A 41,906-nucleotide genomic window follows, 5' to 3' on the forward strand; every position below is an offset into this window, starting at 1 on the left:
GCAGCCGGGTACGTCCACTCCGGCACCGTCCAAGGGCTCGCAGCCGGGTACGTCCACTCCGGCACCGTCCAAGGGCTCGCAGCCGGGTACGTCCACTCCGGCACCGTCCAAGGGCTCGCAGCCGGGTGCCTCCACTCCGGTTGTGACCGCCCCGCCGACGCGAGAGCCCACGCCGTCAGCTGCGCCCGTGGATAAGAAGCCCACGCGGGTAGAGCCGGCTGGCGACTACACCGATCAGGTGGTTGTCGCCGATGATCCCGCCTCCGATTACGAGCCGGCGTCGCCAGTGGTCGATCCGGCTCCGGGTGTTGAGGACACCGCAGGTGTGCAGGACGCCCCGTCCGTTGCTACCAGTGAGGCCCCGCGCGAGGTTGCGGAGCAGGCCCCGTCCGTTGCTGCCAGTGAGGCCCCGCGCGAGGTTGCGGAGCAGGCCCCGCCGCGTGCCGGTATCGCCGGAGGCACAGTCACTCTGACCGGGCCAGGATTTGCTGCTGAGGTCAATGGCACTTCCGAACCACTTGCGGGTAGCGCCGCGGTGCAGACCGCGGCCGGGGTGCAGTCGGTGGATTTCACAACCGAGAACGGTGGCGTCGAGATAAACGGCCCGCTTGGCGAGGTGACGGTTCCCGACGCTCAGGTCAAGCAGGTGCAGGCGCAAGCGGATATGGCGTTCAAGGCTCTACCGCAGCCGGTGCAGCAGCAAGCGAACGCCATTAACGCCCAGGTGCTCGACGCCGCTGCCGCGCAGCCGGCGGTGTCGCACTACGACATGGGCATCGTCAACGCCACCGTCGTGGTCGATCACTGGGACTAGGAAGGGAAACCGCCGTGGCGTCCGACTGGATCAAAGCTCTAGAAGAAAAGGAACGGGTAACTTCCGCTCCGCCCGTTACCGTGGTGCGCGAGGACGAGCCGGTGGTGGCTGCTGATGACGCCGAGGATGAGTCCACTGCCGAGGACGAGGAGGAGTCCTCCCGATCCGACAAGACAACGACACTCATCGTCGGCGGTGTGGTTGGCGCGGTCCTACTGATTGGAGTCGGGTCGGTATTCTCCATGCTCTCGGATAAGTCGGAGCAGAGCGAGCAGGACCAGGCCGAACCGGCCGTGTCCACGACCCAGCAGGCCGCAAGCAGCGAGACCCCGCAAAGACCGTCGGCTGCGGCGTCGCCGACGTCTCCGGTGGAGGTTGGCAACGCCTGCCCTGGCAAGAACGCGGAGATGGCCGGCGAGGAGTCGTCGGTGCGCGATGCGGTCGCGCAGTTCGAGAAGGCGTATTTCGAGCGCGACGCGCAGGCACTGGCGGCGTCGTTGGCGAAGAACAGCCCGCTACAGCAGCAGGACTGGAAAACGATTCTGCCCGAGGCCGCTCCCGAGGGCACTACCTGGTGTGTGGAGATGGCACCGGTCGCCGATGGAGCCAGCACAGTCGATGTCGATCTGACTATGGCACCTCCGGGTGAGGAATCGGCGCTTTACCGGCAAACGGTCAAGGGCGAAAAAGACAGCGACAAGTGGGTAATCACAAGCATGGAAGAGCGAGAAGGCTAGAGAGATGGCAACGAATCGACAGATTGGCCGCGCGGTAGCCGCAATGACCGCGATAGCGGCCTCCGGCTGCGCGTGGGCGGCTTTCGCTGGCCCTGCCCTGGCGCAGACCCCGGAAGACGGGGCTCAGGGCGACGACCACTGCGCGGCGCTGCACCTAGTGCTCGTCAACGGCACTTTCGACACGTCCGCGCAGCAAGACTCCCGAGTGGACCACGGCTTCGGTGCCCAGATTGCCGGCCCGGCAATGGAAGAGGCCAACGACGCCCCGGTTTCTGACCCGTCCGCTGGCATTAGCCTCGAGGACGCGCAGGGCCAGCTGGCAGGTGCAGGGACGACTAGCACCGCTCCGACCGCGGTGGGAGAGCCGACAGGCACCGAGGTTGTCGGCAACATCGACGATCTTCAAAGCCAGCTCTGGGGAGACTCCGGCAAGACCACGGCTGGGACACCGACGAGCAAGACAAACTCCGCCTGGGGCAGCACCACCTCGGCCGCCAGCGTCCCGAGTGGGACTGCTACCCAGACGCAGTCTTCGTCCCCCGAGTCTTCTGGGACACCGACGAGCAAGACAAACTCCGCCTGGGAAAAGCAGTCCGGACCGACCGAGGTGGATGGAAAGCACGGCATCAAGATCGCCCGCACATACATCACTTATGCCGCTGCAGCCGGTGGAGCGTTCATTCCGGGCCTGCCGACCTCGGAGTCCGTCAGCTACGACGATTCCATGCGGGAAGGGGCAATTAACACCGCTGCGGTGCTCAAAGAGATCGCGGACGAGTGCCCCAACACCAAGATTCTGCTGGCCGGCCACTCTCAAGGAGCACAGGTTGTTTCCCTGGTGGCCCGCGAGGTCGGCAACGGCGTGATTGATTTCGACCCGTCGCGCATCGCCGGCGTCGCCCTGTTTTCAGACCCGACCCGTGAGGCTGGAAGCCCCACGATGGTCAGTGGGGACAGTTCTCCGCAGCCGGTGCCGGGAACCTCTGGGCAAAACGTCGCCCAGCTAGGCTCGTTCAACTCCCGCGACGCCGCCGAACTCGACGGCGGCGGCATGGGGGTCGATACTTCCGGAGGCAAGGATTTCGGAGAACTCTCGGGCCGTACCGCGTCGTGGTGTGTTCCCGGTGACCTGGTGTGCGACCTGCCCATTTCGGGACCGCTGAACGAGCTGGTCATTAGCGTGGCAACGCAGCTGAACCTCTCCGATCCCGAGAAGTCTTTGCAGGCCGTCGCGGACACACTCAACCCAGCGGTGATTATGGGCGGCGTCGAGGACATCAAGGGCGACGAGTTTAGCTACGGAACAAACGGATTCTCCGCATCCGGCGAGCAGGCCCGCGAGGACACCAGCCTGATCGGGTCGATTGCCTCAACGGGGGTCAAGCAGGCGGTGCAGAACAACGCCGAAGGCGAAATCGTCAGCGACCTGGGCGAGTCCGTTATCCAGGGCGTCAACAAGATCGGCGGCATGGCGCTGGGCACCGGCATTGCCATCCTGAAGGAGGCCGTGACCCCGGCCAACCTCGCCCAGGTCGCAATGGCCGGTGTTGCCGGGCCGGAGGCGGCGCTGGGCGTGGCCGCGACGAAACTCACCGACGCCTCACTGAAGGTGCTCACCCCGGAGACGGCGGTGGGCATGGCGGACGAGGTGTTCAAGAACGTCGAGATTCTCGGAATCTCCGGCGAAGGACTGGCACAGGTCGCAGTCGAGGCTGCGGGCCACGGTGCTGCGCACAACTCCTACGGTACCCGTCCGGTGACTGAGGACGGGCGCACCCCGATTGAGGCCACTATCGACTGGGCCGTCGCTGCCAGCAGCGACATCACTGGTGACACCGTTCCCACTCGTGAGACGGCCCATCCGGAAGACACATCGAATATCAACCAGTCGTCCACGTTCAACACCGAGTTGTCCACGAAGGCCCTGTCTGAAGTCCAGGCATGGCGTGCACAAGGAGGTGCCTAGATGTCATCCAGCGCAGCGGCTCAGCTCCGGCGAGTCTCCTTACCAGAGAAGGCCGGCCTGAAGGTCGCAAACAGCCCGCTCGCGCCGAGCGGGGAGTGGTCCCCACTGGTGTGGCTCGTGGGAGCGCACGGCGGGGCAGGCACATCCACTCTCGCAAGGGTTCTCGGACCCTTCGGGGACGCTGGCCAGACATGGCCTGCGGAGGATGAGCACCGGTGGTGCGTCGTGGTGGCTCGATCCACCCGCTCGGGTGTGGAGGCCGCGCATGACGCTGTGCTCCAGGCCCAGGCGGGCAAGGTCGGACACTGCTGCGTCTGGGGAGTGATCCTCGTAGAGGACGCACCAGGTAAGACCCCAAAGAGTATTGAGCAGCGTATCTCCGTGCTCGAAAAAATCGTCCCCACAATCTGGCGCGTTCCCTACGTGGGGGAATGGCGCGAAAATCTGCTCGACAGACTCCCCGAATGGTCACCGCTCGATGAGCCGCAAGAACCGGAAAGCACCTCGCGTGTCCTGCGCAAGCGCACCAAAGTCAGCGCCCTGGAGCAGGTGCCCCAGCCGGTCAGGCGAATCGGCGAAGAACTGGTCGAGCGGGCCTATGAAGCCCATAAGCAAACATCTTCCAACTAAGAAAAGGAACCACTCATCATGACCATGATTGACCGTCTCAACAACGAACTCATCCTCGCAATGGTGCCGGGACAGAACCTGACCCCGCAGGCACCCGGTGACTTCGGCTCCAAGGTCGACCGCGCCCTCAACTTCGGCGTGTTCATCGGCCTGGTTGTTGCCGTCGCCGGCGTTATCGCCATCGGTGCGTCGATGGTGATCTCGCGACGTGAGGGCACCAGCGAAGAAGCCACCTCCAACGCCCTGCGCGTCGGCATCGGTTGTCTCATTATCGGCAGTGCCGGTGCCATCGTCGCAGCTCTGATCTAATGCGCGGCGCTTTCATGGCGCAAGGCGGCCCGCCCCAGTCTCCGCAGACCCCGCCAGACGTCGTGTGGATGGAGATTTGGGGCTGGCTGCAAAACACCTACTGGATTGTGCTGGCACTGTCTATCGCCGCCCTGATCACATTCGGAGCCATGCTCGCCCTCGACAAGGAGCGCGGCCGATCCGTTTCAGCTACGTCACCCGCAGTGCGCGGGGTGGAGATCGCACTAGGTGTCATCATCGCCAGCTCAGCAGTCCAAATCGCGGCCTGGTTCGTCTAACCAGCTGCACACCACCTTTTTGAAAGGCAAACAATGAAGAAGAAGCTCGGCGCACTTGCTCTCGCGGGCACTGTGGCGCTCGGCCTGAGCGCCTGCTCGTCGGACAAGGACGGGGAGGACACGCACGCGGAGAACGCGGTGGTCGATACGACTTCGGCACCTGCCGACGCGCGGTGGGAGTCGGTGGCGGGGATCGCCACGCCGGTGGATTCCAACGACGGGCCGGAAAACACCCGCGACTCTGTGCGCTCCGGTTACGCTCACACCCCCCAGGGGGCGGTGATGGCCGCGATTAACGGCCAGGTCGCCCTCGCCACCGCCGACGATACGAAATGGCCCGATGTCTCGCGCAGCATGATCGCCCCCGGCCAGGGCCGCGACCAGTGGGCGCAGGGCCGGGCTCTGATGAGCATTCAACCGGGCGCGAAGGTGGAAAACCCCGCGAAGTTCGAGGGGTTCCGGGTCTCTGACTACAACGACCAGGACGCACTGGTGCTTCTGGCGGCGGAGTACCCGGAGGTTGGCCTGACCGTCTATCCGGTGCAGCTGACGTGGCAGGACGATTGGAAGCTCGTTCTCCCCGCGCAGGACCAGGCTCCCGACCTCGAAAAGCTGGATTCGCTTGACGGTTTCACCGAATTTTCAGCCGGCAAGTAAGCCACTCGTCTCAGAAAGGGAAGATTATGCCGCAGGACAACAACAAGCGCTGGGGGCTTCTGGCCGCCACCGGAGCGATCGCTCTCACCCTGATTCTCGTCGTGGTGGGTCTGGTCGCCCGGCAAAAGGATTCTCCCGCCAATAACCCGTCTGCGGCCTCGCCCGCACCGGCCACGACCACTAGCGAGGCTCCCAAAGGCAAGGAGGGGGAGTGGCTCGACCCGACCGCTGACGTGTTTGGCCGCGCGATAAAGGTCCCGGCCAACGGTGCGGGCAATCCGCTCGGCAATGCGACGGGAGGGGATACGACCAACTGCGCGGTCACCGCGGGCAACGTGACCATTGAGTCCACCCACGGTGCACAGACGATGTGGACGGAAAAACAGGGCCCGAGCTCGGTAAACGCCGACGGTGTGCCCACTGGGTACGCACGCACCGCCGAGGGGGCCATGATTTCCGGGTTCAACACGGTGAGCCTGATTTACGCCGGTGGCCCCATTTCGGGTTCTGCCGCGCAGTACGGAGCGGCTGGCAGCGACGCCACTGGATTTGCGGAGCGCTTGAAGGCAAACCCTCCCAAGCAGGTGGATACCACGAAAGACCGCCCGGCACCTTCCGCATACAAGGTGACATCGTGCTCGGACACTCAGGTCGTAGGAGACATTGCACTTCCCACCCCGACCGACGCACAGGGCAACGCGGACAACCCGACGTGGCTGGTCATCCGGTTGTCGATGGTGTGGGAGAACGGTGGCTGGAAGTGGCAGTACGAAGGCGTGCCGCAGCCGATTGAGGACGAGATCACGAGTTTGAGCGGGTGGACTGAATGGCACTACTAAAGCGATTTTTGGCAGCGTCTCTGGTGGTTTTCGCGGTGGTGCTGGGCGCGCCTGCGGCCAGCGCCGAGGACGGCAACCGCTCCTTCGGAGAGCACGTCGAGTCGTGCACTACCGGGGCAATGAAGGACAGCGCTAACGCCGTCCTGGACGCGATGGGGGACAACAAGCCGTCGAATTTGAACGAGTGGCGCTTGAAAGTCGGGGAGCAGATCAGCAAGGCTGGCTGCACCACGGGTATGGCGGTTGCCCACCCCGTAGCCGCTGCGTCGGCTGCTGCGTCGAAGTTCTGGGGCGACCCGGTGGGCAAATTCACCCAGGCGCTTCTGGAGGGCAATAATGAGGCGCTCCAGTCCGTCATGACGCTCTGGATGGACTACCGCGTCGATAAGAACGTGGTTGATTCAAACGTGCAGGGCGTGAAGAACATCGTCCTTTCGCTCTCGGGTCTGGCGCTGATCGCCTCCCTTGTGGTGGGCGGTGGCCGGATCGCTGCCGGGAGAAGAAAAGGGCTTGTCGAAGGCGTCGAGGACTCAGGGGAGACAATTGCGCTCTATTTGCTGTTTTCCCTGCTTGTACCCGGTCTGATTGCTGGTGCAGTGGTAGCCTCCGACGAACTGTCGGACTGGATTATGAAGTCATTTGGCGCGACGAGTGCCGAGCAGGTTCTCGGGGACTCCGGACTGAATGATTCAATGGCCGGCCCAGTGTTCATGCTCGGTATCGCGGGCGTGGCGTTTGCCGGTTCCATCATGCAGATCGTCGCCCTGGCAGTGCGCACCCTGCTGTTGCCGATTGCGGCTGGGCTGACCCCGATGATGGCGGCAATGAGCTTTACCCAGACCGGCAAGAACGGTCTGCACCACCTGATCTCTCTCATGATTGCCTCGGTGATCTTCAAGCCGGTCTCGGCGCTTCTCTACTGTGTCGCGTTCTGGATGTCCGCACATGGGGGCGACGATCTGGTCACCACACTCATGATCGCGGTCATGCTCGGCGCAGCGGGCTTTACGGGGCCGGCGCTCGTCCGGGCGCTGGTGCCCGCTGTCGCCCAGGCCGGTGGAGGCGGTGCAGCCCCCGTTCTGGCGGGTGGTGCAGCTCTGGCTGGTGGAGTTTTGGGCAAGGTCGGCGGTGTGGCTGGCCAGGCAGGAAAGTCCGTTACCTCGGCAGGCCAGGCGCAGGCTGCTCCCGCAGCCGCAGCCGGTGTTGGAGCTGGTGTCGGTGCCGGTGGCGGCCTCGGAGGCGGTGGAGGTGCCGGTGGCGGCCTCGGAGGCGGTGGCGGCCTCGGAGGCGGTTCTCGCGGTGGCTCACCTACCGGGCCTAGCTCGGGTGGCGGTGGCAGTGGAGCGGTCGCGTCCGGTTCCACGGGTTCAGGCGCTGGTAGCACCGCAGGTGGGGCCGTTGGTGGTCGTGCAGGCCACTCGGGAGCTGGCGGCGGCGTCGCGTCTGGTGCGGCAAGCACCGGGCCGGGATCACAGTCCTCGGGTGCCTCCGGAGGTGGATCGCACTCCATCGGGGCAGGTGGAGGCGCACAACCGGCAGGAGCCGTTGCAGCTGGAGCCGGAGCCGGGAGTGCCGGTCCGGGAACCGGAGGTGGCGGTGCAAACCGTGGCCGTATGGGGGCAAGCACCCCGCGTCGGACGATGTCTCTCGCAACGGGCGGAGCCCTCCGCGCCGGAGGTGCCGTCGCCCGCACAGGAGCGGGTGCGGCGCGGACGGCGGGCACGGCAGCTAATCGGGTGCAGGCGATTTTGGATGAGTCAGTTGGAGCACAGGGCAATTACGGGATGAGGAGGTAGCCGGTATGAGCAGGGAAGAACAGGTAGAAACCCCGGTCTACGCTCTGGGCCAGCCGTCGAGGCGCACCGGCCTGGGTGGTCTGTCGATGAAGACCACGATTGTGCTGGGGATCGGCTTTCTGGGCTACCTGGTTTGCCAGATTGCCGGCTTCGCCAAATTCGGCCTGTTGGTCGTGGTGCCGGTGGCTCTAATCATTGCCGGAATTGTCTCCTTCAATGTCGGCGGGCGCTCGATGGCCCAGATGGCGGAAATGATGTTCCAGGACATGCGCCAGCGCACACGAGGGGAGCACATCTACTTCTCGGGCCCGTCCTCGCGTTTGCCGGGCGGCACTTATCGCCTCCCGGGTGTGTTCGCCCGCACCGAGCTGGTGGAGGGTGTTGATGCCGCAGGTAAGGAGTTCGCGGTGATTTTCGACCGCCCCCGCCGCGAGGCGACGGTGGTACTTCACGCGCAGCTCTCGGGTGAGACGGCGATTACCCAGGACGAGCGCAACGCGCAGACGAGTGAGTGGGGTCGTTGGCTGGCCGGTTTGAGCCTTTCCGGTGACGTGGAGCAGGCGGCAGTCGTGGTGACCACCCGCCCCGGCACGGGTGACCTCGTTGCCCAGGAGGTCGCGGCCACGGTGAAGCCGGAGGCTCCGTGGATTGCCCGCCAGGTTCAGGCGGAGGCGGCGGAACTTCTGAGCCAGGGGGTGCCGGAAGTGGACGCGCACATTTCGCTTACGTTCTCGGTGTCGGTCTCCGACGCGAAGGACACCAGCTTTGTGGAGTTGATCGGCACGCGCCTTCCGAGCCTGTACGGGCCGCTGACCTGGGCAGGTATTCAGGCCAGCCCGATGGACACCAACAGTGTGTGCGCGCGTGCCCACATGCTCTATAACCCCGCGTCCGAGGCGGATTTCGAGGAACTGTCCGTGCAGGGCATCGAGCATGGGCTGGGCTGGGAGGACATCGGACCGTCCTGGGCGCAGAAAGACCGTTCGGCCTACCACCATGACGGGGCCACGTCGGTGACGTGGGAAATGGCGCAAGCCCCCCGCTCGACGTTCGAGGACACCCTTTTGACCGGGCTTATCCAGCCGCATATTCGCATTGCACGCAAGCGCGTGGCACTTATCTACCGTCCTTACGAGGCCGGCTCCGGTGCAGGGCGCGTGGAGGCGGAGCACCGCGACGCGATGGTTGCCGCAAACAGCTCGAAGAAGATCCGCGCAGCGTCGGCGGACATGCGTCTGGAGCACACGGAGGCGGCGCGACGAGCACAGGCGCGAGGTGCCCAGCTGGGCCGGTACTCACTGTTTGTCACGGCGACGTGTGCCCCGGATGAGGACCTGGAGCGGATAAAGCACGACGTGGAGCAGCTTGGCGCGCAGGCCAACATCCGCTTGCGGGTCATGACCCGCCAGCAGGACGCCGCGTTCGCCACCTCGTGCGGGCTTGGGCAGACACCGTGGGCGAAGCCGTCCACCTCGGCACTGGCGGGAGCGTAGGAGACAGCCATGTTCGGAAAGAAGAAGAACCAGAAGAAGACGCTTCGCGGGCTCGAGGGCGTGACTCTCGATAGTTCGCGCGATTCCGCTGGTTTCCAGTTCGCGGCTCTGCTGCGTGAAAACCGGGCCACGGTCATGTTCGGCGTGGAGGGCGAGGTGACCACCGAGGAGATCGACGCGTGGGAGGTCACGGTCGCCCAGGACGAGACGGTAATCGCCACGGAGGTCACGGCGGGTACGTCCCTGACGCTCTCGGTGACGATCCAGCGCCAGGGCAAGGAAGAAAAGGCCGAGGCTGACGCGGTTTTGACCCATCTGGCCAAAGTGCTGCCCGACTTCTACGCCGTGGAGTGGAGTGAAGCGGTGGTTACCCCGCTGACGGACTCGGAAATCATCGGCGTGCTGGAGGCCCGCCTCGGCATGGAGCTGAGCGAGGATGTGGCACCTGCCGCACTCGGGGTGGACAGCATTGTCGAAACACTGCGCCACGTCGAACTCGGTCCGCAGGCCAGCGTCGCGTTTGAGGTGGGCGACGACGCGGAGATCGACCGCATGTTCCGGGGCATGGCACTGGGTGAGATGTGGGGTGTTGTGAGGTGGACACGCATTTTCCGCCCGGCAGACACGCTCGCGGACGAAGACGAGGTGGGCCGGCACAGCGGTTTGTTCGTCGTGTCGGTACCGGAAGAAAAATCGGAGGGCCTGGAGGCGGTCGTGGGCAAAATCATCGGCTCATTGACCCCCGTGCAGCGCCTGCGGGTGCGCAGAATGCTGGCCCGCCAACAGGGCGCGGTCGTGAGCAGCCTCGGTATCGGGGCGCTCGCCTGGGAACTAAACGCAGCAGTGTCTGCCTGAAATGGAGGAGGGAAAGAAGATGGATCACAGTGCAACAATGATCGACCTGCACCGCGAGGTTCTCGACGGTGAGCGCGAGGCACCTGCCTGGTACACCCCGCAGGGGTGGACCTATCGCCGCTGGCGCAAGGACAGCGCGAAGAAGGCGCGCTCGATGGAGGCGCAGCGCCGCAGGGCGGGCGGTGTTGTCCCCGTTCGCGGGGAGAAACCCTACGGATCCTCCAAGCCGCGCGGGTTCACCGGACGCTATTCCGGTTACGCTGCCGTGCAAAACGGACCGCAGGAGTGGCAGACCACAACGAACCTGGGCTGCGGGTTCAACCCCAACGTCGTGGGTGCGCCCGCCCCCATGATCGGTACGGCCCTGGGTCGCCACGTTATCACCAACGCCGAGGTCGGTTGTGATCCGATGTCGTGGTTCCGCGAGGGAATTATCGCCAACCCCTCCGCATTCGTTCTTTCCTTGCCGGGGCTGGGAAAGTCCACGCTCATCCGCAAAATGCTCATGGGTGGCGTGGCCACGGGCCAGGTGCCGATTATTGCCGGTGACATCAAGGGCGAGTACGTCGGCTTTGTGCAGCAGGTCGGCGGGCAGGTTATCACCATCGGCCACGGTGAAGGCCACCTGAATCCGCTCGACGTGGGCGCGCTGGGGCGCGTGATTCCCAAGCTGGAGGAGCACGGAGACCAGGAGCTAGTTGACCGCGCCAAGGAACAGGTGCATGGCCGGCAGGTCAGCATGGTAGCCACGCTTGTCGGTCTGAGCCGTGGGGAGAAAATCCGCGACTACGAGGCCATGATCGTTTCGGCGGCACTGCGCGAGATGTACGAGGACGCGGAGTTGGATTGGAACAACCCACCTATCCTGCGCGATTTGATCGAGCACCTGGAAAAGGGCTCGGAGCGTTTGTGGCAGCTCGCGCGTGCGCGTGAGCGCGAACAGTGGGACAGCCGCGTCGACGCGCTGATTCTGTCGCTGAACTCCCTTCTCGATGGTGCAACGGGCCGGATTTTCTCGGGCCAGACCACCACGCCTATCAACGTCGATTCGACGGCGGTGTGCATTGATGTCTCCGCGATTGACCGGGGTGATAGCGCGATGAAGGCCGCAGTGATGATGGCGAGCTGGTCTTCGGCCTTCGGCGCGATCGAGGCGTCGCACATGCTCTCAGACGCCGGCCTGGAACCGCAGCGCTACTTCACTGTGACCCTCGACGAGCTCTGGCAGGTGCTTGCCTCGGCTCCGGGCATGGTTTCGCAAATCGATGCCCTGACCAGGCTAAATAGGACTGACGCCACATCCTTATGTATGATAACGCACACATTAAAGGATCTGGAGGCACTCCCCACAGAGGAAGATCGAAAGACCGCAATGGGCTTTATCGAGCGCGCGGGAATGGTGATCTGTGGCGGTCTGCCGTCCTCCGAGTTGAGCATTTTGAGCGGGCAGCTCTGGTTCTCTCCCGCTGAAGCGCAAATGATTACCTCGTGGTCGAAAGGCGCACCGCCAAAGCGCTCGCGCACCCGTGGAGCCAAAGCGACGCCTCCAGGCCGTGGGCGGTTCATGATCAAGCCGTCGAAGGACGGCTCGCCGGGTGTGCCGGTGCAGACCGTGCTGATGCCTTCCGAGGTTGAGCTGCGCCTCCACGACACTAACGCCCGTTTCGAGGCGTTCTTCGAAGAAGGCACGGTGGCGTGATGGCGGAGTCCAAGGGCTTCATCAAGCCGCACGCCGCCTCAGTGCGCGAGGGGGCGGTCAAGGAGTTCACGGAGTCCTGGGGTGACTACTCGTCGCCGTCGGCAGCGGTGCGGGACATCGCCTCCCGATGGGGCGTGGGGCGCACGACGCTGACGGAGTGGCTTCATGACGAGGAGAAGTGGCCGAGCACGACGATAGGGCAGCTGCGACGCTTGCAGCGCGAAAATCAGGCGCTGCGCGAGCAGTTGAAACACCTGCAGGAAGGGTAGCGGTGCGATGAAGAAAGCAATCGCCGTGGCGGTGGGGGTTGTCCTGTTCCTGGTACTGCTGGTGACGACCGTGTTTCAGGACGAGGAGGAAGTCTGCGGGCCCTCGGGCGGCACCCCCGTCGCGGGCGGTGTTCCGGCAGGGGAATTCTCCCTGCCGGAAAAGGACGCGCTCAACCACGTCACGAGCGAATTTGGTCCGCGCTGGGGTACAGAGCACAGGGGCATCGACATTGCCCAGGGGCCGGGCACACCGATCTTCGCCTATGCGGACGGCACGGTTGCGGCCGCAGGCCCAGCCCTCGGGTTTGGTCAATGGATCATTGTGGATTCCGAGCTCGACGGGCAGCGCTTCTCGACGGTCTACGGCCACATGATGGACGCCGGGCTGTACGTCAAGGTGGGTGATCAGGTCAAAGCAGGCCAGCACATTGCCGACGAGGGCGCCAACGGGGAGGTCACCGGCCCGCACCTGCACTTCGAGGTGTGGCCGGGAACCCGCCTCGGCGGGGGCCAGGCGGTCAACCCTCGTCCCTGGCTGGAAAAGGCAGTAGAACCGGGCAGCGGCAACGGCGGCTCGACCGAAGAAACCGACAGCGCTCCAAGCAACCAACCCAGCCCGATACCAACCTCCGGTGGCGATGTCCCGCCATCCGATGTCATCGTCAGCGAGGACAAACTGCAGGTCGATTCGGTGCGCGTGGCGCGCTCTGTGGCACAGAAATTCCCCGAGATCAAAGCCATCGGCGGGTGGAGACCGGCAGACCAGGACCAGCGCCAGGACCACCCGTCTGGGCGAGCCGTGGACATCATGATCCCCGATTACGACTCGGAGTCCGGCAAACAGCTCGGAGACGCGGTGCGCGACTACCTTTACGCAAACCGCGACGCCTTCAACATCGACTACATGATCTGGCGGCAGCAGTTCATCCCGAGCGAGGGGGAGAGCTATCAAATGGACGACCGGGGTTCACCGACGGAAAACCACTATGACCACGTCCACGTCACAACGGCTGGTGGCGGCGCTCCAGCACCGGGGCAGAGCTACGGACCTGCCCCCGAAGGAGGCAGTCAGCGTCCGTCCCTCGGCAAGGGGTGCGCCCCGTTCGAAGTTGGTGACGTGCCGCTCAACGCGGCGGGAATCCCCGAGGACGTGGCCAAATTCATCCCACTTAGTGCCGCGCAGTGCTCAGAAATCAACGCACCACTGGTCGCCGGGTTGATGGATCATGAATCGGGAGGTTTCCAGCAGTACGCAGTATCAAGTGCCGGCGCTCAGGGATATGGGCAGTTCATGCCCGGGACGTGGGCGGGTGTCGGAGCCGAGGTTGACGATGAGGGCAAGGTGATCGGCCCTCCCGGGTCAGGATCACCGAACGACCCCGGGGACGCAACTATGGCGGTTGGGCGCTACCTGTGCAGGCTGGCGGACGATCTGCGCCCGGGTATGGAATCTGGGGCCATCAAGGGGGATCCGACAGAACTGCTGCTCGCGGCCTACAACGCCGGCCCCGGTGCGGTGCAGCAGTACGGCGGAGTCCCGCCCTACGCGGAGACACAGAAATACGTGAAGATCGTGCCGGAAACGGCCAAGAAATACGAGAAAGGGGTATAAGACGATGACCTCACGGACCTGGAAAATCATCGGGGCAATCGTGGCAGTGATCCTCATCGGAATATCCGCCTTGTTCGCAGTGACGGGAGTGAGCGACAACGACACCAGCGGACAAGCGGCGGAGGTGCACACCGATGAGGGCGTCGATATCGACCCCGTAGCAACGGACCCGAGCGTGGCCGCACAAAGTGCGCTCGTGCGCGGGTTCAGCTGGCAACCAGCCCAGCAGAAGTCCGACTTCGTGGCTTTCGCGGAGGCGGCGGAGGTCACCACCGCACACTTCCACGAGCTCGCACAGCGAGGCTTGGAGGAGCAGGAACCCACCGCACGGCCCAAACAGTGGGAGGCCTGGGCTGAGTCCAAGGACGAGGTGCGCGCGGTCGTAACCATCAACTCGCAGGACGTGGAGGAGTCCGGCGAAAAGGCAGTCGTGAAAACCACGGTTGAACAGCGCGTCCACCACCGTGACGGGGACACCACGCCGTACTCGAAGTTCAACGTGGACGCGCACATGGAAAACGCTGCGGGAGCGTGGCGTCTCGCGGACTACACCATTACCAGCGTCGATTACTAAACAACCGAAACAAACAAGGAGACCATCATGGCCAGCACCAACGAACAGTGGCAGGAAGTCAAAGACCTCGTGGCGGAGCACGCCGACGAGCTGAAGGAAATGACCCACGCAGACATCAAGGCGTTTGCCAAGGAGCACGGGCTTATGACCAAGTCCGGATTCCCCAAGCTGAAGACGGTCCTGAAAACTAAGGGCGTCGATTACGAGGCACTGCGGGACGAGGCAGGGGAGAAGCGGCGCCAGGAACTGGACGCCCGCGCACAGACCATCGAGGAAGACGCCCGGAAAGGCCCGGCATTCACACTGCACAGTGCGGCCATCGAGGAAGACGGGCAGGCGAGTTTCGCCGTCACCGACACCCAGGCGCAGGCCGTTTGGTACGGCAAGCTTTTCGATGATGACCGTATTTGGTCGAGCGGTGATCCGGTCTCGGCAGAACAGTCTGCGGCTGACAAAGCTATCTGGATTGCAGGTAAGGCCGTCGCTCTCGCCGGGGCGCAGGCGGGCAGGCTCACACTCGGTGTGACCCACCCGGAGCTCGACGTGGACGAGCTCCAGCGCGCGGGCGTGCGCAATAACGTCGCGGTGGAGATCGTCTTCGAGGAGGACAGCTCGGCGGTCTCGATGGCAGCAACGCCCGGTTTCATGAAGTGGCAGGAATATGACCTGCAACAACTGCTGGACCAGGACGAGGACGAGCAGTTCGTCGCAGACGATGAGTCGGAGGAAGACGAGGAGTCTTACGACGAGGACGAGGCGGACGAAGCCGACGATGAAGAAGGCGACGAGTAATGGCGGGCAGAGACAACGCGCGCTCCCTGGCGCAACCCAAGGGAAACCGCGACACCTACGTCCTCGCGGGGGTTATCGGTGTCGTGGCGGTGCTGAGCACCTTGTATTCACTCTCGCGAATGTTTGCCATGCGCATGCGCGGGGAGACCGGGGAGTTGTCCTGGAACCCCATTGTGGTGGCGATTGAAATTGCCAAGGGCAAGGGGACGTGGGGACGCGAGGAAACCATCGTCGCCGTTGTCCTGGTGGCGCTGCTGGCTGCGCTCGCCTTTGGCGCGCGTCTACTGCTGCGCGGCACGAAGAAAGCCGAGAAGAAGACTCGCGTGGACTCAGTGGCCAAGCACCTCGCGGGCAAGGACGATATTAAGTCGCTCGGGGTGGGTGCGGCTCGGCAGACCGCCACGCGACTGCACGGGGAGGAATTCGCCAAGAAGCACCCCGGGCTGCGGTTCGGGCATGAGGTGTCCACCGGTGCCGGCCTGTACGGCGGGTGGGAGGATTTGCACCTGATTATCGCGGGTCCACGTATCGGTAAGACCACCTCATCGGTGATTCCGGCGATTATCGAGGCTCCCGGGGTGGTTGTGACCACCTCCAACAAGGCCGACATCGTGCACGACACGATCAACCTGACCTCCGTGCGCGGCACCGCGTGGGTTTTCGACCCGCAGGGTCTGACCACGCAGGGCAACCACGAGTGGTTCTACGACCCGCTGAGCTACATCCGCGCCGACGCAGACAACATGGACGCGGCGGCGGGCGCACTCGCGGCCATGTTCGCAGCCCCCCACATGCCGCGCGGCGGCGGGGGAGACTCGTACTTCCCGTCGACGGCGCGGACACTGCTGACGGGTCTGCTGCTGGTGGCGGCGCTGGAGAATCGCCCGATTTCCGACGTGCTGCTGTGGGCCTCGAATGAGCGCAGCCAGGAGGCGGTGGAGCTGCTCGCCCAGTACGACCAGTACAGCTTCTGGGCCAAGACCCTCAACGGGATCTACGGCCTGACGGACAAGACGCGCTCGGGCGTGTTCGGCCAGGCGCAGAACATGGTCGCAGTCTTCGCCAGGGCGGAGGTGCGTAAGTGGGTCGAACCGCAGCCGGGACGTGCGGCGTTTTCGCCCTACGACTTCGTGCGCTCGGGGTCGGACACGCTTTATCTGCTGTCCAAGGAGGGGCCGCGTTCGGTCGGCATTCTCACGACGATTCTGACGGTGGCTGTGATGGAGGCGGCGGAGGGCTACGGCGAAGAGCAGGCCAACGGGCGCATGCCTGTGCCGATGGTCTGCCCGCTCGATGAGGTGGCCAACACCGTCCTGTGGGAGGAACTGCCCGCCGTGGTCTCGCACTACGGCTCTCGCGGGATCATCATCCTGGCCTACTTGCAGAGCTATAGCCAGGGGATTAACGCCTGGGGCAAGGAGAAGATGGAGGCGCTGTGGTCGGCCATGACCATCAAGTGCGTCGGCGGCGGTATCACCGATGAAGAGCTGACCAAGCGCATGAGTGAGTTAATCGGCACCCACGAGGAGTATCAGTCCTCGTCCTCGTCCGGGTCGCATGGTGAGCGGTCGGTACAGCGTTCCGTGCGCGAGAAGCAGACCATGACGGCGGCGGAGATCGCCGCGCTGCCGAAGGGGCGCTGGCTGGTTCAGTCGGTCGGGCGTCGCCCGATGATCGGAGTCACGGAGCCGTATTTCGAGCGGAAGTGGGACGCCGAAACCAACGCGATTCTCGCGGTTAAGTAGGAGAGGAGAAAACAGCAATGGAAAGCATAATTCAGCAAGTAACTGCTGAGGCGGTGCGTGAGGCGGTCAAAGATTGGGTTAAAGAGGCGGTGAGAGCCGCCTTTGAACAGCGGATGGAGGACGGGGAGTTCTCCGATGAGCTGGAAATGTTGATGGGGGAGTTTGCGGAAGAAAAGACGCAGATCACCACGAAGCCGGAGCCGAGGTTTAAGAGCGTGTTCGATTTCGTGGACAACTTCATCCGCCCGATGTACCCCACCACGAAGAACAGCCAGGAGCGCGCCAACTGGTCGCGGCAGTGGTACAAGCACAAGGAGGTGGGTCAGCGCCTCGAGGCGCTGTGGGTGATCTACGAGCGGATGCGCCAAGAAGACCCGGAGGGCTTTCTGGAGAAGTTTCTGCGTGACCACGCGGACTACCACATGCGGCAGATCATGGCCGATGGCGGCGTGTTCTCGTACTGCTCGGCGGCAGATACACCATCTATCCCGCTACCGGTGGAGCCGGAAAAAACCAAAGGCGAAACGAAGAAATAGGGAGAAGCCATGAACAATGAACAACTGGATGCGGAGCTGCGCAGCGTTCTCGAGGTCGTGACAACCCACCCGCCTAAGCCCGTCGCGGGGCGCGGACGCAGTGTGCGCCCCGGGAGCAACGCCCTGCGCCGCATGAGGCTGGGGCGGCTGGTGCGGGAGTACCGGACGGAATACGTTCAGCGCTACCGCGCGCAGACATCAGGACGGGACTGGGAGGCGCTGGCTGCGGAGATGGAGCGGCGCAACCTGCACGAATCAGCCCGCTACGTGCGGGGAAACACCGTTGCGGATACAACCGGCCTGGTGGCAGGGGCTGTGGCAGTGGGTGCAGTTGTCACCGCCCTGGAGAACACCACGACCGAGGACCGCGAGTTGGACCTGCTGGAACAAAGGGTGGATGAGTGGGCTGACGAGATGGGTGTGGCCGAGCTCGAAGCGGAGACCGAGCGCGAACAGACCGCGCTCACGAGCGCGGAGTTGCTCGCTGACCTGGAGCAGGTCGGAGCGAGTGAGGAAACAGTAGAGGCGATCGAGTTTGCGATGGACACCCCGAACGGCAATCCCCAGGAGGGGATAGATTTCGTGCCGGAGGAAGTCACCGCTAGCCCTGATCTGACGCAGGACATGGCTGCGGAGCAGGAAGAAGGCATCAGTCTGTAACAACGAGAACGAGAGGGTGGGTGCTGCATCGGCAGCACCCACCCTTTTGGTGTGAAACTAGAGCGTCCAGTCGTTCTGGGTCTCACGCTCATTCTGCGGGCTGGTGCTTCCAGAAGTAGTAGCGGTGCTGGTGTCCTCAAGGTGGCTGAGGTCGAGCCGGCTGGCTTCCTTGATCGCGTGAAGTTGCTCCGGTGCGTCGGGGTCGAGCGTGCCGCCGACGATCTGTGCGGCATCGGTGAATGTGGTGTCGGTGAACGTCGCGCCCGTGAGATCGGTGCCTGTAAAGCTCACAGTATCCAGATCGGCTCCCTGCCAGACGGACCCGGAGAGGTTGGATCGGGTCATGTTGGTGCGGGCGAGACGGGCGCCGCTGAAGTCAGTGCCGCGCATGTCGCAGTTCCTGAAGCCGTTGACCTTAAAAGCATTGTCGCCCTGGCCTGCGTGAACACCGGTGAGCGTGGCGTCGCGCAGGGCACATTCGATGAAGAACGTGCGGTGCATTTCCGCATTGTCAAAAGCGGCACCGGTGAAGTCGCAGTTCTCGAACTTGAGGTGGGAGAGGTCTTTGCCGCGCAGGTCAGTGTTGGTGAAGTCCTGGCCGACGATGGTGCCCTTTTCGGGCAGGGCGTAGTCCAGCTCGCGCAGCTCGCGCTCGTTGGGTTGGAGTGCGGCGTGGGTGGCCTCGGCCCAGTCGTAGAGCTCCGCGTCCATACTGGCGTGGTGCGGGGGCAGTGCCCACAGTTTCGGAGCCGTGTCGGGCAGGTGCTCGCGCAGCCGGTGGGCGATAACCGCGCCGGCGTCGCGCGCCCCTTCCAAGTCGGAGGTGGCCTCGGCCATGAGTTCCCGGTAGTCCACACCGTGACGTGCCAGGGCCACGGCAGCGGTCGAGATGCGTTCCACAGCCTGGTCCTCGTCGATGGTCTCCAGGTACCCCACGGACAAGGTGTCGAGCCAGTCGCGCACGTTCGGCTCCACGAAGTCGCGTCGCCACGTGGTGGTGAGCATGTCGGCGGCGGTGGCGTAGAGCTCCCGTGCGCGCTCGGGGCTCGCCGCCTCCCGGCGCAGCTTCTCGCGGGTGTCGGTCGCACTTTCCTGACCCGTGTCGCGGGTGACCACAGACTCCAAAATCTCGCGGGCGGTCGGTGCCTGTTTGTCACCGGCCATGTGCAAGTGCCCACCCTCGGCCTCGAAGTCGATATCCGTATCGGTGGGGACGTAGAGGTGATTCTGTCGCTTGCCGCGGGTCAGTGCCACATAGAGACCACGCCGGTCGGCTTCCGCACCAATGATCGCGCGGGTGACGTCGACGGTCACGCCCTGGGCGCGGTGGACGGTGGCTGCGTAGCCGAGTTGGACGTGCTCGCGCACGTAGTCGGCGGGCAGGTGAACGCACACGCCGCGTTCGTCGGCGCGTGCGGTGATAGAGCCGTCGTCGTGGATGGCGGCAAGCATCAGCCGCGAGCCGTTGAGAATGCGCTGGCCGTTGAAGGTGGCGTTCTTGCGTGCCAGGATTGCCTCGCCGATAAAGGCCCGGTGCCCGGTGCCCAGCTCCACATGCGGCCCCTCCGGGTCGATGCGTCCCTCCTGGGCGCGCGCGTCCTGGATGATCTGGTTGGCGGTGTTGACGTCCTCGCGGGTCGAGGCGATGAGGATGGAGGATAACCCGGCAGCATCGTCGGCGAGGAAGTCGCGGGCTGCTTGGGTGACCATGTCTGCACGTGCACCGTCGTGAATCCAGCCGCGCTCGGCATACAAATCAAGCCCAGTTACGTCACCGTGACGAATAGTCAGCCCTGCCTCGGCCTGGGCTGTGTCGTTGCCCATGCGCATCACCTGGTCGAGCTCGACGGACTCGTCACGCTTGACGATGGTGCGGAAAAGCCCGCCCGTTTCCACCGCGTCAAGCTGGTACGGGTCGCCCACCATGCGCACGACCGCACCGGTTTCCTGGGCGATCTCGGTAATCGCCGCGAGATCGGCGGTGGTGGCCATGCCGGCCTCATCAATGAGCAGCATGTCGCCGGGGTTGATGTCGATTCCGAGCGCGGAAACGTCGCGGGGATTATCCCCGACGATCCCGCGCCATCGGTAGGTCAGCGACGCCAACGTGAAGGCGTCTGTGTCGATGTCCTCGGACAGATTCTTTGCGGCGGCGGCGGAGGGAGCCAGCCCGATAACGTTGTGTCCCTGCGACTTCCAGACGGTGGAAACAACCGACATTGAGGCGGTTTTTCCGGTACCTGCGGGTCCAACTCCCGCCGTGATTTGCTTCCCGGACTCCACGAGATGGCGCACCAAAAGTGCTTGCCCGGTGTTGAGTTCGAAGCCTTTTTCCTCGGCGTGCTGCGCCAAAGCTGCGTCGATTACAGAGGACTCCACCGTGTACGCGGTGAGCTCATCGAGGTGATCGAGCACGATGTTTTCTTCGCGCAAAGTGTCCCGGGCAATGAGTGTGACCGACTCGGAATCGCGGTCAATAATCATTCCGTCCTCGCGGAAAAGCGCGCGCGGCAACAACTCGTCGGGCGCGTCATTAGCGACCGTCAGATACTCGGAATGGGCGTAACGAATCGCGGCATTACGAACCTCGTCCTCGTGGTCCTCGGAGTAAAACCGCCACTCATTCAGGCGCATAGAAATAGCGGTATCGAGGTGCCGGGGCGCGAATTGCGCGCGCCGTGCGCGGGTATCTTCGACGGCTTTGCGCGCCAGTTCTGCCACCGAGGAAGATCGCTCGGGATCGTGAGAAAGGGGGAAGAAACTGCGGGTGTCTCGCGCGGAGCTGACGGCGTTTTTAAGCGTGTCAGCGTCGTACATTTGCGCCCATTCCTCGCGGTGTTCGCGCAGGGAACGCGCCGGCTTTTTCGCGTCGCGGGTGTCGAGAATGGCTTGTTGCCACAGGGCGTAGCGCGCCCTGGAGGAGGGCTGGTGGCCGTGCGTCTTGGTGTATTCCGCGGCGTATTTTTCGTAAACGGGACGGGCGTTTTCACGCCGCGAGGAGAAGGAATCAATGACCTCGTCACTGACGCCTGCGATCTCCCACGTGGGTGCTTTGCCCTCTTCGGTGACGCGTTCGCGGAAGGCGAAACCGAGTTCTTCGCGCAGCCGCTGGTTCATTTTCCGAGCGTAGAGCTGGCTCAACTTTGCGGAGTTCTTAAACAAAAATCGGGTATCAAGCGCGCGCCATTTTTCCGCCTCTTCGGGGGACAAACCGTCTATTTCTTCCGCCTGCACCTTGTTGGAAATGAGGCAGTGCGTGTGCAAGTCAGGGTCGCCCATGCGGGTGTCGTAGTGCACGAACGTCGCGGCAATCATGCCTTTTGCTTTGATCTGGCGCTCACTTCTTTGCCCTGTCCGCGTGTAAAGAAGCTCATCTTCGATGTACGCAAGAACGTCCCGGACGCTGCGTTCGTGGACGTCTTGGATGGCGTTTGCGGTCGCCTCATCGGCGAGTGCCCACACCACGGAAACGGACTTTGCGGGGGAGAAAGTCAGGTCCATTCCGGCCACGGGTTGTTTGACTTTGTTCTTCTCTTCGTTGAGCCAGGCGAGCACTTCGCGGGCGCCGGCGTTGACTGAGCCGGTTTCTTTTTCGTAGAACGGGCGCGCAATATCGAGGCCGATTTGGTTGCGTTCCTCGGTCGGAAGGAGCTTGCCGGTTTCGTTTTTGCGGCGTGTTTCTTCCCGTTTAATCGCTTCGAGAACGTCGACGCCTTTTGCAAAAGTCGGGTACTGGCGTCCGAGTTGGGTGTCTTTCAGGCGCGCACCATCCGCGATTTTTTGCTCCGCGTCCGGGTGCAGACCTTCGCCGTAAAGCGCGGCCATTTGGGTTTCTTCAACCACGCCGCCCTGGGTCAAAGTAGTTTCTCCGAGGCCGTGAATTCCGCGGCCGAACCATTTTCCCGGGGGTGTTCCGGTTGCGTCGTAGTAGTCGTGGAGGCGTGTTTCCGGCTTTGTTTCGTCGTCGTGGGAGGCCACGGAATTCAGGAGATAGGCGTAGCCATCTCCCGCGTGGACAACTCTCATCGACAACATGCCCACCAGTTTATGGGCAGAATTCGTCCGCGGAAAGCGCTCCCTCTGGTCACCTCTGTGACCTGCTAAAACCGAAAGTCTGATTATCAGCCAACGGTGTGTGTCTGTTGGGGAGCGTTTAGGGCGCGACCCGTGGCGCGTCTGGAGGACGTAATAAGCGCGTGGAGTGAACGACTGGACGCGGGAGTGTGAAGGAGGGTCGATATAGGAAGCGGAAGGGCAGTCGTGGGTAGATCGACGGGCATTCAGTAAGCGGCGGAGGGATAGCGCGTGATGTGGATGCCTGGCGTGTCTCGTGTGCCTGGCGTATCCGCGTTAGGATAGGTCGCATGACGAAGAAGCGGAGTACAAAGGCGAGCATTCGCAAGCGCCTCATGGAGCAGGAGCGCGAGCGTCTGGAGAAGAAGGCGGAGCACTTTTCGGAAGTTGCTGACAACATCGGCGAGATCGACGAGCTGATGGTCCGCACGGTCGCGGCGGTCGACGCCTTGCAGCGCCTGGACGTGACCCTCGCGGAGATCGAAGAGACCACGGGTGTGTCCGCGTCTCGTTTGAGCTCGGTGCGCCGCCGCGTCAACGCCCTTACTGCCGGCGACGGCGGCGACCTGGAAGGGCAGGACGAGTCCTCAGAAGGTGGCCCTGCGTCTGACTCCGAGGGCGTTTCGTCAGGTGACGAACACCAGCATGACGGCGGGCACCAGTAGGGACGATGTTCGAGCCTGTGTCCGTTCGTACCGCCGCCTCTCCGTGCCCGGTGTCGCGCGCCTTCGGGGGTTCTTAGGTGAGTTCCCCTGAGCGCAAGTCGCCCGTGACTGACACCAGTCTCATGCCCTCCCCCGCCACTGTTGAGCGCTTCTGGAACAACGTGGTGCGTGGTCCCGACCGCCAGGGCGACGAGGCTGGCTCGTGTTGGATTTGGGTGGGCGCGATTTCCACTCCCGACGGTTACGGTCGTGTCTCGTGGCAGGCGGGAATGAGACGGCGCACGATGTCCGCCCATCGCTTTGCCTTGCTACTGGAGATGGGCGAGGAACTTCCCCCCGGCCTCGTCGGTGAGCACGCCTGCTGTGAGCCCTTGTGTGTCCGCGTGCATGAGAGGCACCTTCGCACCTCTACCCAGGCCGAGAACATCGACTACGCGGTCTTCCGTGGCCGGCACATTGGTAACCGTCGTGGGTCTGGCAGTGAGTCCCGCGCGCAGCGCTCGCTGCGTGTCCGTGAGGCGGTACGCCACGGGTGGGACGAGGAGGCGCTGCGAGCTGCACGCGCTGAGGTCATTTACGTTCCCGGGCAGATTCCCCTATGGTGAGTATTGGCAGTGTCTGACACCGGGTTGTCCGGTCAGCATGAAAGCGGCCCCCGCGTTGGCGGGGGCCGCTTTCCGTGGCGCTACTTGTGTTGGGTCAGGGGGTCTCGTGTTCTCGTCGGTCCTCGCTTTCCCCCCTGCCCGTAAGCGTCGTACAGGGGCGCGTAGCCCCGTCACCTACGGCGACGCGGCGGGGCCGTGTGTTGGTCCCTCATCGTCCGCTAGGTACTTGTAGAGCGTTGTGCGGCCAATGCCGAGTCGCCGGGCCACTTCCGCCTTGGGAATGCCGTCAGTGACCCACTGTCGTGCCTGAGCGACATGCGAGTCAGTGAGCACCTTCGCCCGGCCCTTGTAGACCCCGCGCGCCTTCGCGCGGGCAATCCCCTCAGCCTGGCGCTCCTTGATGATGGAACGCTCGAACTCGGCCACGCTGCCCATGAGCCCGAGCATGAGTTTGGCGATTGGGTCAGCCTTCGCAGAGTAGGTCTGCCCCTCACGGAGGAACCTCACCGAGACGCCGCGGCCCACGAGGTCCTCGACAATCGTGTGGAGGTCGACAAGTGAGCGCGCGAGGCGGTCCATGCTCGTGACGATGAGTTGATCTCCCTTACGCAGATACCGCAGCACCTCCTCCAGTTGCGGGCGGTGCCGCGTGGAGCCGCTGATCTTCTCCTTGTAGATCTGCGACGCGCCTGCCGCGCGGAGTTGGTCAAGTTGGCGATCCAGGTTCTGCTCCTGTGAACTCACCCGGGCGTAACCGACTTTCTGCCCCAGAACAACGTCCTGGTGTTCGTTGATGTCTAGAGGCAATGACGGGTCTGTTCCGTTGTCCATATTTGAACCCTATCGAACAGGGCGGGCCTGTAATTCATAAGTGCCCGGTTTGGGTATACCCCAGGAATACACACCAAACGGGGACGTCCCCGGGACCGTTGTAAATACTCGATCCGGGGTTTCTTTTTCCAGAAACCCCCTAGCCGTATCCTCCAGCCGGCCGTGAGACCCAGAAAGACAATGTAGCCCCCGCTACACCCTGGGTCGCTGTATGTCCGGCCTGAAACCTCCACTCTTTCGGGGCAGGGGACAGCCTGCTCTACCCGATTGCGATACGGCCTCCAATGCGGGTCTGGCCGATGTCGCTACGCTGCCCGGCTGCGCGGCCGGCCTCGACTGCCCGACTGTCGTAGGTGCGCCTTTGGCGGAACTCCCCCATCACGAAACCGTGCTCGGCGACATATTCGTCGCGGGCTTTCTCGGCCTTGTCCTGGTCATCAATAAGTGCCAGTGCGTAACGCCCTTCCTCATCTCCAACGGTGCCCTCCGCCTCCCGCAGTCGCTGGCTGATCGTGGTGATGAAACCAACCATGAAACTGCGCCTCTTGACTGTGGTGCTCGGCTCCCAGGCATCATTCTGGCGCTCCATCTTGGCCTGCGCGACCATGCGGGGGGCGAGCATGGCATTGAGCATGTCCACCCGCTCCATGTTGCGGCGGGTGCCGAATACAGTCATAGACTTAACCTTGGTCGACCGGGGGTACTTAGCCTGGAGCCCAACACAGTGGAGTGCGTTAGCGATTCCGTTAAGCAGCATGGCCTGCATATCGGTGTATGCCCCGCCGAGCGCGTAGGTGCGGGTGATAACTTCGTCACCCTCGTCCGGGTTGTCCAGGTCGCGGGCCTCGAAGCCATACTTGGCCATAATGCCGGCGGCACGGCTATAAAAGGCGTCGCGCGCGGTGTCCGGGGTGGCCGGGTCTTCGGCCTGCGCCAGAAGCTTGGCGACCTTGGACTTGAGCTTATCGATGTTCTGCATGACTGCAGATCCTTTCTGTGCGTGGGTACCGGGGGCCGTGTTGCCCTCTCGGTGGGTTTGACCGAACTGTTGTTCTCCGCTCGATCTACCTCCTATTTTACCCATCTGCGGGTTGGGCACAACCGCCAACCCCCGGAAGGGGGGAGGGTATCTATAGCCACTGGCTGAAGCGGGTTTGTTGCGACTGGATGGAGGTGCTGCGCCTCCTATTTAGCGCCTGCTGCACCTAATGCCGGGTATGGACTGGCGGTAGACCTATGGCGCGCTAGATTCATCCCCTTACCCCGCAAGTGGTCCACACATATAATTGACACCGAACGGATCCATTCGATCTCAAGAAGGCGGTTCCGATGACGAATAATCCAAATGTCCCAACCGAGACCAACCCCGTCGTGAAGGTGGACGGGGAATTGCGCAGCGTCTACCTTCCCCCCCACAGCACCGACTCCGGCATGGCGGCAATGAAGGAGCTTGGGGATTACGGTCAGGCAGTAGTGAAGATCGTTGCCCACGGCGGACCCAACGGTGACCGCGGACTGTATTGGACCGAGGGCCAACGGCTACACGTCCCGGACGGAACGGTGGTTGCACACAGCCTTGCCGAGGCCGCTCAGCTCGTGAAGCATCTCGGTTGGAGCACGGGCCGCTTCATCGTCTGGCAGAAGATTGATCAGCACGATCCTGTCAAAGCTCTTGTTGATGCCAGCAAGGAACTTGGCTTCATCTAAAAAAGATTCTCTTCGTCTCTTTACCGCCGGCGCTTACCCGGTCTCACTGACCAAGCGCCTGTAGCGTTCCCACGCTTTGCGCTGCCCTTTGCCGACCTCGACTAGACAGGCAAACAGTTCGTCCTCGGGGGCTTCGGTGGCGATGTGACCCAGGTGAGCCACCATGCGTTGGAATTGGCGACGGTAACTTTTGGAGGCCACCTGGTGCGCGTAGTCCGTCACCGCGAGATCGTTAGCCTGAAGGCCGATAAGGGTCATCATCATCTCGGTGGCGTCGCGTTGTGACATTCCCTCTTTGGTGCCCTTGGACGTGAGCGCAGTGATAACGCTGGCAGAGTCGCACGGCTTTGATTTCTGCGCCCGCTCGCAGAGCACTCGGTAGACCTTGGCGTACATAGGGCGGTAAAAGTCCTCGGCTACCAACGTTTGCGCGACAGCGTTGGCAGCGGTGTGGTGTCCTCGCTCTCCGGCCCACAAGAGCGCGGAGAGCAGGAGCGCTTCGGAGTCGTAGCGGGGGTCGTAACCGCCGGCGTCCGGGGCGTCGATGTCCGGGGTGTCATCAGGCGTGGTCATGACCTATCCCCCACCGCGGGGGCTATGTCCATGCCCCACACTTTGATAACAGCAGAGGTGCGTGCGATTTCGTCTATCTCCCACACCATCTGAATGGTCGATTCGTCGGCTGTGATGACCACGGGATCACCGGGAGCGTAGTCCTCAACGATGTGCGTGGCCAGCATGTCAGTTTCGGTGTTCTGGAACGTGACGCGGAAGAACGTTGGCTTGCCGCGGGTGCGTTTCTTGACTCCCACACCGACGATTCCCAGCCCCTTGCCCTCCTTCTTGCCGCGCTCGGTGCGGGCGGCGTGCTCTGCGGGCGTGGGCAACTCGGTGATGACTCCCTCGATGATCATTTCTCTTCCTCCATGTAAATGGGTGAGCCCGTGGGATAATCCCCCCGCAGGACTCCTTTCAGTGAGCGCCCGATCATATCCCCTGCGGTCTCCGGCCCCCCGAGATGTGCCGTCCTGGCGATCATGTCCCTCACCTCCTGGTCGGTGGCAACCCACCCGCGCACAAAGCTGGCGAGTGCGTCCTGGATGCTGAGGCCGGCAGCTGCTAGCCGCTTGCAGAACTCATCGGCCTCATCCACAGAAAGACGGAAACGGACCACGCGGAATTGTTGCTCGTATTCCTCGCGCTGCTGCGGTGTCAGTGGCATTCTTCTAAGCCTCCTTGGATCAAGCGTTAGCGTGCCAGCGCGGCAAGCCTGTCGGGTCGAAAACCGCTGAACGGTGGAGCATTATCCGGAACGACGATCGGCGCTTGAGTAAAACCGAGGGCGGCCACATCCTCGGGAAGCTCGGCGGCGTCACACACCATAAAGGAAAGTCCTAGCGCCTCCGCGCGCTTGATAGTCGCCTTACACTGCACGCACTTGTCCTTGCTGTAGATAATCATCGTTCATTGTCTCCCTTGTTGACCTGGTGATGCGCGTGATTTCCGGGGAATGCGCGCCCCTCCCCACCCCTGTCGGCTACTCCACGGTGACCATCACGGAGACCGGAAGCTGCCCGTCCTCACCGGGTGCGAGGAGCAGATCGTAGGGCAGTAGGAGGGTGCCGTAGCCCACGGCCGCGGCCATGTGGCGCTGCACCACCTCGTCGTTCCCCCACCTGTGATCGACAGCGAGGGAATGTTGCGCCCATTTCCAAGCGGCTTCCGCGCTCGTGAAGCCCCCCTCCGCGAAGTGGAGGGAACCAGTTGCCGGGTTGAAGAAGTCGAAACGGTAGGTAGCCATGATGCGGCCATCCTTTCTGTGCGTGGGTACCGGGGGCCGTGTTGCCCTCTCGGTGGGTCCGACCGAACTCTCTTACTTTGCTCGATCTACCTGCTAGTTTACCCCGTTTCGGGTTGGGCACAACCCGCCACCCCCGGAAGGGGGGCCGTTCCGTATGTGCCGGCAGCCAGGCGGGTCCACTGGCGCAGCCAAAGCCAGGACTACGGCGCCCCACCGTTCATACGCTAATGCGGTCACGCACGCACTCATGCACGCAGGCGTGCAGGCACGCACTCATGAACGCATGCGTGCACGCGTTCACTCGCGTTCCTCACTCCCGTCAGGCGGGTCCACTGGCGCAGCCAAAGCCAGAACTACGGCGCCCCACCGTTCATACGCTAATGCGGCCACGCACGCACTCATGAACGCATGCGTGCACGCGTTCACTCGCGTCCCTCACTCCAGTCAGGCGGGTCCACTGGCGCAGCCAAAGCCAGGACTTTGGCGAGTGACAGACTGTCTGCTGACCTCTCCCTCCGTGGCCACTGCCGCACCACTCTGTAGCCGCAACCATTCCCATCCACGCGACGCCACCGCCGCAACCCACGCTCACGTCCCTGCCTCATCGAAAGCAAGCGGGCGCAGCCCGCGCGGTAGCCCAAAGGAGCGCCAGCGACTGCGGGAGAAAAAGACCCCCACCCAGCAGGGGTAGGGGTCACACGTACGGCAGGTTGCCTATTCCAGTTCCTCACCTCGCGCTTGCGTGTTTTCGTTGAAATTGTGTTGCTGCCCGCTGGCGTCCTGGATATTTGTCTCGTGGACGGACGTGTCGATTCGCCCTCCGAAGGATTCCAAGAACGACCCCCCGCCGGTGGGGGAGGTCTGCTCCGCCTCGTCGAAGTCAAAACTGCCGGTCTTGGGCCGTTCCATAACTGCGACACTGCCGCGGTTGTCCCACGCCTCAGCCTGCTCCTCGGCTGTGCCGTCTACCTTCACGATGGGTTCGCCCTCCGGGTGGTAGGTGATTCCCTCCTCGATCATGTGCCGGGTCGGGTTGAGCTCCAGGCTGTAACCGGGGGAACGTCCCTTTTCTTCCAGGCGCATCATATAGGCGAGTTGGGCACGTTTTTCCCCATCCGAGTGGTTGAACTCGCGGATGCGGTTTTTCACTCCTGCCAGCTCGGCGCTCTTTTCTTCCAGTTCGGCCTGCTGCGGAAAGTCGCCAAGATCGTCGCTGTTTTCCAATCGGTCGATTTCGCGGCGCACCTTATCCATGTCTTTCTCCGCCCGGTCGTAGTTGCTGACCACGGCGTTAACGGAGGACTCCATGCGAGTGAGGAAACCAGAGCGTGACTGTGGCAGGTTGGCGTCCTCCTCGGCGGTGCGCACTTGCTCGTCTCGGATGAGGTTGTCCGGGATGGATTTCGGGTGCTGCCCTGCAGGACTGCTGATAAACATGGCGGAGTTCGCGTAACTGTAATGGGCGTAGAGAGGCACTCCGCCGATTTGACCGATGTGGCGCTTGTCGGTGCTGCGGTCACGGGATACGGCGGCAAGCTGCGCCGTCATGGCCTCGGTGGCCTCCTTGCGGTCGGTGTAGGTGACCCCTCCAAACGTCCACGTTTTTTCGGCGCTATCGGTCTCGAGCCATTTTTTAGCGGCGGGGATCAGCGGTTTCAGCGTTTCCCGCTGCTGTTCGATTCGCGGTAGCTCCTTCTTGTTGTAGCGCAGGTAGAACTCTGCCGACTCCTTTTGAGCGACATGCTCAGTCTTGCGCGATTGCAGTTCTTCGACCTCGCGGGTCAGCACGATCTCGCGCTCGAAATCGGGGTTGCCGGTCGCCAGCGACTTGTTGCGCGCGAGGACGTCGCTCTCGTTGTCCTCTACGTTTAGCTCATTGGCACCGGGCCGGCCCTGGTAAATCTGCTGGATGAAGTCCTGCTTGTATTTCAGGGTGGACCAGGCGTGGCCGTCCGCTGTTCCTGCGGCGATGTAGTGGTAGACCCGCACGTCCTGGTTCTGGTTGCCTTGGCGGATGATTCGACCGTCGCGTTGCTCCATGTCTGCAGGTCGCCACGGCACGTCAATATGGTGCAATGCCACCGCGCGTGTCTGGATGTTCGCGCCAGTCGACAATTTCGCGGTGTTGCCGATGATCACATCAACCTTGCCGTTGTTGCAGTCATCGAAGAGTTGGAGTTTTCGGTCGTCCCATTCATGGATGAATCGGATGCGGCTTTCATCCATGCCGCGCTCCACGAGTTCCTGGCGCAGCGCTTCGTAAATAGTGAATTTGCCGGGGTCGCTGGAAGGCACGCCCTTGTCACAGAAGACGATTTGGAGACCGCCCGGGTTGGGGGATTCCTCCCCGAACTGCGTGAGATAGGTGTTGTCGCGGTTGGCCTCCCACTCGGTGGTGATCTGGTCTGCCACGGCTTTCAGTCGCCCGGTGCCAGGTTCTGCGTCCAGTCCTGCCAGACGCGGGTCGAGAGTGGCGGCTTTGCCGTCGTTGATGAGTTTCAGGGCGTTGTCGATACGCGAGTCGACGCGCGGCAACTGCTCCTCGCGCCACATCAGGTCGCGGCTGAGGTCTTTCACCTCGTCCCCGGGGTCAAAGGTGACAACGGTTGGCGCACCGTTGTCTAACTGCGGCAGTTTCGCCGGAATTTGGCTGCGATCCACGTAATCCATGAACGGCGAGTTCATCTGGGTGATCTCGCGGACGTTGACGTACCTGGCGATTCGGGTTTTTTCCTTAATTCGCCCGCCTGCGCTGAAGTCGAGGCTGGTTACCGCCTCGGTGAAGTTCTTTCCCCACGCGTTGACGCCTGCGATAGCACCCTCTTGGAGAAGGTCGGGGCGCAGGTAGTGCTGCATGACCCACAACTCCGCGATGGAGTTGGTGATGGGTGTGCCGGTGGCGAACGTGACTACAGGCGCGCCGACGCGCTTCTGACCACGCAGCCACTCGATCTTCATGTCCATGTCGGTGGACTTCGCCGCGCCCTCGTGCGCCAGTTCGCGCAGCGGAGACACTCGCCCAAGGTTCTTGTACCCGTGGGCCTCATCGACGATGAGGTAGTCGATGCCGGTCTGGTCGAAGGTGATCCCGACATCCGTTCCTGCCGCTTCGCGCTTCTTTGCATGCTGGTTTTCCATGCGCTGGAGCGTCTTCTGGATATCTTTAACCGTGCGCTTGTGGTCGGGGCCGGCATCTTCTAGCGATTGCAGATCGTCACGCAGTTCCGCCATCTTCGTCTCCAGGTAATCTGCCTCGATCTCAGGGTCGAGGCCCATCAGGGTGAAGACGGATTCGGGGATGACCACTAGGTCCCAGTCGTTAGTTGCGGCCTGTGCAGCGAACATTTGCCGCCCATCACCGTTTTTGCCACCGCCGATAGCGGAGGCACCCGAAAGGACGCGCGCTCCGGGATACCATTGGTTAGCCTCGCGGGCGATCTGTTCGACCAGGTGGTTGGGCACGACCAGGGCAGGCTTGTTGACCTTGCCGAGGCGTTTGAGCTCCATTGCCCCCATGACCATCGAGCCGGTCTTTCCCGCACCCACAACGTGGTTGAGCAGCACACCTGGCTCGTGAATCATCCTCTCGACGGCGTTGCGCTGGTAGGGATACGGAGTGTATCCCTCCGACATGCCGGGGAATTCGCGGGTGCTGCCGTCGTAGACGGGTGCAACGACGTTGTTGAACTGGTCGTTGTAAGCGTCGATCAGGCGCTCGTAGCGAGCGGGGTCCTCTCTGGTCCACTGGCGAAAGTGCTCCGTCATTTCGCGCGCCTTGCGTCCTGCCGCCTGGGTGGCCTCGGGGTAGAGGACCGTGGCATTCTCAGGGTTGGGGACTCCGAGTTGCACACGGGCTTCCAACGAGTAGTTCAGAACTGGGGCCGATGAATTCATGGCGTGGCGCAGCGCGTCGGCGGCGGGGAAGACCACCGAATCATATCCGCGGTGGGCAATGCCGTGGTGGGATAGCCCCTGCATTTGCGGGTTACGTGAGCGGAAGTTGTATTCGCCTCGCGCGTTTGCTGCGGCAAGGCCGTAGCGGATGTCCGCCTCACCTTTCTGCCACCACGTCTTTGGCAGCGACACAGACCACTTGTCAGCCACATTCTTGACGTCGATTTGGTCACGTTTATTGTCGGTGATCTGCAGCGTTTCGGCAATGAAGTCCACGTAGATGTCGTTCGGAATCCACGTCGCACCGAGGTTCATGGTGATGCCCTCAGTGATGCGCTCGGGTTGCACTTCGCGCAGCGCTTCCCGGTTGGCGACAAACCGATCATCGGTGGAGGCCAGTTCGTCGGCCATCCGCAGTTTCGTGCGGACGGCTCCGGAGAGATAGCGCTCGCGCGGAATCCACTCCTCCGGTTCGAGTGGGTCGCGGAACGCCATCCCCTGTGCCTCCAATTCCTCGGCAACGCTGGCGGCGTCGTAACCATCGAGAAGGGCTGCGAGGTTGCCGGCGGTAAGTGCTTTACCGGAGCCCTCCACGATGTCGAGGGCGTCGGTGAGGGAGTCTGCGGTGTCGAGCTCGACCACGGTGCGAATTGGGTTCGTGGTGAACAGCGGTCCTTTCGCCGCCTCCTTGGTGTCCTGGTTGTAGCGCTCCAGGGCATAAACGGCGTTCATAAACGGGTCGGAGGCAATGGCTCCTTCCAGGTGGGGGCGCTTGTTTACCGGGGTGCTAGAGGTCTGCCGCGCTTGGTCCATGAGCTCGTCGTAGACCTCGGTAGGCAGATCCCCTTCGAAGGGCCGACCCTCAAGGCCGTTTTCGACTCGCCAGCCCTCTTCCAGTTTGGTGAAGGCTTTCTCTATCTGAGCGTCGGACTTCTTTGCTGGCTCCTTCACCTCGTGGAGGTTGATGGGTCCATGGGCTGCAACGTAAGCGTCGTACTGTTCGTTGAGAGTGCCCCGCAGTGCATGGATGTCGGCGGTGTTTTCATCCCGGCACGCGTTAAGCAGCGCGGTGGTCGTATCTCGCATGTCGACCAGACGCACCCACTGGTCGGCGTACTTTTTCACGTGCCGCACAGGCACCCCCTCAGTGGTGCCTGCGGATGTGTGCTGCCTTTGGAAGAAGGCAAGGTTTTTGCCCTCACCCTCGTAGCGCAACGTGCCGACAACAGATCCCATCTCTGCGCGGGCGGTGTCGAGCAGGCCGGTGGTGTTTACCGCCTCGGCAACAGCGGTATCGGCGGTGAGGCCATATCCGTCAGCGACGGCTTGTTCAATGTCGGCGGTGAGGCGGGCGCGCACCTGCTCGGCCAGGGGAGTGGTGGTGTCAGCGTCGAAGGCCAGTTGTGCCCCGAAACGCCCGGTGGTGGCGCGCGGGGTGCCCAGGATGTTCTCGGGGTGTTCCGCGAAGAACTTGTTCATGCGGAAGGCCTGGCCGTCGACCTCCACCTCTGCGGTGGTCAGGAAGTCCTCGGTGCGCTCGGTGGGTTCTTGGCCGTCCTCGCGGACGCGAAAGACCAACACGTCGGTGGCGACCTGGGTCCCGGCGTTGGCGGAGAACGCGCCGTCTTTGCCGGAGGGGAGTCGCACGGCCGTAATGAAGTCGGCGCGGTCGGTGAGTGCTGCGCGCGGTCCATAACCGTCAGTGTTGCCTTTGGCGTCTGCGGTGCCTGTACTGCTGATAACGGCGACGTAACCGCCCGGCTTGGTCAGATCGATGGATTTAGAGATGACGTAATTGTGCAGGTTAAGACCGTGCGGGTTGCGTGCTGGGTCGTGGGGAACGACGTCAACGAACGGCACGTTGCCGATGGTGGCAGTGAATGTATCGTCAGGCAGGTCCGTGTGGGTGAAGTCCTCCGCCCTGATCTGCGCATCGGGGTGGAGCAGTGAGGCGATACGTGCGGTGGTGGGGTCAAGCTCGACCCCGACGGCATGGGTTCCCGCCGGGGCAGTAGACAAGAAGTTGCCCTTGCCGCACCCCGGCTCCAAAACGGTTCCCCCCTGGTAGCCGGCGCTTTCCAGCGCGCTCCAGATTGAGCGGGTCAGATCCTCATCGGTGAAAAACGCCGAGAGGACGGTGCGCTCTGCGCGGCGGTAGTCACTGACGGACAGCAGGGTGCGCAAGTAGTCGCGCTCGCGGGCGTAGCGGGCGTCGCGCTCATCAAACACGTCCGCGAGCGCTCCCCACGACTGCCACTGTCCGAGGAGGCTGCGCTGCGAATCGGTGAGTGCGGATGGTTCAGTGTCCGCGCTAATGGAGGCGAGCTCCTCCAGGGCACGGATATTGCGCCCGATGGCGGTGGCGGGGTTTACCGGGAAGCGGCGATCCGCTTGTCCCAGTACCTCTCCGCGTCGGCGATCTGCGCCTTCAGCTCCGGATAGTCCGGGTGCTCGGGCCGGTTCGGCAGCTGCAGACCGAGAAACAGCCTCCGCTCGAACAGCGCGTCCGCCAGCAGCAGGAACCTCGGGGACTCGTCCTCCCACAGTTCCCACACCGCGTCCTGTGCCTCCTGGCTCGCCTGAATGTTCTCCGGGGCCTGCCACCACCCGTTCGGATCGCGCAGCGTCTGGTCGTGGGGAGTCTCCTCCTCGTCCTGCTCCGTCTGCCGTGCCACGATCTCCTGCGTCAGCGGCGCCAGGAACTCCTCCATTATTTGATCCGTTGCCAACTGCTTCGACTGGGCGATTAAGCTGCCCCGCTGCGGGCCGTCCGGCCAGTCCCCGGTCTTCTCCTTCAGCGCGTTGATTGCCGCCGTCTCGATCTCCGAGGCGCGGTCCTCCCACGCTTGCGACATCTGCTCGTACAGTTGGTCGATCTGCTGTTCGGTCGTTTCCGGGTCGTAGGCCGTCAGCGTCGCTTGTACGTCCGCTCGATGAATCATCGGTTTCTCCTAATAGATCGAAAATGCTGAGCTGGTTTTCGTTCGGTATTTGCCTTTTGCGGCTTCGGCGAGCCATGCACACTCCCACTTGATAGACAGCATTGTCACTGCTTGTGTGCCGTCTATGGTAGGGGAGAGCGAGTCGTTTAACGACTTAAAAAAGCGTTAGCATTTGTCGGTTTACCTGCGGAATCTACTGTGCAGAGGAGCCGAGGTAGCCAGGTTCCAAGGGGACGTTACTACTGATTTCCATCTGGGAATCGCGCTCAAACTTCTCCGCCGCCTCCCCGATAAGACCCCCGGTGAACATGGTGGGCCAGTAGAGAAGCAGCCACACGAATCCCAGTGCGATGGTGGTGCGTAAGCTTCGGCGCAGCAGGCCAATCGCCACGACCACGACAAGACCTGCGACAAACCACTGATCGAGGGTCCAATCGGCCAGCATGGCTACCTCTTTTCACCGGGCAACCCGTATTTCTCGATGATCGCTTCTTCCACAACTGCGCGCACCGTCTTGCCGGTTTCATTGGCCACCTGCTTGACGCGCTGGCGGCAAGAGAAAGAGAGGCGAGTGCTGAACTGGACCACGGGTTCTTCAGCCGGAGCCGGCGGCGTGCTCTGCGGGGCGGGAGGAGTGACCTCCGCCGAATCGGTTCCGTGATGCGCGCTCGGACGTGGTTGGTTGGGCGTGTTTTTCGTGCGCCGGGCGTTCAGATCAGGGCCGTCTGTTTTAGTCATGCTATTGCCTTCTTCGTCGTTGTTGGGACTATTCAAAAATTACCGGGGCGATTTGCTGGTAGAGGTCGGCGTATTGCTGTGCCACGAGCTGGCCTTTCTCATAGTCGCCATACCAATCGCCCGACATGCGGCACTGTTCCACGATGGTGCGCTCGGGAATGTAAGGGGCCAACAGCAGGCCCGTACTTTCCAGGTCTTCCCGGGCTGCGGTGGCAACTTTCCTAGTGACGGTGTCGGGCCATCTCCCTAGAACAATCCCGATTTCGCGCAGGTTCGTGGGCGCTTTCATCTTCTGGCGCGATTCGATGAACTTAGCGACAGACTCGCGCGCCCCTGCCACTCCGTCTACCCCATCCTGCCCTGGCGTGGAGGCGTAGATTACCCCGTCAGAAGCTGCGAGGGCATTCTGCGTCAGGGTTCCGCCCTGGCGGTTAGGACAATCAATCACCACGAGGTCAAAATCAGCCCCCTGCAGCGAGGTCATCAACCGCAGCTCGATGTAGGGCGCCGTGTCGCGCTCATTCTGGGAGAGTTCCCTGTGGGACGGGATGATGAAAAGGTTCTCGTTCCACGGGGAGGGGAGTGCAAATTCGGTGACCCATCCTTCGGGATTCTCGTTACCGATGATGGCGGCTACAGTTTGCCAGTCCTCGTCCGGTTCGGCTCCCGTCCACTTTGTAGTCGCTCCCCGTGGGTCTAGATCAATGAGGAGCGTGCGCTGGCCTGCCTGGGCCGCGGAGTAGGCGAGGCTCACCGCTGTGGTGGTCTTTGTGGCCCCACCTGTCTCGCTGTAAACCATGATCGTTTTCATTTTCGTCCTTTCGTCGTGATCCGAACTGGCACGCCCCGGACCGCTTAACGTGCAGGTAAACAGCAGTTCCTGAGCCTGTGCCCACACTATAGCATGCAAATGAACGAGTGCACTCTCTAATGAATGAACGCATGCATGCATATTGGGTCATCCGCATGTTCGCGGGCAAGTTCATCGAGCGCCTGGGAGACCTCATTGCGCTGGGTTTGCTTCTGCAGAACAGTGCTGAGCCATGCGAACGGCCGCTCGATATCCTCGGGGTGGAACTCCCAGCCGCGTTCGGCGTTGTAGGCATCAATGCTGGTTAGAATGGTCGCAGCGTCAGAGGTAGCTGCTCCAGCAGCGTCTATGACTCGGGCGAGGGCGTTGAGGTGATACTTCTTTCCCGGCTGGTTCGGGTGACGCAAAAGCCAGCTCATGCCGCCGATCTCCGGGTGCACAAGGTCGGACGCGATTTTCTTTGCGCCCTTGCTCGGGGGTTTAAACCCTCTGCGGTTTTGTTTTGAGGGTGTGGGTGTCTCGGAAAAGCGCGTAAGCGCGCTGAGTAACCAGGTAGAAACAGTAAGAGAATAAGTACGCCGCACTACGTGCGGGTGGGGTGACAGTAGGGCGGAGTTGAACAGTTTCTTCACAATGTCCGCGAGGCGGAGATTGGCGTTTTTACGGTGCATGAAGGGGTTGGCGTCGCAGGCCCACGCAGGCTTGGTCGGGCGGGGTTCCTTTCTCCAGAGCTCGGCAGGCATGACGAGATCGCGTACGGAGGCAGCGCGGGTCTGGTAGCGACGGTGGCGAAAGTACGCCAGGACGCGCTCTCCGGCGGACAGGTGCCTGCCGCGTGCACGTTCCACGATGAGCCCGATGTCGCACAGATCCGACACGACAGCCTTTACCGCCCGCTCTAGCGTTTTGATGCTCAATGTTGCGGTCTTGCGGCCCCGGCTGGTGTGCCCATCTCTCGCCGCTTCACGGGCGAAGTGCTGCGCGAGTGAAGCAACACGGAGGTTGGAGGCTGCACAGTTATGCCCGGTCTTGTCGTCGGCGAAGTAGGCCAGGGCGGCAAGGATAAACGGGAGGTGCTGGACGGCCACACGCCCTGACTGGCATGCCTTCTGTACATCGCGCCAGTTAATGAGCTCGCGTAGCGCCACATCCTCCCAGATGGCGCGCGACTGCCAGCAGAGCCGGCTGCGCTCGGCCTCGTCGACCTCGACTGGTAGGAGAAAGGAGCGGCCAGGCGAGGCGGGGCAGCGCTTGGTTTCGCGGTCGATGGTCGCTTTGGTTGCAGCGTCAACGGCGTCGTTGATGGCTGTCGCCCGCGCGAGGATTTCTTCCTCGGTGAATGTCGTGGGCTCGATGCCGTTCCACCGCAGCCACATAGTCTGCCTGCCGGCATCTGTAGTCAGTCTCGGTGCGATGACGTGCTCGAAGAAAAGATCACGGTGCGCGATCTTCTCCTGGAGACGGGCCGCTTTCGCCGCGGTTGTAGTCGTTGTGTGGGTGTTTTGTGAGGCCGGAAGACATGAAAAAGCCCAGGTAGTAGCCGCTGAATCAAGTTCGTCTCGCGTTGTGGTTGCGAAAGTATTTTGGGTACGACTATCCTGGGAATCAGCGTGATGCAATGCTGTTCCCTTTCTGTGGTGGAGGGGGATACGAGAACTAGCTGGTAACTGGTTCTCCCTGATCTTGAGAAAAACCCCCGGTTTGGTACCCGGGGGTTTTTCTTTGTCATGTGGTGATTCCGGGTTGGTGGTCCGGTAACAACACAAGCAGGAGTACCCCTCCGCATATATTTAATTGCTGGTGGCGGCCGGTAGCGTGGCCAGCGAACAAAGTTTCGCGGGGTGGATACCTCCTGTAGTGCGGGTAGAGTGCGGGCGGTAAATTACACCGCTGTCAGTCGTTCATCATTCCATACAGTTTGGTGCGCCTCGGGAAGAACTCTCTGCTTCACTACGTTATGGCGATGGAAAGTGACATGCATTAGTCTAATGCCGTTAGCATTCGTCCGGCAAGGAGGGACATAATGCTCGATAATCTGCGCCGCCGTAGGAGCCGGAATTACGCGCGAAGATCTGCGGAACGTGCAGCTGGGAGGCTTATGCGCACGGCAGCGGCGGCAGGTCCGGTTGCCAGTGTGGCTGACCTTGTGGGTACCGTTGAACATGAAATCGGCACCCCGGTGACGATGATTGAGATGGAATTGCCGTGCGGGCAGGTCGGCTTCACCCGTCTGACGGATGCTGAGGCGGTGATCGCGGTTTCCCCGCGGTGCACGACGTGGCAGCACACCGTCGCACACGAACTCGGTCATCTCGTCCTGGGTCATCGGCACGGCGGCGTGGAGATCGCGCCGCCTCCTCCGGGAGGGTATGCGATGTGGGCGGCATTGCAGCGTGAATTAGAGCATGAATCCGCCGTCAATGAATTAGAGGCGGAAGTATTTGCGGCGCGTGTTCTAGAGATGTTGCCCCGCTGCGGTGAGTCCCGGGGTCATGTTCGATGGAAAGACGCCCTGGGCTGATGATTCTGGTTATCAATGCCCTCGTGTCAAGTGTTTTGTTGAGCGCAGCAATCGGGGCGATTGTCGTTCTGCGGCGCAATACTTTGCTTGCTCTGGCGCTGATGATGAGTCTGGTTGTGGTCACCGCGTATTCGATTCTTAATGTCCCCGCAGTCGAAGAAATCGTCCACAATGTCATTCCCAGTGGTAGCAGCTTGATCAAGGACATCCTGCTTGTGGCGTCGGTGAGTATCTTCGCGGTGGCGACCCGTGCTCTCGGCGGACGCGTCAGCTGGATTGACGTGGCGGGTTGGCCGGGTCTGCTGGCGGTGGTCAAAGGCGCTGCGTGGGGTTATGCGAGGCAGTGGTGTTCTGCGGGCAATGGATTGACTTTCGATGAGTGCGCCGCAAGGACCGGGGTTTATGCGGCCTCGGAAGTCCTCGTCCTGTTGAGCCTGCTTGTTTACTCCGCTCGGCTGCTGCGGTCGATGTGGTCGGAGGCGACGCGGAAAACCGCAGCGGGACGTGCGGTATTTGCGCTGTGCGTCGGCCTGGGTTCCCTTATCTGCTGGGCGATGGTTGCTGTATGGGGGGTGTGGGAGGTTTTCTACCTGGGTCACTTGTCGGTGCCCCAGAAGTTTTTGAGGTCAACACTGTCCATCGTCGCCGTTACTGGCCTAGTCGTGGGCATGTTCACCATCTCATTTGCACGGGTGTGGCAGCAGGCGCACTTGCGGTGTGTCGTAGGGCCGGTGAGTAAGCGCCTGGACGAGATTGTCCCGGTGGAGCGAGGCCACGGGGTGCCGCTGATCACTCGTCTGATGGACCAAATCGGCCTGGCGATCTCTGACGAAAATGGTTCCATCGAGCGCGACGCTGAAGGCGGTGAGATCGATGCCGCAAACTGGCTGCTAGGTCGGGGAGAACCCCCGAGGGCGGTGCCGATCTCCGCGGACCCGGAACAGCAGGCGGGGTGGCTCATCCGGGTCGCTACGATCATGAGGAATGAAACTGGCAAGGATAATAAGTGATCTGGGTGCACCCTGGATTCTCAATGTGGTGCTGTTTCTCGCTCTCGGCCTGGGTCTAGGTGCGCCAGCTGCGGGCGTAAGTGCCGCGCTTCTGACGGGCGTGGTTCCCCGGGCGATCATTGCGGTACTTATGCGACGCGGTGAAGTCAGCCACCATCATGTCACCAAGCGCGAGCAGCGCAAGCCCGTGTTCGCAGCGATTCTTGTGTGCCTTGCTGTCGCGGTGGCACTACTGGCGGCGTTGCCGACTCCCCGAGAAATGTGGATCGCACTCGGTGCAGCCATTGGGTTCATCGTTGTCTTTGCCTGTGTAACCCTGATGCTGCGGCTAAAGATTTCTGTGCACGTCGGCCTGTGGGTCACTGTGTGGGGATATCTGGCGGTTGTTCTGTCACCCTGGTGGGCGCTTGGGCTTGTATTTGCGCCCGTAGTCGCCTGGTCCCGTCTCAAACAAGGCCACCACACACCCCGCGAGCTCGCTGGTGGCTTCGTCGCCGGCCTAGTTGTCCTCGCCTGCGCCTTGGGGGTTCTCGTCTAGCGGTTGGGCGAAAAGCTGCGACTGCCTAGCGGTGAGCTTCTCGCGACGTTTCAATCCCCGCGCTGCTGCAAGACGTCGCTGTTCAACTTGTGCAGAAGTCGTGAGAATCCACGACTCGATTGTCTTCCACCGATCTTCAGAATCGGAAAAAACTGTTTCCTCGACCTTAAAAATATCGGCCAGCGCCAAAATGAGCGGCCACGACGGGGCGGCAACCCTGCCAGCGAAAATGTTGCGGAGGTGGGAATCGGAGACCACAATGCCGCGGTTGGCGAGCTCAGAGCGGAGTTCCGCAAACGAGTAGGGCCCGCTGGTGAGCGGGTGAACGTACTCGCGGAGAAAACGCAGCCGATACCCGAGGACTGCTGGGTCGAACTTCACGCGCACTCCCTCCTTTGTGATGCCATGTCACCAAAATAGCATTGAATATTAACGCTACCGGGCTAAGATTGGGGAATTCTGCGTAACTGCTGATAAAGATGAGACAAACTAGCTGCGGTTTAGCCGATTATTGATGGTCAGTTGGGCCGCCTGCATGATTGTCATGTTGTCGACGCCGAACAGTTCGGCCAGGACGGGCACTCGGTCTATGGACAGGGCGGTGGTGCCGCGCTCGATGTCGCCCCACCCCGAGGCTGACAAACCGAGCGCTTCGGCCACTTCCGCACGTGTGCAGCCAGCTAGGACGCGCTGGGTCTTGAGGTCCAGTGCCGTCGGAAGAACGTTGATAACGGAGGCCACGGGTTCGTCAAGTACGGCCATGACTATGGACAGCATTTCGACGGACGGTGTGGCAATTCGGTGCTCCCATTGAGAGATCGTCCCCCGCGAAATGCGGCTGCGGCTGGCGAGCTCCGTAATCGTGAGGCCGGCCTCTTCTCGGAGCTGGCGAAACCGCTCTGGGTCGAAATGTTCAACCGATGTTCGTGCCACGATTCCTCGTCCAGGTAAAGGGAGTAGGGGGTCTCCCCGAAAGGGCAGGCCCCCTTTTTAAGCATGTGCGGAATCAAGAATAAGTGATTAATGTCGCGCTACCTGGGCGGAGGGGTGCTATGTAATTGTTCAGTCTGTAAAAGCGAGAAATACTAACGCCAACCTACTAGCAAAACGGCCCCTGCAAATGTAGTGTGTGTGAGGAAACCCCCCATTCCGTTCGAAAGGTTCTCCATGAAACGTTCCAGGACAGGACTGCTTATCGCGTCGGCGGCTACAGTCGGCACACTCTTTGTTGTCCCGGTGGCACAGGCGCAGCCCGGTGTCACATCGGTGGATTCCGCCGAAAAGCCCGCACCGTCCAAGGGGACGCAGCCGGGTACGTCCACTCCGGCACCGTCCAAGGGGACGCAGCCGGGTACGTCCACTCCGGCACCGTCCAAGGGGACGCAGCCGGGTACGTCCACTCCGGCACCGTCCAAGGGCTCGCAGCCGGGTACGTCCACTCCGGCACCGTCCAAGGGCTCGCAGCCGGGTACGTCCACTCCGGCACCGTCCAAGGGCTCGCAGCCGGG

The 41,906-nt window shown here is 62.4% G+C and carries 42 protein-coding genes and 1 pseudogene; 26 read left to right on the forward strand and 17 right to left on the reverse strand.

Annotated features, from left to right (window positions below):
- The 19 genes from HF989_RS09460 to HF989_RS09550 form a co-directional block, all read left to right on the forward strand.
- A partial coding sequence (locus HF989_RS09460; protein WP_168685982.1) for a hypothetical protein occupies positions 1–814 on the forward strand: 814 nt, incomplete at its 5' end.
- Positions 815–918: 104 nt separating this feature from the next.
- Complete coding sequence (locus HF989_RS09465; RefSeq protein WP_168685984.1) at positions 919–1,551, forward strand: DUF8176 domain-containing protein; 633 nt, start codon at positions 919–921, stop codon at positions 1,549–1,551.
- A 4-nt stretch (positions 1,552–1,555) separates the two neighbouring features.
- Entirely contained in the window at positions 1,556–3,517 is a 1,962-nt protein-coding gene (locus tag HF989_RS09470) for a cutinase family protein (RefSeq protein WP_168685986.1), read from the forward strand.
- The gene (locus HF989_RS10910; RefSeq protein WP_168685987.1) at positions 3,518–4,147 is read left to right on the forward strand and encodes a DUF6668 family protein; all 630 of its coding nucleotides are present in this window, start codon (positions 3,518–3,520) and stop codon (positions 4,145–4,147) included.
- An 18-nt stretch (positions 4,148–4,165) separates the two neighbouring features.
- The gene (locus HF989_RS09480; protein ID WP_168685989.1) at positions 4,166–4,456 is read left to right on the forward strand and encodes a hypothetical protein; all 291 of its coding nucleotides are present in this window, start codon (positions 4,166–4,168) and stop codon (positions 4,454–4,456) included.
- A 14-nt stretch (positions 4,457–4,470) separates the two neighbouring features.
- Positions 4,471–4,734, forward strand: coding sequence for a hypothetical protein (locus tag HF989_RS09485; RefSeq protein ID WP_168685991.1), 264 nt, complete (start codon positions 4,471–4,473; stop codon positions 4,732–4,734).
- Between the two features lie 33 nt (positions 4,735–4,767).
- Positions 4,768–5,391, forward strand: coding sequence for a DUF8175 domain-containg protein (locus HF989_RS09490; RefSeq protein ID WP_168685993.1), 624 nt, complete (start codon positions 4,768–4,770; stop codon positions 5,389–5,391).
- 26 nt (positions 5,392–5,417) lie between these two features.
- Positions 5,418–6,230, forward strand: coding sequence for a DUF8175 domain-containg protein (locus HF989_RS09495; protein WP_168685995.1), 813 nt, complete (start codon positions 5,418–5,420; stop codon positions 6,228–6,230).
- A gap of 8 nt (positions 6,231–6,238) precedes the next feature.
- Positions 6,239–8,026 (forward strand): hypothetical protein, encoded by a 1,788-nt coding sequence (locus HF989_RS09500; protein ID WP_210729151.1) that lies wholly within the window; start codon positions 6,239–6,241, stop codon positions 8,024–8,026.
- A gap of 5 nt (positions 8,027–8,031) precedes the next feature.
- Positions 8,032–9,519 (forward strand): SCO6880 family protein, encoded by a 1,488-nt coding sequence (locus HF989_RS09505; protein WP_168685997.1) that lies wholly within the window; start codon positions 8,032–8,034, stop codon positions 9,517–9,519.
- Between the two features lie 9 nt (positions 9,520–9,528).
- Positions 9,529–10,374: a hypothetical protein gene (locus HF989_RS09510; protein ID WP_168685999.1), complete on the forward strand. Its 846-nt coding sequence runs from the start codon at positions 9,529–9,531 to the stop codon at positions 10,372–10,374.
- A 1-nt stretch (position 10,375) separates the two neighbouring features.
- Positions 10,376–12,073 carry an ATP/GTP-binding protein gene (locus HF989_RS09515; RefSeq protein ID WP_246233946.1) on the forward strand — a complete coding sequence of 566 codons (1,698 nt, stop codon included), beginning with the start codon at positions 10,376–10,378 and terminating at the stop codon, positions 12,071–12,073.
- On the forward strand, positions 12,073–12,342 hold the full coding sequence (locus tag HF989_RS09520) for a hypothetical protein (protein ID WP_168686001.1): 270 nt from the start codon (positions 12,073–12,075) through the stop codon (positions 12,340–12,342). The genes HF989_RS09515 and HF989_RS09520 overlap by 1 nt, the downstream gene beginning before the upstream one ends.
- 7 nt (positions 12,343–12,349) lie before the next feature.
- Entirely contained in the window at positions 12,350–13,954 is a 1,605-nt protein-coding gene (locus tag HF989_RS09525) for a VldE C-terminal domain-containing protein (RefSeq protein WP_168686003.1), read from the forward strand.
- Positions 13,955–13,958: 4 nt separating this feature from the next.
- Complete coding sequence (locus HF989_RS09530; RefSeq protein ID WP_168686005.1) at positions 13,959–14,528, forward strand: hypothetical protein; 570 nt, start codon at positions 13,959–13,961, stop codon at positions 14,526–14,528.
- A 27-nt stretch (positions 14,529–14,555) separates the two neighbouring features.
- Complete coding sequence (locus tag HF989_RS09535) at positions 14,556–15,320, forward strand: hypothetical protein (RefSeq protein WP_210729152.1); 765 nt, start codon at positions 14,556–14,558, stop codon at positions 15,318–15,320.
- Positions 15,320–17,065, forward strand: a complete 1,746-nt coding sequence (locus tag HF989_RS09540) for a type IV secretory system conjugative DNA transfer family protein (protein ID WP_168686006.1) — start codon at positions 15,320–15,322, stop codon at positions 17,063–17,065. The genes HF989_RS09535 and HF989_RS09540 overlap by 1 nt, the downstream gene beginning before the upstream one ends.
- 17 nt (positions 17,066–17,082) lie before the next feature.
- Complete coding sequence (locus HF989_RS09545; protein ID WP_168686008.1) at positions 17,083–17,601, forward strand: DUF4913 domain-containing protein; 519 nt, start codon at positions 17,083–17,085, stop codon at positions 17,599–17,601.
- Positions 17,602–17,610: 9 nt separating this feature from the next.
- Positions 17,611–18,261: a hypothetical protein gene (locus tag HF989_RS09550; protein WP_168686010.1), complete on the forward strand. Its 651-nt coding sequence runs from the start codon at positions 17,611–17,613 to the stop codon at positions 18,259–18,261.
- Between the two features lie 57 nt (positions 18,262–18,318).
- On the opposite strand, the gene mobF is transcribed toward HF989_RS09550, so the two are convergent.
- Positions 18,319–22,296, reverse strand: coding sequence for a MobF family relaxase (mobF, locus tag HF989_RS09555; RefSeq protein ID WP_246233948.1), 3,978 nt, complete (start codon positions 22,294–22,296; stop codon positions 18,319–18,321).
- Between the two features lie 329 nt (positions 22,297–22,625).
- On the opposite strand from mobF, the gene HF989_RS09560 reads away from it, so the two are divergent.
- Both HF989_RS09560 and HF989_RS09565 read left to right on the forward strand, forming a co-directional pair.
- Positions 22,626–23,000: a hypothetical protein gene (locus HF989_RS09560; RefSeq protein ID WP_168686012.1), complete on the forward strand. Its 375-nt coding sequence runs from the start codon at positions 22,626–22,628 to the stop codon at positions 22,998–23,000.
- Between the two features lie 104 nt (positions 23,001–23,104).
- Positions 23,105–23,605: a hypothetical protein gene (locus HF989_RS09565; protein ID WP_168686014.1), complete on the forward strand. Its 501-nt coding sequence runs from the start codon at positions 23,105–23,107 to the stop codon at positions 23,603–23,605.
- 174 nt (positions 23,606–23,779) lie between these two features.
- On the opposite strand, the gene HF989_RS09570 is transcribed toward HF989_RS09565, so the two are convergent.
- Both HF989_RS09570 and HF989_RS09575 read right to left on the reverse strand, forming a co-directional pair.
- Complete coding sequence (locus HF989_RS09570) at positions 23,780–24,436, reverse strand: recombinase family protein (protein ID WP_168686016.1); 657 nt, start codon at positions 24,434–24,436, stop codon at positions 23,780–23,782.
- 259 nt (positions 24,437–24,695) lie between these two features.
- A complete protein-coding gene (locus HF989_RS09575; protein ID WP_168686018.1) occupies positions 24,696–25,415 on the reverse strand; it encodes a DUF2786 domain-containing protein in 720 nt (239 codons plus the stop codon).
- Between the two features lie 350 nt (positions 25,416–25,765).
- Here HF989_RS09575 and HF989_RS09580 point away from each other — a divergent pair, with 350 nt between their 5' ends.
- The gene (locus HF989_RS09580) at positions 25,766–26,143 is read left to right on the forward strand and encodes a hypothetical protein (protein ID WP_168686021.1); all 378 of its coding nucleotides are present in this window, start codon (positions 25,766–25,768) and stop codon (positions 26,141–26,143) included.
- A 33-nt stretch (positions 26,144–26,176) separates the two neighbouring features.
- Here HF989_RS09580 and HF989_RS09585 read toward each other — a convergent pair whose 3' ends face one another.
- The 11 genes from HF989_RS09585 to HF989_RS09635 all read right to left on the reverse strand — a co-directional run bounded on the left by HF989_RS09585 (position 26,177) and on the right by HF989_RS09635 (position 37,948).
- Positions 26,177–26,716, reverse strand: a complete 540-nt coding sequence (locus HF989_RS09585; RefSeq protein WP_168686023.1) for a DnaB-like helicase N-terminal domain-containing protein — start codon at positions 26,714–26,716, stop codon at positions 26,177–26,179.
- Entirely contained in the window at positions 26,713–27,057 is a 345-nt protein-coding gene (locus HF989_RS09590) for a hypothetical protein (protein ID WP_168686025.1), read from the reverse strand. The genes HF989_RS09585 and HF989_RS09590 overlap by 4 nt, the downstream gene beginning before the upstream one ends.
- The gene (locus tag HF989_RS09595; protein ID WP_168686027.1) at positions 27,054–27,365 is read right to left on the reverse strand and encodes a hypothetical protein; all 312 of its coding nucleotides are present in this window, start codon (positions 27,363–27,365) and stop codon (positions 27,054–27,056) included. The genes HF989_RS09590 and HF989_RS09595 overlap by 4 nt, the downstream gene beginning before the upstream one ends.
- Positions 27,366–27,391: 26 nt before the next feature.
- Positions 27,392–27,604, reverse strand: a complete 213-nt coding sequence (locus HF989_RS09600) for a thioredoxin domain-containing protein (RefSeq protein ID WP_168686029.1) — start codon at positions 27,602–27,604, stop codon at positions 27,392–27,394.
- Between the two features lie 76 nt (positions 27,605–27,680).
- A complete protein-coding gene (locus HF989_RS09605) occupies positions 27,681–27,944 on the reverse strand; it encodes a hypothetical protein (protein ID WP_168686031.1) in 264 nt (87 codons plus the stop codon).
- 714 nt (positions 27,945–28,658) lie between these two features.
- Positions 28,659–34,067, reverse strand: a complete 5,409-nt coding sequence (locus HF989_RS10915) for a DEAD/DEAH box helicase family protein (protein ID WP_168686033.1) — start codon at positions 34,065–34,067, stop codon at positions 28,659–28,661.
- A 140-nt stretch (positions 34,068–34,207) separates the two neighbouring features.
- Positions 34,208–34,780, reverse strand: coding sequence for a hypothetical protein (locus HF989_RS09615; protein ID WP_168686035.1), 573 nt, complete (start codon positions 34,778–34,780; stop codon positions 34,208–34,210).
- 193 nt (positions 34,781–34,973) lie between these two features.
- Positions 34,974–35,225, reverse strand: a complete 252-nt coding sequence (locus tag HF989_RS09620; protein WP_168686037.1) for a hypothetical protein — start codon at positions 35,223–35,225, stop codon at positions 34,974–34,976.
- 2 nt (positions 35,226–35,227) lie between these two features.
- The gene (locus HF989_RS09625) at positions 35,228–35,518 is read right to left on the reverse strand and encodes a hypothetical protein (RefSeq protein ID WP_168686040.1); all 291 of its coding nucleotides are present in this window, start codon (positions 35,516–35,518) and stop codon (positions 35,228–35,230) included.
- Positions 35,519–35,546: 28 nt separating this feature from the next.
- Positions 35,547–36,329, reverse strand: a complete 783-nt coding sequence (locus HF989_RS09630) for a ParA family protein (protein ID WP_168686042.1) — start codon at positions 36,327–36,329, stop codon at positions 35,547–35,549.
- Positions 36,330–36,445: 116 nt separating this feature from the next.
- Positions 36,446–37,948 carry a hypothetical protein gene (locus HF989_RS09635; protein ID WP_210729153.1) on the reverse strand — a complete coding sequence of 501 codons (1,503 nt, stop codon included), beginning with the start codon at positions 37,946–37,948 and terminating at the stop codon, positions 36,446–36,448.
- A gap of 515 nt (positions 37,949–38,463) precedes the next feature.
- On the opposite strand from HF989_RS09635, the gene HF989_RS09640 reads away from it, so the two are divergent.
- A complete protein-coding gene (locus tag HF989_RS09640; protein WP_168685980.1) occupies positions 38,464–38,850 on the forward strand; it encodes an ImmA/IrrE family metallo-endopeptidase in 387 nt (128 codons plus the stop codon).
- Here the strand turns inward: HF989_RS09640 and HF989_RS10960 are convergent.
- Positions 38,747–39,058 carry a hypothetical protein gene (locus HF989_RS10960; RefSeq protein ID WP_484482024.1) on the reverse strand — a complete coding sequence of 104 codons (312 nt, stop codon included), beginning with the start codon at positions 39,056–39,058 and terminating at the stop codon, positions 38,747–38,749. The two genes, HF989_RS09640 and HF989_RS10960, sit on opposite strands and share 104 nt — an antisense overlap.
- Between HF989_RS10960 and HF989_RS09650 the strand changes: the two genes are divergently transcribed.
- Complete coding sequence (locus HF989_RS09650) at positions 39,045–39,860, forward strand: hypothetical protein (RefSeq protein WP_168686048.1); 816 nt, start codon at positions 39,045–39,047, stop codon at positions 39,858–39,860. The genes HF989_RS10960 and HF989_RS09650 overlap by 14 nt on opposite strands.
- Positions 39,835–40,398 (forward strand): phosphatase PAP2 family protein, encoded by a 564-nt coding sequence (locus HF989_RS09655; RefSeq protein WP_168686050.1) that lies wholly within the window; start codon positions 39,835–39,837, stop codon positions 40,396–40,398. The genes HF989_RS09650 and HF989_RS09655 overlap by 26 nt, the downstream gene beginning before the upstream one ends.
- Here the strand turns inward: HF989_RS09655 and HF989_RS09660 are convergent.
- On the reverse strand, positions 40,360–40,779 hold the full coding sequence (locus tag HF989_RS09660) for a hypothetical protein (protein ID WP_168686051.1): 420 nt from the start codon (positions 40,777–40,779) through the stop codon (positions 40,360–40,362). The two genes, HF989_RS09655 and HF989_RS09660, sit on opposite strands and share 39 nt — an antisense overlap.
- Before the next feature lie 108 nt (positions 40,780–40,887).
- Positions 40,888–41,331, reverse strand: coding sequence for a helix-turn-helix domain-containing protein (locus HF989_RS09665; protein WP_168686053.1), 444 nt, complete (start codon positions 41,329–41,331; stop codon positions 40,888–40,890).
- Between the two features lie 234 nt (positions 41,332–41,565).
- On the opposite strand from HF989_RS09665, the pseudogene HF989_RS09670 reads away from it, so the two are divergent.
- Positions 41,566–41,906, forward strand: a pseudogene (locus HF989_RS09670) (hypothetical protein); the annotation flags it as partial.

This window comes from Corynebacterium mucifaciens, from assembly GCF_012396315.1.
Lineage (GTDB): Bacteria > Actinomycetota > Actinomycetes > Mycobacteriales > Mycobacteriaceae > Corynebacterium > Corynebacterium mucifaciens.

Excerpts from the sequence above, each read along its gene's own strand:
- HF989_RS09470 (WP_168685986.1), top strand. The coding sequence starts at position 1,556 with ATGGCAACGAATCGACAGATTGGCCGCGCGGTAGCCGCAATGACCGCG.
- HF989_RS10910 (WP_168685987.1), top strand. The coding sequence starts at position 3,518 with ATGTCATCCAGCGCAGCGGCTCAGCTCCGGCGAGTCTCCTTACCAGAG.
- HF989_RS09480 (WP_168685989.1), top strand. The coding sequence starts at position 4,166 with ATGACCATGATTGACCGTCTCAACAACGAACTCATCCTCGCAATGGTG.
- HF989_RS09485 (WP_168685991.1), top strand. The coding sequence starts at position 4,471 with ATGGCGCAAGGCGGCCCGCCCCAGTCTCCGCAGACCCCGCCAGACGTC.
- HF989_RS09490 (WP_168685993.1), top strand. The coding sequence starts at position 4,768 with ATGAAGAAGAAGCTCGGCGCACTTGCTCTCGCGGGCACTGTGGCGCTC.
- HF989_RS09495 (WP_168685995.1), top strand. The coding sequence starts at position 5,418 with ATGCCGCAGGACAACAACAAGCGCTGGGGGCTTCTGGCCGCCACCGGA.
- HF989_RS09505 (WP_168685997.1), top strand. The coding sequence starts at position 8,032 with ATGAGCAGGGAAGAACAGGTAGAAACCCCGGTCTACGCTCTGGGCCAG.
- HF989_RS09510 (WP_168685999.1), top strand. The coding sequence starts at position 9,529 with ATGTTCGGAAAGAAGAAGAACCAGAAGAAGACGCTTCGCGGGCTCGAG.
- HF989_RS09515 (WP_246233946.1), top strand. The coding sequence starts at position 10,376 with ATGGAGGAGGGAAAGAAGATGGATCACAGTGCAACAATGATCGACCTG.
- HF989_RS09520 (WP_168686001.1), top strand. The coding sequence starts at position 12,073 with ATGGCGGAGTCCAAGGGCTTCATCAAGCCGCACGCCGCCTCAGTGCGC.
- HF989_RS09525 (WP_168686003.1), top strand. The coding sequence starts at position 12,350 with ATGAAGAAAGCAATCGCCGTGGCGGTGGGGGTTGTCCTGTTCCTGGTA.
- HF989_RS09530 (WP_168686005.1), top strand. The coding sequence starts at position 13,959 with ATGACCTCACGGACCTGGAAAATCATCGGGGCAATCGTGGCAGTGATC.
- HF989_RS09535 (WP_210729152.1), top strand. The coding sequence starts at position 14,556 with ATGGCCAGCACCAACGAACAGTGGCAGGAAGTCAAAGACCTCGTGGCG.
- HF989_RS09540 (WP_168686006.1), top strand. The coding sequence starts at position 15,320 with ATGGCGGGCAGAGACAACGCGCGCTCCCTGGCGCAACCCAAGGGAAAC.
- HF989_RS09545 (WP_168686008.1), top strand. The coding sequence starts at position 17,083 with ATGGAAAGCATAATTCAGCAAGTAACTGCTGAGGCGGTGCGTGAGGCG.
- HF989_RS09550 (WP_168686010.1), top strand. The coding sequence starts at position 17,611 with ATGAACAATGAACAACTGGATGCGGAGCTGCGCAGCGTTCTCGAGGTC.
- mobF (WP_246233948.1), bottom strand. The coding sequence starts at position 22,296 with ATGTTGTCGATGAGAGTTGTCCACGCGGGAGATGGCTACGCCTATCTC.
- HF989_RS09560 (WP_168686012.1), top strand. The coding sequence starts at position 22,626 with ATGACGAAGAAGCGGAGTACAAAGGCGAGCATTCGCAAGCGCCTCATG.
- HF989_RS09570 (WP_168686016.1), bottom strand. The coding sequence starts at position 24,436 with ATGGACAACGGAACAGACCCGTCATTGCCTCTAGACATCAACGAACAC.
- HF989_RS09575 (WP_168686018.1), bottom strand. The coding sequence starts at position 25,415 with ATGCAGAACATCGATAAGCTCAAGTCCAAGGTCGCCAAGCTTCTGGCG.
- HF989_RS09580 (WP_168686021.1), top strand. The coding sequence starts at position 25,766 with ATGACGAATAATCCAAATGTCCCAACCGAGACCAACCCCGTCGTGAAG.
- HF989_RS09585 (WP_168686023.1), bottom strand. The coding sequence starts at position 26,716 with ATGACCACGCCTGATGACACCCCGGACATCGACGCCCCGGACGCCGGC.
- HF989_RS09590 (WP_168686025.1), bottom strand. The coding sequence starts at position 27,057 with ATGATCATCGAGGGAGTCATCACCGAGTTGCCCACGCCCGCAGAGCAC.
- HF989_RS09595 (WP_168686027.1), bottom strand. The coding sequence starts at position 27,365 with ATGCCACTGACACCGCAGCAGCGCGAGGAATACGAGCAACAATTCCGC.
- HF989_RS09600 (WP_168686029.1), bottom strand. The coding sequence starts at position 27,604 with ATGATTATCTACAGCAAGGACAAGTGCGTGCAGTGTAAGGCGACTATC.
- HF989_RS09605 (WP_168686031.1), bottom strand. The coding sequence starts at position 27,944 with ATGGCTACCTACCGTTTCGACTTCTTCAACCCGGCAACTGGTTCCCTC.
- HF989_RS09615 (WP_168686035.1), bottom strand. The coding sequence starts at position 34,780 with ATGATTCATCGAGCGGACGTACAAGCGACGCTGACGGCCTACGACCCG.
- HF989_RS09620 (WP_168686037.1), bottom strand. The coding sequence starts at position 35,225 with ATGCTGGCCGATTGGACCCTCGATCAGTGGTTTGTCGCAGGTCTTGTC.
- HF989_RS09625 (WP_168686040.1), bottom strand. The coding sequence starts at position 35,518 with ATGACTAAAACAGACGGCCCTGATCTGAACGCCCGGCGCACGAAAAAC.
- HF989_RS09630 (WP_168686042.1), bottom strand. The coding sequence starts at position 36,329 with ATGAAAACGATCATGGTTTACAGCGAGACAGGTGGGGCCACAAAGACC.
- HF989_RS10960 (WP_484482024.1), bottom strand. The coding sequence starts at position 39,058 with ATGTCCTTGATCAAGCTGCTACCACTGGGAATGACATTGTGGACGATT.
- HF989_RS09655 (WP_168686050.1), top strand. The coding sequence starts at position 39,835 with ATGAAACTGGCAAGGATAATAAGTGATCTGGGTGCACCCTGGATTCTC.